Below are 57,671 nucleotides of genomic sequence, written 5' to 3'. Positions count from 1 at the left end.
GCTGACCACGCCGGTGATCGGGCACGCAATCCCCAGTCACATCCACGAAGATCAACGTCTGCCCGTCGCAGGCCACGAGGTCGATCTCCCCGTACCGCGTGCGGTGGTTGCGCGCCACGATCGCGCAGCCCAGGCGCTCCAGGTGCTCGGCGGCCAGGCGCTCGCCGAGGCGGCCGAGGTGCTGACGGGGATCGGTGGACACGCAGGCGACGCTATGAGCGAACGCGTGCCCGGACAGCACGCGCCCGTGACGATCCTGCGCAGCGGCCGTTGCGAGACGGATGAGCCCGCGCCATGATCGCCCGATGCGCATCGGCGACCGGGAGCGGTGGCAGGCCGAGCGGCGCCTCCGGGCGTCGTACCTGCGCGGCGAGCTGAGCGCCGACACCTTCGAGGGCCGCATCGCCGTCGCGCTCGACGCCCAGCACGCCCACGACCTCGCGCCGCTGGCCCGCGACCTGCCGAGCCCGCTCGATCGCCTCCGCCTCGCGCTCGGGCGCCGCGCCCGGCGCGGCGACGGTCCCGCGCTCGTGGCCCCCGCCGCCGACGCGGGCGCCCGCCTGGTCCTCGGCCGTTCGCGCAGCTGCGACGTCCGCTTCGTCGAGTCCACGGTCTCCCGCTGCCACGCCGAGCTGCTGCGCGTCGGCGACGGCTGGCTGCTCGTCGATCGCGCCTCGACCAACGGCACATGGGTCAACGGCGTCCGCGTCACCCGCACCGCGGTCTGCGACGGCGACGAGATCCGCCTGGGCACCGCGCGCGTGGTGCTGCGGACCTGATCGCGCCCCCGGCGCGCGCTCGGCTTTTGGTCCAGAACGCTGTCGGGTCGTGCCCGCGCCGCCGTCCACTGGGGGGTGCGGCGATTCGTCAGCGCGTTCTCCTGCCTGCTCGCGGTCCTGACCGTGCTGCTGGTCCCTGCAGTGGCGCGCGCCCACGACGAGGCGCACGAGGCCGCCGCGGCCGCCGGGGCGCCGCACGCCGATCACGTCGACACGCCCCAGGAGCTCAGCGACGTCAACGTCGCCCAGGAGGTCAACCAGGCGCGGCTGGAGACCGCAGGCGACGCGCCGCTGCAGGCCTCCGCCGCCCTGCCGTCGAGCTGGTGCGGCACCGAGCGCACCACCGACGACACCGTCAACGCCGCCACGACGCCGACGCTCCCGCACTTCAAGGTCCTCTACCTGCACCCGTCGGACCGCCCCGATCGCTTCGCGCAGTGGAAGGACCTGCTGCAGGCCGACGCGTCGCTCATCGGCCAGTTCGTCTCCGGTCAGGCGGAATCCTCGCGCGCCCCGCGCTTCGACCTCGGCACGAGCTGCGGCGCCGGGTACCTCGACATCCAGACCATCCACCTGCCCGGCACGCGCGCGACGTACCTCGACAACCTCGCGGCGATCAGGACCGCCGTGCACAACGCGGTCGGCACGCCCGCCGGCCCGCGCAACTACGTCGTGCTGGCCGACACGCTCAACGGCAGCGCGAGCGGCAGCTACGGCCTCGGCGACTACTACGCGGGGTCGGCGTCGGCCGAGCGCCCTGACGCCGGCAACCCGCACAACAACGGCAACCTCTTCGCGGTGCTCTTCTACCGTGACGTCGCCGCCCCGGCGACGTCGGCCAACGGCTGGTGGCCGACCGGGATGCTGCACGAGATGACCCACACGATGGGCGCCGTGCAGTGGTCGGCGCCGCACACGACGCAGCCGTCCGGCGGCACCAGCGGCGTCTACGGCCACTGCTGGGACGGCCTCGACATCATGTGCTACGCCGACGGCCCGGCGATGGGGCACGCCTACGACACGACGGTCTGCGCCGGCCTGTCGGGGGCGATGAACCAGACCTACGACTGCAACCAGGACGACTACTTCAACCCGAGCCCGGCGGCCGGCAGCTACCTCGCGACGCACTGGGACGTCTACAACAACGTGTTCCTGGCCGACTGCGGAACGCTGCCGTCGGGGAGCTGCCTGACCGGCGCCGCGGCGACCGGCCCGCCGGTCAACACCGTCGCACCCGTCATCGGAGGCGCGACGCGAGGCGGCTCGACGCTGACCGCGGCCGTCGGCACCTGGAGCCCGGCGGGCACGACCTACGCCTTCCAGTGGCAGCGCGACAGCGGCTCGGGCCACGCCGACATCGCCGGCGCGACCGCCTCGACCTACACGCTGGTCACCGCCGACGTCGGCTCCTCGGTGCGCGTCGCGGTGACCGCGACCAACCCCGACGGCAGCACGGTGGCCTACTCGGGCGCCGGCGCGACGGTCACCGCCCCGCCGGTCGTCAGCCCGCCGATCCCCGCGCCGGCGGGCACCCTGATGGACACCAACGTGCTCACGGCCGACCACGGCACGTGGACGCCGTCGACCGCGACGTTCACCTATCAGTGGCTGCGCTGCCCGGCGGGCGCGACGAGCACCGCAACGGGCTGCGTGACGGTCGGCCTCGGGCCGAGCTACGTCCTCACCGGCCCGGACGTCGGCCACGCGATGGGCGTGCGCGTCACCGCCTACTCGGGCATCTCGGCGGCGTCGGCCGTCTCGACCCTGACCGCCGACGTCCAGGGCCGTGCGCTGGTCAACGTCCGGGCGCCGGCGATCTCCGGGAACGTCACGGTCACCGAGACCATCCGGGCAGCACCGGGCCTGTGGAACGTCCCGACGCTCACCGTCCGCTACCAATGGCAGCGCTGCGACGTCGACGGCACCAACTGCGTCGACATCGCGGGCGCCACCGGTGTTTCGTACGCGCTCGTCGCGGCCGATGGCGCGCACGCGGTGGCGGTGCGCGAGGACGTGACGTCGCCGGGCAGCTCCGGGTCGGTCGCCGGCACGCCGATCGCGGTCGCCGACCAGCCGCTGCCGGTCGCCGGGGTCGCCCCGTCGATCATCGGGGTGCCCGCGCGCACCAACAACCTGCAGTCGCGTCCCGGCACGTGGGCCAACAAGCCCACGCGCCTGACCTACGCCTGGCAGCGCTGCGACGCCGGCGGCAGCAACTGCGCGGCGATCCCGCGCGCGACGGCGACGAACCACGTCCTCGGGACCGCGGACGTGGGCCACGCGATCACCGTCGCCGTCAGCGCGCTGAACACGGCGGGGACGACGACGGTCGCCTCCGCGCCGACCGCGGCGGTCGCGCCGATGCTGCCGGAGTTGCGCGTCGCCCCGGCGATCACGGGGACCACGCAGGTGCCGGGCGTCGTGCAGGCCGTGAGGATGGCGTGGAAGGCGACGTCGGACACGCGCTATGCGTTCCGATGGCAGCGATGCAACGGCGCGGGCGTGTCGTGCACCGACGTCCCGGGCGCGACCACGCAGTCCTACAAGCTGAAGACCGCCGACGCCCGGTCGACGCTACGGGTCATCCACACCGCGACCAATGCCGACGGCGCGGTGGCCGCGACCTCGGCGCCGACGGTCGCCATCAAGCCGGCGCTGCCGGGCATCAGCAAGTACCCGCGGTTGAGCGTGAGCGGCCGGCCCGACGTCGGCAAGGTCGCGACGCTGACGCCGGGCGTCTGGTCGGCGGCGACCGAGATCGACACCAAGGACCTGCAGTTCTGGCGCTGCAACCCGCGCTGTGCGGTGATCCCGAGCGGTGGCGCGGCGACGTACACGATCGATCCCCTCGACACGGGCACGATGCTCCGCGGCTCGGAGATCGCCACCGGCCCCGGCGGCTCTCTGACGGTCTGGGCGCCGACGTGGATCGGCCCGGTTCGGGCCGCCACCGGCGGATACCGGACGCTGGCGGCGGGCGCGAGCTCGACGGTGCGGACGGCCGGCGGCGTGGCGCTGGCGCGCGTGGACGTGGGGAAGGTGACGGCGACCGCCGCCGCGCGCGTGGCCGCTGCGAAGCAGCCCGGGTCGCTGCGCATCACGCTGCGACGTGCCGCGTCGGCCCGCGGGAAGCTGCGCGCGTGGGCCTGCGTGTCGCCGCCGAAGGTCGACGACCGGCAGCCGTGCACGAACGCCGTGGCGCTGGGGACGCGCTCGACGCTGAAGCTGAGCGTGGCCCGGGGCCAGCGCGTGCTGGTCATGGTGGTGCGGCGCAGGACGTAGGCGTCGGCCGCGCCGGACCGCCGTCCGGTCGGCCCGTGTGCGCTTTCGTGACGTCGACGCCGCAGGATCGTCACGCCGCGCGTGTGCCGTGTCACGCGGACCCGCTTAGCGTCGCGGTCCATGTTGGCCCACGTCACGACCTTCGCCATCCAGGGCGTCGAGAGCCGCCGCGTCACCGTCGAGGTGGACCTGCGGCCGGGCCTCCCGGCGTTCACGATCGTGGGCCTCGGCGACCTCGCCGTGCGCGAGGCCCGCGAGCGCGTGCGCTCGGCCATCCTCAACTCGGGCTTCCAGTTCCCGGCGCGGCGCATCACGGTCAACCTGGCGCCCGCCGCGCTGCGCAAGGAGGGGCCGGGGTTCGACCTGGCGATCGCCTGCGGCGTGCTGGCGGCGGCCGGCCAGCTGCCGATCGAGCGGCTGGAGCGGGTCGCCGTGTTCGGCGAGCTGGCGCTCGGCGGCGAGCTGCGCCGCTGCCGCGGCGTCCTCGCGGTGGCCGAGGGCACCGTCGCGGCGGGGTTGCGCGGCCTCGTGCTGGCGCGGACGCATGCGGATGAGGCGGCGCTGGTCGAGGATCTCGGCGTTCTCGGTGCGGCGAACCTGGCGGAGGTCGCCGCGATCCTGCGCGGCGAGAGCGACGGCAGCCCGCCGCCGAGCGGCGGCGACGACGGCGGCGGCGGCGCCGAGCCGGTGGCGCGCCGCCCCGACCTCGCCGACGTCCGCGGCCACGGCGGGCCGCTGCGCGCGCTGGCCATCGCCGCCGCGGGTGGCCACAACCTGCTGCTGGCCGGACCGCCAGGCACGGGCAAGACGATGCTCGCCCAGCGCCTGCCGTCGATCCTGCCACCGCTGTCGCGCGCCGAGGCGATCGAGGTCACGCGCATCCAGAGCGTCGCGGGCCTCCGCGTGGACGGCGGCCTCGTGACCCGGCGCCCGTTCCGCGCGCCGCATCACACGATCTCGGCGTCCGGCCTCGTCGGCGGCGGCAGCAACCCGCAGCCCGGCGAGGCGACGCTCGCCCATCACGGCGTCCTGTTCCTGGACGAGCTGGCGGAGTTCGGCCGGTCGGCGCTGGAGGCGCTGCGCCAGCCGCTGGAGGACGGCCGCGTGGCGATCGTGCGCGGCCAGCGCACCGCGGTCTACCCGACGCGGCTCATGTTGGTGGCCTCGACGAACCCGTGCCCGTGCGGGTACGCCGGCACGCCGCGCTGCCGCTGCGGCGAGGGCGACATCGCGCGCTACCGGCGCCGGCTCAGCGGCCCGCTGCTGGACCGTATGGACCTGCTCGTCGACGTCCAGCGGCCGACGCCCGCGGAGTTCGCCGCCGGGCCGGTGTGCCGGTCGGCCGACGAGCGCGAGCGGGTCGTGGCGGCGCGCGAGCGCCAGGCCCGGCGCCTGGAGGGGACCGGCGCAGCCTGCAACGCGCACCTCGACGCGGCGCTCGTGCGCCGCCACGTCGCCCTCGACGCCCATGGCGCCTCGGTCCTGCGCCGCGCGTACGATCGCGGCACGCTCAGCCCCCGTGGCCACGACCGCGTGCTGCGCGTCGCCCGCACCATCGCCGACCTCGACGGCAGCGACGCGGTCGGCTCCGAGCACCTCCTCGAAGCCCTCGGCCTGCGGCAGGACGTCATCGACCAGCCGGCGCAGGATGCCGCATGAGCGTCTCCGACTCGGCGGCCTGTGCCCGATGCCTGCGCCGGGCGGTGCTGCTGGAGCTGCTGGCCGGCCGGATCGACGTCGCGCGCCGGCGGCGCCGGCCGATCCGCGACGTGCTCGCGCTGTCTGACGACGACCTGCTCGCCGCCGTGGGCGGCGACGACGCGCCGGAGCTCCGTCGCCGCATGGAGGAGGCCAGCCTGTTCGACCTGCTCGTGACGGCGGCCGACGGACAGCTGGAGGTCGTCTGCCGCCACGGCAGCGACTACCCGGCGCGCCTGCACGACGATCGCGCGGCGCCCGCCGCGCTCTTCGTCCGCGGCGGTGCGGGGGAGGACGACGGCGGCCGTGCGCGGCTGGCGCGCCTGGTCGGCGACGGGCTGGCGCCGCCGCCGCCGGCGGTCGCGATAGTCGGCACGCGCCGCGGGTCGCCGGAGGGCCTGGAGGTCGCGCGCACGCTGGGTCGCGGCCTGGCCGCCGCGGGCGTGACCGTCGTCAGCGGCATGGCCCTGGGCGTCGACAGCGCGGCGCACACCGGCGCGCTGGAGGTCGGCGGGCCGACCGTCGCGGTGCTCGCGGGCGGCGCCGACGTCCCGTACCCGCGCAGCAAGGCCCGCCTCTACGGCGCGATCATCGCGGCGGGCGGAGCCGTCGTGTCGGAGATGCCGCCCCGGTTCCAGGCGTTCAAGTGGAGCTTCCCGGCGCGCAACCGCATCATCGCCGCGCTCGCCCCGGCGACGATCGTCGTCGAGGCGGCGGAGCGCTCGGGCTCGCTGATCACGGCCGAGCTCGCGCTCGAGCTGGGCCGCGACGTCGCCGCGGTTCCCGGTTCGGTGGTCAGCTGGCGCTCACGCGGGACCAACGCCCTCCTGCGCGACGGAGCGACGCTGATCCGCGACGCGCGCGACGCGCTGGACCTGGTCCTCGGCGTCGAGCACGCCGAGCTGGCGGTGCGCCGCGCCGCGGGGGAGACGGTGCCGCCTCCCGCCGACGCCGCTCCCGAGCTCCTCGCCCTGCTCGCCGCCGTCGAGGACGGTCGCGACACCATCAACATGCTCGCCCCCGACGCCGCCGGCGCCGCGACGGTCCGTGCCGGCCTCATGGAGCTCGAGCTCCTCGGCCTCGTCCGCCGCGCGCCGGGCGGCCGCATCCTGCGCACCACCCGGGCGGTGGCCTCGTGAGCTGCTCACAGCACGTACGGTCGCCGGCGTCCCTGGTACTTGCCGAGGAGGCCGAGCGCTCGGCGCGGGTTGGCCCGGTGGAACCAGCGCGAGTGATCGTCGGTGGAGAACCCCGACCACCAGTCGCGCACCAGGTCCTTCGCGGAGTACGGGGCCATGCCGTTCATCGTGGCTTGCGCCATGGCGGTGATCACCGCCTCTTCGAGCCGCGTCCGCCGGTAGTAGTTGATGGTGCCCTGCTTCCAGCGATGTGACATGTCCACCAACAACGCAGGATCGAACGCCACGCGGTGCCCGTCTTGGAGGATCTGCCAGGAGAACAGGCGGTCCTCGGTGGTCGGGAGGCGCTCGTCGAACGGGTGCGCCCGCCACGCCTCGGCGCGCCAGCACGAGGCGTGGTTCGAGAACCCCCAATCCGGCGCCGTGCCCGCCTCCGCCAGCGTCTGCAGCCACGGCGTGGCGATCGGGCGGCCGTACGGATCCTTCGAGCTGCCGCCGACCGCCCAGACCTCGGGCGCCGCGAAGTTGCGCAGCGCACGGTCAAGCCAGCCGTCGTCGGGCAGCGCGCAGTGTGACGACAGCGCCGCGTGGATCGGCGCCGTGGCGATGGCCGCGCCCGCGTTCAGCGCGCGCCCCGGCGTATACGTGCCCGGCGGGAGCGTGACGACCTGGTCGGCGCGCTCGCGGGCGACGGCGACGGTCTGGTCGGTCGACCCGGAGTCCACGACGACGATCTCGCAGGCGACCGTCTGCCGGCGCAGCTCCTCGATCCTCTCGCGGAGGCCGTCCGCCGAGTTGAACGTCCGCACGATCACGCTCACCGGCGCTGCTGCGGTGTCACCTGGTTGCTGGGGCATTGCTCCGGAATGATGGCGGTCCGGCGGTCGTCACGGCGGACGCGCGCCGCTCAGCGCGGCCGTGAGATGTGCAGCATCACCGTCGCGTCGGCGAAGCCGGCGCCCGGCACGCAGGTCATCGCCGCCGGACGGGACGTGGGGATCCACTGGTGGTGGCCTTTCGGCGCGAGGTAGGACGAAGGGGCCGGTGCCCACCGCGGTCTTCTAGCATCGATGCCTGCATGAGCGCCCCCGGCCGCATCCCCGTCTGCCTCTCGATCGCCGGCTCGGACTCCGGCGGCGGCGCCGGCATCCAGGCCGATCTGAAGGCCTTCGCCCGCTGCGGCGTCCATGGCACCACGGCGGTCACCGCGCTCACCGCCCAGAACACGGTCGCGGTCACGCGCGTGCTGCCGATCGACCCCGACATGGTCGTCGCGCAGATCGAGGCCGTGGCCGGCGACCTCGGCATCGACGCCGTGAAGATCGGCATGGTCGGGGGCGTGCCGGTCATCGAGGCCGTCGCCGCCGCGCTCGACGCGCTGCCCGCCGGCACGCCCGTCGTCCTGGACCCCGTGATGATCGCGGAGTCCGGCGGACGGCTGCTCCAGTCCGAGGCCGAGCAGGCGCTCGTCGCCCTCCTGCTCCCGCGCGCGACGGTCGTCACGCCCAACGTCCCCGAGGCGCGCGTGCTCGCCGGCGACCGCCACTCGGCCCTCGACGGCGCCGACCTCGCCCGCGCCGTCCGCGCGGCCGGCGCGCGCAACGTCGTCGTGACCGGCGGCCACCGGGAGACCGCCACCGACGTCCTGCTCACCGAGGACGGCGCGGTCCTGGAGATCCCCGGCGCCCGCCATCCCGACGGCGCCGCGCACGGCTCCGGCTGCACGCACTCCTCGGCGCTCGCGGCGCACCTCGCGCTCGGCTTCACCCTCCAGGAGTCGGCGCGCGCGGCCCGCGCGATCGCGGCCGACGCCGTCCGCCACGGCCTCCGCGCGCTGGGGGCCGGACCGGGCCCGGTCAACGTGCTCGGCGTGGGCTACGGCGACGTGCACGCGGTCGCCGGCTCGGGTCGCCTCGGCGCGGCGCCCCAGCCCGCCTGAACGCCGCCCCGCATCGCTCCACAACCGGGCGCATGGCCCCGGCAACGCCGGGGCATCCCTTTGCCATAATCATGCCGGTGAGGTTCCTGCGGATGAAGCCCGGTCACGGTGAGGTCCTCTTGGCCGAGGGCGACGTAGAGGTGGCCGCCGACGAGCAGCGGCTCGTCGAGGAGTTCCGCCGCCAGCTCGACGAGGGCATGTGGGCCGCCGTGCCGACCACGGTCGTGGGCGGCCGCCGCGAGGCGCAGATGGTCAAGGCCTTCGAGGACATCCCGCGCGACGCCGATCGCGTCATCTTCTTCCCGCGGGCCGCGGGCGGCTGCTAGCTCCGACGGGACGCCGACGATGATCCTCGCTCTCAGCGCCACCCTCATCGTCATCGTGGCGCTGCTGTGGGAGGTGGCGGCGCCGAGGGTCGTCGAGTCGTTCGAGCGCTACAAGGCCCGCCGCGCCCGCGTCCCGATCGACGTGTTCGACCCGGGCCGCGAGCGCCGCGCCGAGCAGCGCGCCCGCCAGCTGCTGCGCTCGTGCGTCAACGACGAGGAGTGGGAGATGTACCGCGACCTCGGGTTCATCCGCGTGTGGGGCGGCCTGGCCTCAGGCCCCGAGCAGGGCGGCACGCCGGCCACCCGGTCGGGCGCGCCGTACGCCTACATCGTCTACCCGCACCGGCCGATCGTCGCCTACATGCCGCAGACCCGCGAGCTGCTCGCCGAGTACTGCGTGGCCTTCCCCGACGAGACGCGGCCCTACGGCTCGGCGCGCCTGCCCGACTCCGACGACGCGCTGGCCAAGTGGATGGCCTTGACCGGCGACGAGCGCCACCTCGTCGGCCAGGCCAACATGCACCTGCCCGGCCGCCAGATCGACCCCAAGCAGGTCCGGCGCGACCTGTGGCGCCTCACGCAGTGGGAGCAGGCGCGCATGCGCCGCATCGCCCGCGAGCAGCGCACCACGGCCACCTGACCCGGCTGACGGCTCGGTGCGGCGAAGCCGCCCACTATCGTTCGGCGCCAGATGAGCGCCACGACCGACTTCGACGTCAAGCACAAGAGCCGCGCCCTCACGGAAGGGCCCCAGCGCGCCGCGGCGCGCTCCTACCTCAAGGGCATCGGCTACGGGGACGACGACCTCGCCAAGCCGATCATCGGCGTGGCGAACACGTGGATCGAGACGATGCCCTGCAACTTCCATCTGCGCGCGCTCGCCAAGCACATCAAGGACGGCGTCCGCGCCGCCGGCGGCACGCCGATGGAGCTCAACACGGTGGCGATCTCCGACGGCATCACGATGGGCACGTCGGGCATGAAGACGAGCCTCGTCTCCCGCGAGGTCATCGCCGACTCGATCGAGCTCGTCGCGCGCGGCCACCTCTTCGACGGCGTCATCGCCCTGAGCGGCTGCGACAAGACGATCCCCGGCACGGTCATGGCCCTCGCGCGCCTCGACCTCCCGAGCCTGATGCTCTACGGCGGCTCGATCCGCCCGGGCACGTTCGAGGGCCGCGAGGTCACGATCATGGACGTCTTCGAGGCCATCGGCGCGCATTCGGCGGGCAAGATCACCGACGAGCAGCTGCACGCCCTGGAGGGCGAGGCGAGCCCCGGCGCCGGCGCCTGTGGCGGCCAGTTCACCGCCAACACGATGGCCATGGCCTTCGAGGTGCTCGGCATCAGCCCCGCCGGGTCGGCGATGGTGCCGGCCGAGCACAAGGCCAAGCACGAGGTCGCCTTCGAGGCCGGCAAGCTCATGGTCGACCTGCTGCGCCGCGGCGTCACCGCGCGCCAGATCATCACGAAGGACTCGCTGGAGAACGCGATCGCCGCGATCGCCACCAGCGGCGGCTCGACCAACGGCGTGCTGCACCTGCTGGCCGTCGCCAAGGAGGCCGGCGTCGAGCTCTCGATCGACGACTTCGACCGCATCAGCGAGGCCACGCCGCTGCTGTGCGACCTCAAGCCCGGCGGCCGCTACAACGCCGTCGACCTCTACGCCGCCGGCGGCGTGCCGCTGGTCATCCAGCGCCTCAAGGAGATGGGCCGCCTGCACGAGTCGGCGATCACCGTCACGGGCCAGACGATCGGCGAGATCGGCGACACCGCCACCGAGACCGAGGGCCAGGACGTCGTGCGCGCGGTCGACCACGCCATCAAGCCCAACGGCGGCCTGGCGATCCTGCGCGGCAACCTCGCGCCCGAGGGCTGCGTCGTCAAGCTCGCCGGCCACGAGCGCCGCTACCACCAGGGCCCGGCGCGCGTGTTCGACGGCGAGGAGGCGGCGATGGAGGTCGTCCTTGCCGGCGGCATCGAGGAGGGCGACGTCCTGATCATCCGCAACGAGGGCCCCGTGGGCGGCCCCGGCATGCGCGAGATGCTCGCGGTCACCGCCGCGCTCAACGGCGCGGGCATGGGCGAGCACGTCGCGCTGCTCACCGACGGCCGCTTCTCCGGCGCCACGCACGGCTTCATGGGCGGCCACGTCTCGCCCGAGGCGGCGCGCGGCGGCCCCATCGCGGCGGTCGCCGAGGGCGACCTCATCACGATCGACGTCGACCGCAAGCGCATCGACGTCGCGCTCGACGACGACGAGATCGCTCGCCGCGTCGAGGCCTACGACGCGCCCGTCAGCCCCGACGCCACCGGCGTCCTGCGCAAGTACGCGCTGCTGGTCTCCAGCGCCAGCGTCGGCGCGATCACCACCGGCTAGGGGAACACTGGCCCAGAGGGCCAGGTTCCCTTGCGGGTCTTCGCCCAGGGGGCGAAACCCGCGGCGGGTTAGGGACCCACGCTGCTAGTGGGTCGCGCGGCGGGCGTTGCGGCGCTCGCGATCCCGACCCGTACATGAACGCCTCACCTCAGTCCTCGTCCAGGAACTCCCGCACCAGCGCGTTGAACGCGTCGGGGCGCTCGAGCATCGCCACGTGCCCGGTGTCCTCGTACACCACGACCCGCGCATCCGGGATGCGCTCGCCGAACTCCCAGGCGTCGCGCACGGGCACGAGCGGATCGTCCTCGCCCCACACCACCAGCGTCGGCGCCGCGATCGAGCCCAGCCGATCGCGGATCGGGTAGTCGGTCAGCGCGTCCAGCGCGTCGACGAACCCCGGCTTGCCCGATCCCCGCAGCTGCTCGGAGACCAGCGGCCCCGGCAGCCGCTCGGGGTGCGCGGCCACGATGTTGAAGATCGCGCGGCGCGACCGGGGCCGCGAGGCCAGCTCGTCGGACTTCGACGCCAGCCAGCCGGTGCCCATCGCGAGCACGTTGCGCGCCACGCGCAGCCCGCGCAGCACCGTCTCGTTGCGCTGGTGCTCGATCGACAGGCCGGCGGCCGACACCAGCACGAGCCGCTCCACCGACGTGGCGAACCGGATCGCCAGCTCGGCGCCGATGAAGCCGCCCATCGAGTTGCCGGCGACGACCGCGCGCTCGACGCCCAGGATGCCCAGCAGCTCGTCCACCGCGGCGGCGTAGCCCGGGATGGAGATCCTCTCGGCGGGCATCTCCGACGCCCCGAAGCCGGGCAGGTCCATGGCGATGCACCGGTGCGTCCGGGCGAACACCGGCAGCTGCTCCAGCCAGTTCGGCCACGACCCCGACAGGCCGTGGATCCACACGATCGTGCCGGCCGGATCCTCCGGACCCACGTCGATGACGTTCATCGCGCGCCCGCCCACCGTGACCCAGCGCTGGTGCTCGCGCCAGTCGACGTCCATCCACGGACTCCGGCCCACCGGTCCGTATTGGTCAACACGCACGGTGGTCGGGCTGGGCTTCGTGCTGGTCGCCATGGCCCTACGATAGATGCGGGCCCGCGGGAGGGGCCGCATCAGCCATGCGCATCGCCATCGACATCGATTCAACGCTCCACCATTACTGGGACGTCCTGTCGGACTCCGCCCAGCGCCGCTTCGGCATCGAGCTGCCCTACGAGGAGCAGTTCGACTGGGGGATCACGCGCCTGCGTCCCGAGCAGCTGAAGTGCTGCATCGACGAGACGCACTGCGACGCGACGATCCTGGCCGGCCGCCCGTACGCCGGCGCCGTCGAGACCGTCAACGCCTGGGCCGCCGCCGGCCACTTCATCCACGTCACCAGCCACCGCGACGGCCGCGCCCACGCCGCGACCGAGCAGTGGCTGCGCAAGATCGACCTCCGTTTCGACGAGCTGTACTGCTCCTACGACAAGATCGCGCGCTGTCGCGAGCTCGAGATCGACCTGCTGATCGACGACAGCCCGGTCAACCTCCAGGCCGCGCTGGAGCACGGCATCGCCGGCGCCACGATCCTGCATCCGTGGAACGAGGAGGTCTGCGAGACCGAGGACGTCGTCTGCGGCACCGACTGGGCCGAGCTCGCCCGCAAGCTCGCGCCGCTGCTGTCCGGCGAGCGGCACCGCGCGGCTTAACACACGCACGGAGCCGCCGCGCGTACTACCGTTGGGCTGTGGAGCCGGAACCTGCCACACCGACCACGCCCGGGCCGCTGTGCTCGCTGCCGATCGTCGGCGAGACGACGGTGGAGGACGTGATGTTCTACGCCGCCGTCGGGGCCGTCGCGATGTTCGGCTGGGTGCCGGCGCCGACCGCCGGCCTCATCGGCTCGGTGCACGCGCTGCACCAGCGCGCCCGCAACGTGACCCGCACCGGGGCCTTCGGGGAAGCGCGCCAGGGCCTCATCGAAGCGGTCGACGACGTGCTCTGAGGCGCCGCGCCTGGGACAATGCGGTTCGATGGCCGACGAGACACGGAGCACGCTGCGCCAGGCCGGTCGTGAGGCTGCGCGCATCGACGACGACGACCGGCTCTCGCTGGGCGACGAGTCGCCCGGCGGCGAGGTCGCGCACCGCGCGCCCGGCCTGCGCGAGTACCTCGCGCCGATCGAGACCGAGCGCCAGGTCACCGACTGGGGGCGCTCGGAGCGCGTCGAGGGCTTCTTCGACCGGACGCTCGTCGACTTCTACTACAACCTGTGGTTCCGCTGCGAGGTCGAAGGCATCGAGCACGTGCCGTCGGAGGGCGGCGCGCTGCTGGTCTCCAACCACGCGGGCGCGCTGCCGCCCGACGCGCCGATGATCGCCAAGGCGATCAAGGAGGAGCACCCGCACCCGCGCCCGGTGCATCTCACGATGGAGCACTTCTTCAAGGGCTATCCCGGCCTGAGCATGCTCCTGCCCAAGATCGGCGGCGTGCCGGCCCATCCGGCCAACGTCCATCGCCTGCTCTACGACGAGCAGCAGCTCGTGCTCGTCTTCCCCGAGGGCCGCAAGGGCTCCGAGAAGCTCTACAAGGAGCGCTACCGGCTGCGGCGCTTCGGGCGCGGCGGCTTCGTCGAGGCCGCGATGCGCGCGGGCGCGCCGATCGTGCCCGTCGCGGTCGTCGGCGCCGAGGAGGCGATGCCGATCTTCGCCCACGTCACCGCGCTGCAGAAGCTCACGGGCCTCATCTACTTCCCGATCACGCCGACCTTCCCGCAGCTCGGCCTGCTCGGCGCGCTGGGCTTCCTGCCCGCGAAGTTCAAGATCCGCTTCCTGCCGCCGGTCCCGACCCACGACCTGGGGGAGGAGGCGCCGTGGGACGACCAGGCGCTCGTGCAGACGATCGCCCACGACATCCGCGCGTCGATCCAGGACGAGCTGATCGACATGGTCGGCAAGCGGCGCTCGGTGTGGTTCGGATGATCTCCAAGCGGATCCTCATCACGGGCCTGTCGACCTACTGGGGCGGCCGGCTGGCGCAGGCCCTGGAGCAGGACCCCGAGATCGAGACGATCATCGGGATCGACCGCACGCCGCCGAAGCTGGCGCTGGACCGCACGGAGTTCGTGCAGGTCTCCGACGCGCACTCGCTGATCCGCCGCATCGTCGACGCGGCCGAGATCGACACGATCGTCGACACGCGCCTCGTGGTCGACTCGATCGTCACGACGCGCGCCCGCGCCCACGAGAACAACGTCATCGGCACCATGAACGTCCTGGCGGCCGCCGGCGCGCTCGTCGGCCACGGCTCGCCGGTCCGCAAGCTGATCTTCAAGTCCAGCGCCCGCTACTACGGCGCCGAGCAGGACGACCCGGCGTTCTTCACCGAGGACATGCGCCGCCCGCACCCGCCGCGCACCGCGATCGAGCGCGACATCTGCGAGGCCGAGGCGAGCGTCCGCGACTTCCGCCACAAGAACCCCGGGACGTCGGTCTGCGTCCTGCGCTTCGCCAACGCGCTGGGTCCGGACCTGCGCACCTCGTGGCAGTCCTACCTCGGGATGCACGTCGTGCCGGCGATCCTCGGCTTCGACCCGCGCGTGCAGTTCATCCACGAGGACGACATGGCCAACTGCCTCGAGCACGCGGTCCGCTACGACCTCGACGGCGTCTTCAACTGCGCGGCCGACGGCGTCCTCGCGCTGTCGGAGGTCGTCGACCTGCTCGGCAAGACGCTGGCGCCGGTCCTGCCGCCGTGGGGGACGGGCCTGGCCGCCGCCGCGCTGCGCCGCGCGGGCGCTGCGATCTCCGACGAGCTGCTGCCCCAGCTGCGCTTCGGCCGGGCGCTCGACAACCGGCGCTTCAAGGCCACGGGCTTTCGCTACCAGCACACGACCCGCGAGACCGTCCTGCGCCTGCGCGAGCAGCAGAAGCTCGAGCCGATCCTGCGCGGCGCGGCCGGTGGCAGCTACCGCTACGAGTCGGCCGTCGAGGAGTTCCTGCGCTTCAGCCCGAGCGTGCGCCACGCCAACCTGCGACCGCAGCTCGGGCCGACCAACAGCGCCCCGGGCTCCCGCCCGGTCCCGGGCTCCCGCACGGCGGTGGCGCAGACGACCGGCGACGGCAGCGAGCCCGTCGCCGCGCCAACCCTGCCGCGCCGCCCGGCCGAGACCGCCTACGGCTCCCTGACCGCCCGCGAGATCCTCGCGCTGCTGCCCTCGCTGGGCCCGGCCGACCTGCAGGCGCTGCGCGATCACGAGGCGCTGCACGGGCAGCAGCGGACCAGCGTGCTGCGCGCCATCGACCGGCTGCTTTCCGGTCACGAGACGTCCGCGCGCTGACATCGTCCGAGCGTCACCGCGCCCGTTCGGGGCGGCAGCGCGCCTTGCAAGGGTTCTGCGACGTTGGAGGAGCGACTACGCTGGCGACGCCACCGCCTCCTCCTGCTCCCCTTGCGCTCCAGACCGTTCATCGCTGTCGCCGCCCTCGTGGCGGCGCTCCTCGTCCTCGGTGCGGCCACCGTCATCTACGACCGCGGCCGTCAGGACACGATCGCCGAAGGCGTGACGGTGGGCGGGGTGGACGTCGGCGGGCTCAAGCACGACGCGGCGGCGGCCAAGCTGCGGCGGGCGATCCTCGAGCCGCTGCGGCAGACGATCGTCGTCGACCACGGCAACCAGCGCTGGCGGCTGACCGCCCGCGAGGCGCGCGTGACCACGAACCTCGACGCGACCGTCGACGAGGCGCTGGCCCGCAGCCGCAAGGGCAACGTCCTGCAGCGCAGCTATCGCGGCTTGACCGGCGGGAAGGTCGACGCGCGCCTGCAGCCCGAGGTGACGTTCTCCGACGCCGCGGTCATCCGCCTGCTGGACCGCGTGCGCCGCTCGGTCAACCGCCCGGCGATGAACGCGACGATCAAGTTCGCGGTCTCGGGTCCGCAGACGACGCCGAGCCACGAGGGCCTGGCGGTCGACGCGACGCAGCTGCATCGCAAGGTCAACGCCGCGCTGGTCTCGCCGACGGCGCAGCGCCGCATGAGCGCCGCGACGCATCACGTCAAGCCGAAGGTCAGCGACGGCGACCTCGAGAAGCAGTACGACACGGCGCTGATCGTCAACCGCGAGGCCTTCAAGCTCACGGTCTACAAGCGCCTCAAGCCGGTCAAGAGCTACTCGGTGGCGATCGGCACGGTCGGCCGCGACACACCGGCGGGCCTCTACAAGATCCAGAACAAGGCGGTCGATCCCGCCTGGACCAAGCCGAACTCCGACTGGGTCCCCAAGGACCAGCGCGGCGACGTCGTACCGGGCGGCGATCCCGCGAACCCGCTCAAGGCCCGCTGGCTGGGGATCTTCGACGGCGCCGGCATCCACGGCATCGACCCGAGCGAGTACGGCTCGATCGGCCACGCCGCGTCGCACGGCTGCGTGCGGATGCGCATCCCGGACGTCGAGGACCTGTATCCCCGCGTGCCGGTCGGCGCTCCCATCTTCATTGCCTAGCGAGAACTCCGCCTAGGGCCACGGGCGCGCCTGCTGCGCCTCCTCGTCGACCTCGCTGCCCGGGCCGCTCGCGCGGATCTCCTCCACCTCGACCTCGTCCCAGCCGTCGGCCAGGAGGGAGGCATGGTGGTCGGAGTGGCGAATCACCAGCGTGCCGATGAAGATCCCGCGAGTCTGCTTGCGCATCACCGCGTACCACAGCGTCGTGGCGTCGCCCGTGCCCTGGATCCGATGCCACGGGCGCGGCGGGAGGTCGTCGTTGGCCGCCGTCGTGACGCCGGCCTCCACGAGCTGCCGAGCGGTCGCGACCTGACCTGATTGCGTGTCGATGAAGAAGATCCCCACAGCCGCCGAGGATAGAGCGCCCGACCGGGAGGTCCCGGAGCTGAGCGCTGCCGAGGCGCCGACATCGCCGGCGGTGGACCCGGACCCGCTCAGCGGTGCCGAGGCGCCGACATCGCCGGCGGTGGACCCGGACCCGCTCAGCGGTGCCGAGGCGCCGACATCGCCGGCGGTGGACCCGGACCCGCTCAGCGGTGCCTGGCGCGATGCGCTGCGCCTCTTCGACGGCGACCTCGCCCGCCGTGGCGCCGCCGCGCGCACGCGCCGCGCATACGGCTTCGACTGCGCGCAGTTCGCCCTGTGGTGCACCGCGCAGCAGCTCGATCCGGTCGACGTCACCACGCGCATCCTGCGCCGCTACGCCGCCGCGCTGGGCGAGCGCGACGTCGTCGCCGCGACCGTCGGCCGCAAGCTCGCCGCGCTGCGCGCGCTGTACCGCACGCTGCGCGAGCACGGCCAGATGCCGGCCAACCCGGCCGACCTCGTTCCGGCGCCCAAGAAGCCGTCCAACCTGCCGCGCGTGCTGAAGGCCGACGAGGTCGCCGAGCTGCTGGACCGCATCCCGACGACCACGCCGCTGGACGTCCGCGACCGCGCGCTCTTCGAGCTGGCCTACGCCTGCGGCCTGCGGGCCGAGGAGCTCGTCAACCTCGACCACCTCTCGGTCGACTTCGACGCCGAGGAGGTCCGCGTCGAGGGCAAGGGCGGCAAGACGCGCATCGTCCCCGTCGGCGAGGCGGCCGCGCGCGCCCTCGCGGGCTACGTGGAGCGCGCCCGTCCCGCGCTGCAGACCGACCGCGCCGAGCCCGCGCTGTTCCTGTCGAAGTCCGGCCGCCGACTGTCGACGTCCGACGTCCGCCGCCGCCTGAAGGTCTGGGCGCGGCGCGCAGCATTGCAGGGCGGTGCGCATCCCCACGCGCTGCGGCACTCCTTCGCGACCCACCTCCTCGACGGCGGAGCCGACCTGCGCACGATCCAGGAGCTGCTGGGCCACAGCTCCATCTCGACGACACAGATCTACACTCGGGTAGAGTCCGCGAGGCTCAAGTCGGCGTATGCCCGTGCGCATCCGCGGGCTTGAGGGCGGGGAATCAGGGATGGAGACCAACGTCAAGGCCATTGAGCTGCGAGACCTGTGGCGCCGGTACAAGGCCACGGGCGACACGCACGCACGGGAGCGACTCGTCGTCGCGTACTCGCCGCTGGTCAAGTACGTCGCGGGCCGCATGGCGTCCGGGCTCCCGGCCCACGTCGAAGAAGCCGACCTCATCTCCTACGGGCTCGTCGGGCTCATCTCGGCGATCGAGCGCTTCGACCTCGAGCGCGAGATCAAGTTCGAGACCTACGCGATCACGCGTATCAAGGGGGCGATCATCGACGAGCTGCGGTCCCTCGACTGGGTGCCGCGCTCCGTGCGCGCCAAGGCCCGCGAGATCGAGAAGGCCAACACCAAGCTCGAGCACCAGCTGCAGCGCGCCCCGACCGACGAGGAGATGTCCAAGGAGCTGGGCGTCGAGGTCGACGGCTTCCACGAGTCGCTGCTCCAGATCTCCAACTCGACGGTCGCCGCGCTCGACGAGCTGTGGACCGTCGGCGACTCCTCCGGCGACGCCGTCTCGCTGCTGGACACCCTGACCGACGAGAACGCGCCCGATCCGGCCGCGGTCATGGACCAGACGGACCTGAAGGACCGGGTGGCCGACGCGATCGCGCGCCTGCCCGAGCGCGAGAAGCTCGTCGTGGCGCTGTACTACTACGAGAACCTGACGCTGCGCGAGATCGGCGAGGTCCTCGGCGTCACCGAGTCGCGCATCTCGCAGCTGCACACGAAGGCCGTCCTGCGCCTTCGCTCGCGGCTCATCGAGCAGGAGTAGCCCCGGCCCCTGAGCGTCGAGGGACGACTGAACCGCGACTATCGCGGTTCAGTCGTCCCTCGATGTCCCGGCTCGGCCTTGGCGCTTGCGAGCTTGTGCCGTTCGGCGCTAGGGTCGCGCTCATTCCGAACATCAGGCCGTGATCGCCTGAAGTGAGGGCGGGAGCGGTCCCGAGGAAAGGAGCCTGGGCATGCACAAGGCTGCGGACCGCATCCGCAATGTGGCCCTCGTCGGCCACCGCGGCAGTGGAAAGACCTCGCTGTTCGAGGCATTGCTCTTCCAGGCGCAGGCCACGTCTCGTCTGGGCAGCGTCGCGGACGGCACCTCGCTGTCGGACTCCGAGCCCGACGAGCAGGCGCGGTCGATGTCGATCAGCGCCGCGCTGAACTCGTTCGAGTGGCAGGACCGGCGGATCAACCTGCTCGACACGCCCGGCGACCCGAGCTTCGTGGCGGACGCGCTGGGAGCGCTGCGCGTCTGCGAGTCGGCGGTGTTCGTGGTCAACGCCGTCATGGCCGTCGAGCTCTCGACGGTGCGGCTGTGGGAGCGCGCCACCGAGCTCGACCTCGCCCGGATGGTCTTCGTCAACATGCTCGACCGCGAGCGCGCGGACTTCTTCCGCACGCTCGAATCGCTCAAGGCCGCCTTCGGGCCGCACGTCGTGGCGGTCGAGATCCCGATCGGCGCCGAGCACGAGGTGCGCGGCGTGGTCGACCTGGTCGACATGAAGGCCTACGAGTACGACGGCTCGTCGCCGCCCACGCGCGACAACTGCCGCGAGATCCCGATCCCCGACGACCTGCTCGCGCAGGCCGAGGAGTACCGGGAGAAGCTGATGGACGAGGTCGCCGAGGTCAGCGACACGCTGATGGAGCGCTACCTCGAGGGCGACCCCATCTCCCACGAGGAGATCGTCGCCGCGCTCAAGGACGGCACCAACCACGGCGGGATCTTCCCCGTCGTCTGCGGCGTCGCGACGCGCAACCTCGGCACCAACCGGCTGCTCGACGCGGTCGTCGACGACCTGCCGTCGCCGGTCAAGCACGGGACCATGGACGTCAGCGACCACGTGGCGCTGGAGCCCGTCGAGGACAAGGAGCTGTTCGCCTACGTCTTCAAGACGCGCGCCGACCCGTTCGCCGGGCGCATCAACCTGTTTCGCGTCTACCAGGGCGTCCTGGGCCACGACAGCCATGTGTTCAACACGCGCTCGCACGCCAAGGAGCGCATCGGCCAGCTGCTGCGCTTCAGCGGCAAGGACACCGAGCCGGCCGACGAGTTCGGGCCCGGCGACATCGGCGCCGTGGCCAAGTTGAAGGAGACGCGCGCCGGCGACTGGCTCGCGTCGCGCGACGAGCCGATCGCCATGCCGGCGATCAAGCTCCCGGCGCCGGTGATGGCGTTCGCGATCGAGCCCAAGGCCAAGGGCGACGAGGAGAAGGTGTTCACCGCGCTGCGCCGGCTCCAGGAGGAGGACCCGACGATCGACCTGCACCGCGACCGGCAGACCGGTGAGCAGATCGTCGCGGGGCTGTCGCAGATGCACGTCGAGGTGATCGTCGACCGCTTGAAGTCGCGCTTCGGCGCGGAGGTCGCGCTCAAGCCGCCGCGCGTGCCCTACCAGGAGTCGATCCGCAGGCCGGCCAAGGCCCACGGGCGCCACAAGAAGCAGACCGGCGGACGCGGCCAGTTCGGCGACTGCCACATCTCGATCGAGCCGCTGGACATCGATCCCGCCCACCCCGGATTCGAGTTCGTCGATGCGATCAAGGGCGGCGTGATCCCGCAGGGGTTCATCCCGGCGGTGCAGAAGGGCGTCGTCGACGCGATGGCCCACGGGCCGGTGGCCGGGTTCCCGCTGAAGGGCGTGCGCGTGACGGTCTTCGACGGCTCCTACCACTCGGTCGACTCGTCCGAGCAGGCGTTCAAGACCGCCGGCTCGATCGCCATGAAGCAGGCGATGGCCGACGCGGGGGCGGTGCTGCTCGAGCCGATCATGCTGGTGACGCTCACGGTGCCCGAGGAGTCGGTGGGCGACGTGATCGGCGACCTGAACGCGCGGCGCGGCCGGCCACAGGGGATGGAGCCGGTGAATGCGTCCCACCCACCCACCACCGAGGTCAAGGCCGAGGTCCCGATGGCCGAGATGCTCACCTACGCGCCTGACCTGCGGTCGCTGACCGGCGGCCAGGGCGACTACACGATGGAGTTCGTCCGCTACGAGGAGGTGCCGGCGCACCTGGCCCAGAAGGTGGTCGACGCGGCGGCCCGCGACGAGGAGGCGGTACGCGCCTGAGGTGGCGTGATCTTCCGTGCAACGGCGAGGGTCGCAGCGGATCGCCCCGTCAGCAGGGTGTCCGTTGCTACCCTCGGCTGCGCCCTTGACTCGCAAGTCCATCACCACGAACCCCGCCGTCGTGACCTGCGACGTGTGCGGCCGCACGCTGCTGCGCGGCGAGAACGCCGACGTCTTCCTCTCCGGCGGATCGCGCCGCAACGTGTGCGACCTCTGCACCGGCCGCGCCGTGCACGAGGGCTGGATCCGCGAGGGGCTCGACGACGTCGTCGCCCGCAGCCGGGATGGCCGCAAGAGCCGGCGGGGCGGGTCGCTGCTGTCGCGCCTGCGCGCGCGCCGCCCGGAGCCCGGCTACGAGGCCGCGGAGCCGCGGCAGCCGGCGTTCCCGGCCGAGCCCGTCGAGCCGCTGTACGACGAGTACGACGGGGTCGAGCCCGACGGGGACGAGCGCCCGCTCGCTCCGCCGCCCGAGCGCGCCGACCGCTACGAGCGCGACTACGAGCCCGTCGCCGTGGCCGCCGAGCCGGCGCCCGACCACACGCTGTACGAGTCGCGCTCGGTGCGCGGCGTGCCCACCAACGCCGAGCTGAAGGTCGCTCGGGCGATGGAGCTCTTCAACCAGTCCCAGCAGGTGCGGACGGTCGCCGGCGTGGCGCGCTCGCTGGGCGCGCCGATCGTCAGCGCGCGCCCGTCGCGCACCGAGGGCAGCGTCGTGACCATCGTCGTCGCGTGGGAGCTGTCGTGGTACCGCTTCGAGGTGGACCTCGGCAACGAGGCGGCCGGCGTGCGCGTCGCCGCGCAGGGCTCGGAGCTCTCCGAGCTGGAGACCATCGACCAGACCGCCAACGCGGCCGCCGACGACCACGGCCGTCTGCATCCCGCCGCGTCACTGGCCTAGAGCCCGCCGCCGCCGATGACCTCCCGCCGGGACAGACCATGATCTACTGCGTCGTCCCAGAGGAGCTCGCCCCCGAGCTGTATGACCGGATGGCGGCGTACTACGCCGACGACCCGGGTGTCGAGGTCATCATCGACCGCCGCAAGTCCGAGCGCCGTGAGGCCGGGACCGAGGACGGCGAGCACCGTCGCGAGATTCGTGACCGGCGCCGCGCCCGCGTGCCGGGCGAGTTCCCGCAGCTCGACCCTGAGTGACGCGCCGGTGAAGGTCACCGTCCACGTCGACGGTGGGGCGCGGGGCAACCCGGGTCCGGCGGCGGCGGCCGCGGTCGTGCGCGACGCCGCGTCGGGCGCCGTGCTGGACGAGGCGACCGAGCTCCTGGGCGAGACCACCAACAACGTGGCGGAGTACCGCGCGCTGCTGCTGGGGTTGGCGCGCGCCGCCGAGGTCGGCGCCGACGAGGTCGAGGTGATCAACGACTCGGAGCTGATCGCGCGCCAGGTCAACGGCGAGTACAAGGTCAAGCACGAGGCGATGAAGGCGCTGCACGCGGCGGCGCTCCAGGCCTTGGCCGGGTTTCGCGCGTGGTCGCTGCGCAGCGTGCCCAGGGCGCAGAACGCCGGCGCCGACGCGCTGGTCAACCAGGCGCTGGACGCGGCGTAAGGGCGCGGGAGTTCCGGCGTTCACGCTCTGTGTTCAAGAATCGCCGCACCCGCAAGCATGGCCTGCCGGCCGAGGCGACCGTCCTGTCCATCGACGACAAGTCCGGGCGCTCGGCCGACACCATGCGCACGTTCGATCATCACCTCGAGGTCCGTCCCGAGGGGCGCCAGCCCTTCCACGCGACGGTCCGCCAGGCGTTCGGCATCATGGGGCTGCGTCCGGCCGAGTACGACGTCCTGCGCGTCAAGTACGACCCGGAGTCCCAGAACGTGGTCTTCGACTTCGACGGCGATCATCGCTACGACGTCGAGGCGAGCCAGGCCCGCACGCTGGAGATGCGCCGCCAGACGGCCGAGATGCTGAAGGCCCGCGCGGCGGCGGGCGGTCCGACGGTCAAGGGGCAGGTACCGGACGCCGGCTGAGGACGGTGGTCTGGCGCCCGACCCCGGGCCGGGGAAGTCCAAGGACGAGGAGTACGCTCCGCGGGTCCGAGCACACCCCAGCGACCGGGTCGCGGGCAGGCTCAGAGCGGTCGGACCGCGGCGCGTTCCAGCGACCCCTCCAAGGAGGAGCTCATGTCAGCTCCAAGGATCCTCGTGCTTCTCGGCGTCTCGATGCTCTCCCTCGCCGCGCCGGCGGGCGCGGCGCAGGTCGAGAAGATCGCCGGCGGCCTCGACAACCCGCGGCACCTCGCGTTCGGTGGCAGGGACCTGTACGTCGCCGAAGCAGGTCGCGGCGGGGACGGTCCGTGCTTCGCGGGTCCGGAGGGGGGTGACGTCTGCGTCGGCGCCACGGGCGCCGTGACCGTCATCGACAGGGACGGAGGCCAGCGCCGGCTGGTCGACGGCCTTGCGTCGTTGGCCGACAAGGGCACGGGCGCGAGCGCGATCGGCCCGCACGGAATCGACGTCAGGCGCGTCGATGACGTCTTCGTGACCAACGGCGGCCCGACCGAGGCCAACCGCGACGAGCTGGCCAAGCAGAACTCCGTGGCCGACCTGTTCGGCCGCGTCCTGCGCATCGGGTCCGACGGCGACATCCGGCGCCTGGTCGACGTCTGGGGCTTCGAGCGCGACAACAACCCCGACGCGAAGCCGGCCAATCCGGCGATCGACAGCAACGCCGTCGACGTCCTCGCCCGGCACGGCCGGTTCATCGTCGCCGACGCGGGCGGCAACAGCCTGCTGAAGGCGGGCAGGGACGGCCGCATCGAGGTGCTGAGCATCTTCGGCAACCGCAACGTCAAGGATCCGTTCGGATCAGGCGAGATCCCGATGCAGGCCGTGCCGACCGGCGTCGTCAAGGGCCCGGACGGCGACTACTTCATGAGCCAGCTGACCGGCTTCCCGTTCCCGGTCGGAGGCGCGAACGTCTACCGCGTGGACCGCCACAGCGGCGAGGCGCAGGTCTTCGCCAGCGGGTTCACGAACATCATGGATCTGGCGTTCGACGACCACGGCACGCTGTGGGTCCTCGAGATCGACCACGACAGCCTGCTCACGCCGATCGGTCCCAGCAGCGACGGCGCGATCTTCTCCGTCGACGAGAACGGCGACAAGACGCAGCTGGACCTGCCGAAGGGGACGTTGACCAACCCGGGCGGCATCACGGTCGGCGAGGACGGCGCGCTGTACGTCACCAACAAGGCGACGGCGGCGGGCGACGGGGAGGTGCTGCGGATCGACCCCGAGCAGTAGGAGCAAGGCATGTACTTCCGGCAGCTGCTCAACGACACGTCGGCATGCGCGTCCTACCTCCCCGAGGAGTCGGGGGTGGACTTCGACCACCACCCGCTGGCCGACGGAGAGGTCGTCCACCTGGGCAACTACCTCCACGCCCACGGCGAGCACACGATCGACGCCATGGCACGGATGTTGTACCGGTCGCTGACCGAGCGGCTGCTGGCGCTTCCCGATCACCTGCTGCTCTACCCGGGTCACTAGGTCGACACGGGGCCGTGACCGCCGCGCAGCAGTTCGTCGAAGCTCCCGAACGATGCGCATGACTGCCCAACGCCGCCGTCCGCGTGGTGACCCGGATTGCGATCGCACGTCGGATCGGTTTATGGTGCGACCGCCGCGGTGGTCCGGCGGTCTCATGTCGCCCGAGCTGTCGACGGGCTGAAGCACAAAGGGGAGAAGGTTGCACAGCTTGCGGAAGCGCTGGCCGTACGTCGGCGCGCTCATGGTGGTCGTCCTCGCGGTCCTGGCGGGTGGCGCCCTCGCAGTCGCGAGCCTGGGTCCGGACGACCCGACCTACGTTCCGGGCACGCCGTTTCCGAAGCTCGACGAGGCCCAGGAGCAGCAGCTCCTGGAGCGCGACAAGGAGTTCGTCGCCGGCCGCACCGCGGGCGACGACCCCCTCGACGTCGCCCACGCGGGTCAGCTGCGCTCCAAGGCGGCCAAGGCGGCCAAGAACCTCGCCAAGAGCCCGCCGTCGCCGACCGCCCCGTCGACCTTCACCGGCGGCTGGTCGTCGGTCGGCCAGCGGCCGATCGGCGAGATCACCCGCTCGTCGTTCGACCTGGTGTCCATGAACGGGCGCATCGGCGCGCTCGCGATCCGCCCGAGCACCGGTCAGATCATCCTGGGCGGCGCCCAGGGCGGCATCTGGACCTACGACGCCGCCTCCGGCCAGTGGACGCCGCGCACCGACGACCAGCAGACGCAGGCCATCGGCTCGCTCGCCGTCGCGCCGACCGACGACAAGGTCGTCTACGCTGGCACCGGCGAGGGCGCGCTGTCGGGCGACAGCTACTTCGGCGACGGCGTCCTGAAGTCGACCGACGGCGGCCAGACCTGGTCGCCGGTCTCGGGCGACACGTTCCAGGGCGTCTCGATCCCGCGCGTCGTCGTCGACCCCACGAACGCCGACCACCTCTACGCGGCGACCATCCGCGGCCGCGGCGGCGCGCATCGCACGAGCCCCACGGTGCACTCCCGCTTCGGCATCTGGGAGTCCAAGGACGGCGGCGCGACCTGGAGCCTGATCCGCGAGGCCGACGAGGCGCACGGCGCCGCGGACATCGAGATCGATCCCCAGAACGCCAAGGTCGTCTACGCGTCCTTCTTGAGCGACGCGATCTACAAGAGCACCGACGGCGGCGCCACGTGGAGCAAGATCGACAACTTCGGCCTGACCGGCGCGTCCTTCACCGACACGCGCTTCTCGCTGTCGATCTCGCACCCGGACGCGGGCGGCGACGGCGTGCTCTACACCGGCTTCGACTACACCGACGCCGGCGGCGAGCACCAGCCCTCGCGGGTCTGGAAGTCGACGGACGGCGGCGCGAGTTGGACGGAGCTGCCCGACGGCGGCGACGGCCCGCAGGGCGAGGCCGACGCGGTCGGCGACTACTGCGGGGAGCAGTGCACGTACGACAACGTCATCGAGGCCGACCCGCGCAACCCCGACGTGGTCTTCGCCGGCGGCATGTTTGGCTACGACCTCAGCCCGCAGTCGGGCGGCATCTTCCGCTCCGACGACGGCGGGCAGACCTGGAAGAACCTGGGCTGGGACCAGCATCCGGACTTCCACGCCCTGACCTTCGACGCGAGCAAGCCCGGCCACGTGGTCGTCGGCTCCGACGGCGGCGTCTGGCAGAGCGACACGCTCGGCGGCCGCCCGGCACGCGCGAATCCGCTGGACGACAACGACTGGGAGTCGCTCAACGACGGCGGCCTGACGCTCGGCCAGTACTCGAGCATCGCCACGAACCCCACGATGCAGGCGCGCCTCTGGGGCGGCACGCAGGACAACGGCACGCAGCGCCGCGCCTCCGAGACGAACGACACCTGGTACGACATGACGAGCGGCGACGGCGGCCAGGTCCTCGTCGACCCGACCGACTACCACTTCGTCTACGGCACGTACTTCGGGATCTCGCCGTACCGGATCACCGACGGCGGCGGCTCGTTCTTCACCAACCAGGGCATCGCGCAGGGGATCGACCTCACCGACCGCTCGGAGTTCTACGCGCCGTGGGTGATGAACAAGCTCAACCCGAGCCAGCTGTTCTACGGCACGCAGCGCGTCTACCGCACCAACAACGCCAAGGCCCCGGCGGCCGGCGACGTCCGCTGGACGCCGATCTCCGGCGACCTGACGACGGGCTGCGCCGGCACGGCGCCCAACGGCGCGCGCGCATGCGTCGTGTCGGCGATCGGCGTGGGCGGCGGCGACGCCGTCTGGGCCGGCACGCTCGACGGCCTCGTGCACGTCAGCCCCGACGCCCAGGTCAGCGCAACACCGGCCTGGACGCGCGTCGACAGCAAGGGCAAGGTCCTGCCGAACCGCCCGGTCGCGAGCATCGCCGTCGATCGCAGCAACTACCGCGTCGCGTACCTCGGCTACAACGGCTTCGACGCCGCCACGCCGAAGACGCCCGGCCACGTCTTCAAGACGACGGACGGCGGCAGGAGCTGGCTCAACATCACCGGCAACCTGCCCGACACGCCGGTCAACTCGGTCGTGCTCGACCCGTCCTACGACAGCACGCTCTACGCGGCGACCGACGTCGGCACGTTCGTGACCTACGACGGCGGCGCCCACTGGGGCCCGCTCGGGACCGGCCTGCCCCGCATCGGCGTGTGGCAGATCGACCTCGACCCCGTGCACCGCGTCATGGCGGCGGGCACGCACGGGCGCGGCGCCTACCGGCTCACCGACACGACGAAGGCCCCCTCGCTCGTCCTGACGAAGTCGGCGGCCGACGTGCCCGTCGGGCCCGGGAGCGACCTGAAGTACACGATCACGCTGCGCAACATCGGCAACGCCGACGCCACGGGCGTGACGATCACCGACCCGGTGCCGGCCGGCACGGCGTTCGCGTCGGCCGACAGCGGCGGCAGCGTCTCGTCCGGCGCGGTGCGGTGGACCGGGCTGACGGTCGCCGCCGGTGCCAGCACGAAGGTCAGCTTCACGGTGAAGATCGCGCCGTCGGTGTCGGCCAAGGCCAAGTCGATCGTCAACGACGGCTACGAGGCCACCTCGGCCGAGGGCCCGTCAGCGACCGGCTCGCCGGTCATCACGCCCATCGCGGCCGCCAACGCGGTCGCGCTGAGCCCCGCCACGCAGACCAACGGCGCGCGCGGCGGCCAGACCGTCGACTACCCGGTGACGCTCACCAACAAGGGGTACGAGACCGACAGCTACACGGTCGCGGTGTCCGGGACGTTCACCGGCGAGGTGCGCGACGCGGCCTGCGCGGCCCCGCAGACGACGACGCCCAGCGTCGGCCCCGGCGAGTCGACGAAGGTCTGCGTGAGGATCACCGTGCCCGCAGGCGCCGCCAACGAGCAGACAGACGCCTCGACGGTGAAGGCGACGTCGGTCGGCAACCCGTCGGTCAGCGGCACGGCGACGGTCAAGACCATCGCCGTCGCCGTCGACACGCTGCTGGTGGACGGGGACACGAACGTCCCGGTCGACTCGCAGCCGTACTACAAGGACGCGTTGACGGGCGCGGGCGCCACGTTCAGCACCTGGGACCTCGGCAAGGACGCCGATCTGCCGCTGACCTACCTCAAGGCCTTCAAGAACGTCGTGTGGTTCACCGGCAACACCTACCCGGGTCCGCTGCTGCCCTACGAGAGCAGGCTGAAGTCCTTCCTCGACGGGGGCGGACGCCTCCTGATGTCCGGGCAGGACGTCCTCGACCAGGCGGCCGGGACGACGCCGTTCGTGCACGACTACCTCCACGTCGCCTGGGATGGCAGCGAAGCCCAGAACGACAAGGGCACCGACACCGTGACCGGCGTCACCGGGACGCTCACCGACGGGGTCGGCGCCGTGACGCTGAACCACGAGGTGCTCCAGGCCGAATACGAGGACCAGATCACGCCGACGGCCGGCGCGAGCGGGATCTTCACCGACGAGACGGGGGAGACCGACGCGCTGTCCTTCGCGGGGCCCTACAAGGTCGTGTTCCTCGCGTTCCCGCTGGAGTCCTACGGCAGCGCGCCGCAGAAGTCCGACCTGATGAAGCGGGTGCTGGGCTTCTTCGGGCCTTAGGGGAACACTGGCCCAGAGGGCCAGGTTCCCTTGCGGGTCTTCGCCCAGGGGGCGAAACCCGCGGCGGGTCAGGGACCCGGGCTCCTAGGAGGACCGCGGGCGGCCAGCTACCGCCGTCCGAACGAACAGCTCGCCGGGGCGGCCGTGGGCCTCAACCTGTGAGTGGTCATGCACGGACGACACCGCCTCGTCGTCGTCGTGGCGGCCGGTCTCGCGGGCGCGTTCGGCGCCGGAACGCTCCTTGGGAGCACGGCCGGCCACCGCGGCTACGAGACCTCGACCCCCCAGAAGCCGCAGGCGCGCGAGCGCCCGGTGTCGCAGCGGGCTCGCCCCGCCGCTCCCGCGACGCGCTCGCCCGTGGACCCTTCGCGGCCTGCTCGGTCCGGCGGGCCCGCACCGTCCCGACGGACCGCTCGGCATCAACGGACGCACCGGCGTGCCTGCCCGCCTGCCGACCGTCGTGGTCCGGCGGCCGTGCTCGGCCCTGACGGCCCGCTCGGCCCCGATGGCCCGCTGGGCCCCAACGGGCCGCTCGGCCCCAACGGCCCGCTCGGCCGCGGCGGCGGCTGATCCGTTGCGTGGCGGCCGGCGTGCGCGGGGAGCGACGCTGCAGCGGCCGTGGCACTCGGGCCACGCAGGGCGAGGCAAGCCGCCGGCGGGGCACCGCCGGCGGCCTGCCTACGCCGCTACTGGATCGGTGCCAGCGAGGCCGTGTGCAGCCCGAGGGGGCCGGACGTGTTCATGGTGAGCTGGTACGGCAGCCCGAAAACGGCCGCTCCGGCGTTCAGGCCGCCGATGGCCGCGTCAGCCCCGGCGTTCCAGCCGCCGATCGCCGCGTCGGCGCCAGCCTGGTAGGCCCCGCTGATCGCGGGCGGAATGAACGGCGAAGCCACCGACGGCGGGGCCATGGTCGGGACGGTCGACGCGCCGGCGAGGCTGACGGGCCCGACGGTCGCGATGATCGCCACGGCGGCGCCGATGCCGGCAACACGCTTGCCAATGGACATCATGTGTACATCTCCTTCGAGGGGATTGCTGTCGGGGTGAGGGTGCTCGCCCCCAAGCCATGGCAGGACCGGTCTATAGGACGGTCTTGACTGGCGCGGGAGACGCGCCGGCGCGCCGATCAGTCCGCGTGGGAGCGCTCGGCGGCCTGGATGGCGGTCTCGATGGCCGTCGCGACCCGGGCGGGGCCGGGGCTGTTGCCGAGGACGATCGTGTAGTGGTTGGTGCCGGGGACGTGCTCGACGTCGAGGTGCGGGTGGCCGGCCGCGAACTCGTCCAGATACTCGCGCGGGATCACGGGGCAGTCGTCGTCGAGCGGGCCGCGGGGTGCGCGGAGCAGGCGGGTCGGGGTCCGGACTCGGGTGATGGCCTTGCTGGTGACGCCGTCGAACAGGAGATCGAAGCTGTCGGCCATCACGGCCTCGTCGCGGACGACGCAGCACGCGGCCCGTCCGTCATGGGCCATGTCGTAGCGCGCGTAGGCGTCGACGTCGTCGTCCCACGCGTCCTTGAAGGCCGGGTGTGCGCGCCAGTCCGCGAGGTAGTCGTCGGCCGACGCGCACGGGGTCTCCGTGCGTCCGGGCGTCAGGTCGGCGTCCTCGGGCTCCGCGTCGGACTCGTGGACCGGCGCGGGGCACGGCAGCCCGCCGTCGAGCAGCACGAGCCCGGCGGCGCGCTCCGGCTGCTCGGCCGACAGTCGCGCCACCAGATGCGCACCCATCGAGTGGCCCACGAGGACGGCCCGTTGCACACCGACGTGGTCGAGCACCGCGGTCAAGTCGTCCATGTGGGTCGCGAGTCCGTAGGGACCGGGAAGGGTCGCGCTGCGCCCGCGCCCGCGCAGGTCGGGGGCGACGAGGCACGCACCGGGGCGGGCGGCGAGCTGCCGCGCCACCGTCCGCCATGTCATGTGCGAGGCGGTGACGCCGTGGACCGCGAGCACCACGGCCTCGGAGTCGTCCGGCGCGCGCCCAGCGCACGCGACGTTCAGCGCACCGCCGGCAACCGCCACCTCGAAGTGCCTGCCGAAGGGATCGCTCCCGGTCTGATCCGCCGGGCGCGCCTGCGCGGCGTGGTCGATCGTCATCCGCACCATGCTGGACTCCTGTTGTGGGGCCGATGTCGACGCAGAGCGTGGAGGGAGAGCGCCACCGTGGGAGCTGGCCCTCGTGTCAGCGTCGGCCGGGCGGGCGAACGGCGGCGGCCGCCGGTGATGCCCGATGTCCTTGGGTCAGGTCCGGCGAGACCACCGGTCAGCTCACGTGGCGCGCCGCCGGGGCGAGCATCTGCGGAGCATCGGCGGGGTGCGCTGCCAACAGCGCCCGGGTTCGAATGAGTCCAGCGGTAGCTCCGGCCGCCGGCAGAGAAAGGTTCAAAGTCAGTGACTCTTCGCAAGCTTGTGGGTGTCGTGCCGGTCATCGCCGCACTGGCGCTCGCCGCCCCCGTGGCGAGCGCGGGCGCCCAGACCGCGGCTGGGCCCGGCTCGATCCCGTGCTACCCGTACCCGGCGTTCTGCGGTCCCGACGGACAGCCGTGGTTCCCGCTGTCGTCCCGGCTCGGGCTCACACCCCTCACCGGGCTCGCACCCCTCGTCGCGCCCGGCCTCCACTTCGGCCCGGGGCCCGTTCAGCTTCCGTAGCGTGCGGAGGGGAGGGCCCTCGTCGTCCCCGGCGGGCGCTGCGGCTGAAGGGGGCGAGGCGCTGAGCGCGGTCTTCGGCCGGCAGCGCCTCGCCGCTAGACCCACAATCGGCGGCGCGGCTGCATAGGTTCCAGCCCATGCGCCTGCGACACGCATCCGTGGCCTTCTGCGCCGCCCTCCTGCTCACCGCACGGCCCGCGCTCGCCGGCAAGTCCGGCACGTGGACGAAGCTCGGCCAGAGCAACCTGGACAACATCGACGAGGCCGCGCTCGCCCGCACGGCGAACGGCACGCTGCTCTGGCGCGTCGGCGCCCCGGGCTCGGTCACGCTCGACCAGGGCAAGGCAGACCACATCGTCGGCCTGGCCGCCGACGCCGAGGGCCGTCTGTGGGTGTTCTGGATCCTGCGGGGCTCGAGCCCGACGGTGTTCGCGCGGCGCTCCAACGAGGCCGCGACGGCGTCCGGCCCGACGGTCGCCGCGAAGGCGCCGCCCGGTCAGCAGTCGGGCTTCAAGATCAGCGGCAACGCCCAGAGCTCCACGCTCGACCTCGTCGGCCTGTTCGGCGACACGAGCTCCCAGGCGCAGTGGCACACGCAGGTGCTGCCCGGGCTCGCGATCAAGCCGTTACCGTCGACGCTCAAGAGCAGCAAGTCGACGAAGGTGAGCTTTACCGTCAGCGACCCGGATCCGGCGAAGGGCGCGACGGTCCACGGGGCCGGCAAGTCGGCCACCACCGACGCCAAGGGCCACGCCTCGATCACGCTCGGCCCGACCTCGAAGTCGTCGATCGCCGTCACCCTGACGAAGGCTCACTACACCGAAGGCGCGACCCGCGTGCGCGTCAAGCACGCGGGAAGCTGAAACGGTCGAGCACGGGAGGTTGCCGGGGCGACTCGCAGGACCGCTCGCTGCTTGCCACGCCGCAGCGGCGACCGGCCGCTACGGCCAGACGCAACAGGTCCTGGGGACAGGTCAACGAGGCGGCTACGGCTCCACACTTCAGGCGCTGTTCAACCTGCGCTGAGCGCCACACCGGCGCTGCGCCAACCGACCGCGGGCGATCCCTGACCGGCCGTCCCGGGCAAAGAAGGAGACAGTCGATGAGGTTGAGTCTGAAGCGCCTTGCCCCGGTGACGGCGGTGACCGCGGCCGCCGCGGCCTGCGCTCTCATCCCTGCGGCGAGCGCGAGCGCCGCGCCCGCCGCGTTCGCCGTTCCGAGCCTCCCGGCTCTCCCGGCGCTGCCGTTGTCGGGCGCCGGCCTTGGGTCGCTTCCGGCCTTCGCGTTCCCGGCCACCGGCTTCGCCGGGGTTCCGCTGACGTTCCAGGGCCCGCAGGTCGCCATCGGACCGACCGTCATCGGATCCGTCTTCAACGGCGGGACTTCAGTCGTGGTGTCCAACGACCCCCCGGTCGCCAGCGGCAACGTCATCGGCTCGCCGTAAGCGGCCACGGAGAGATGTGATGAGCACTCGAAAGCTTGCGGCAATCGCGGCCGCCCTCGCCCCGCTCGCCCTCGTGGCGCCGGTGGCAAGCGCGGCCGCGGCCACGACCTCGCCCGCCTCCGCATCCGTGCCGACGGCGGCTCCCGTCTTCACCTTCATCCCGCCGAAGGTGGGACCACTGCAGGTCATCATCGGGGCCACGTTCATCGGTGGGAAGCAGATCAGCCAGGGCGTCAACGTATCCACCCCTGGAACCTCGCTCCCGCCCATCATCTGGTCGCCCCCCTCGCCCTGATCGCGGACGAGCCTTCGCGATCGGTCGGCCTTTGGCCGAGGTGCGCGACGTCGACGTCGCCATCCTCGACCTCGGCCTGCAGCGACCCCACCGAGATCGGGCGGGCGCCTCAACCCCGGCGCCCGCCCGAGATGGTGGCCACGGGCGGTAGCCATTGCCAGCACGGTGCTTGCGATTCGGCCAGGAAGCAACGAAAGCCCCGCGTGCGGGGCTTTCGGGTGAAGCGGCCCAGGAGACTCGAGCTCTCGACCTTCTGCATGGCAACGCCTATAACAACTCTAGAATTGTGTAAACGTTCAGTGGGTCGGCTGGCCGTCGCTGGGCGTCAGGGGAGCAACGGGACGGGGTCGCCGCGGCTGTGGGCGCTGAAGGCGTCGACGAGGTAGTCGTGCAGGGGGCGCCGTTGGAGGCGGCAGGTGGTGTGCACGGACAGCAGCCGTTCGATGCGCTGCTCGCCGTCGGCCGACTGGGTGCCGAGGCTGAGCTTGCGGTAGATGACGGCGCCCTGGAGCGCGCGTTCGGCGTGGTTGTTGGTCGGCTGCACGCCCTTGTGGTCGGCGAAGGTCCACAGCGCCGGCCAGACCTTCAGCAGGTTGCGCGCGATCCCGCGCGTGTACTTGTAGCGCGGGGCCTTGCCTGAGTAGGTGCGCAGGATCGGCTTGAGCTCACGACGCAGCGCACGGATCGCGAGCCGCAGGTCGCGGCGGTCGCCGGTGTGCTGGAAGATCTCCCAGGCCCAGAACAGCTGCTCGCAGATCCGCAGGCCGTGCTCGCCGAATGCCTTCTCGGCGGCCAGGCCTTCGGCGTGGGCTTTGAAGTCGCGGCGCAGGTGCGCCCAGCAGACCTGGCGTCGAGCGACGGGCAGATGCGCATAGGCCCACCAGCGATCTGACGTCACGATCGCGCTGGTGTCGCCCAGCAGATCCTTGGCGTGGTCTTCGTGGCGGCCGGCACGGACGCGTAGCACGGCGTGACGGTCGGTAAACGCCCCCCACAACGCACGCCGCTGCCCCGCAGTGCGCCAGCCGGTCTCGTCGATGTTCAGCGCCTTGGCGGCCCGGACGCGGTCGAGCAGATCGGCGTCGGGCTGCTGGAGCGCGTCGGCGACCCGCGCCAGGATCGCGTCGACCGTGCCACTGGAGATTCGCGCGCCGAACAGCTGCTCGCAGCACTCCACGACATCGCGGCGCGAGACGCGGTTGCGCACCGACAGCACCGCCACCGCCGCGTGAAACCGCGGCCCGAACGCGCTGGCAGCGATCTCGCCCGGCAGCTGCGCACGCCGGCGCTCACCGCAGCCGGGGCAGCGCACGCGCGGGCACTGATGCTCGGTCACCGTGACCGCCAACCGCGGCAGCTCCTCGACCTGATGGCGCACCGCCTCGCCCACGGCGACCAGGTCGCCGGCCTCAAAGACGTGGCCACAGCCACACTCCACCGGCCAATGCACCACGACGTCATCGACCGCCGCCGTCGGCAGCAACTCGCGGCCCGCGCCGTCGTGACCATCCTGGGCGCCCCGCTTACGTCCCGACGGATCCTTGCCACGCCTGGGCGGCGTACTCGGCGAATCGGCGCTGGGCGGCTGCGACGAGTTGCGCGACGACCGCTTGACCTGGCGCTCGAGCTGCGCGATCCGCTCATCTTGCCGCGCGACCCTCGCCGTCAGCGCCTGGACCTGAGCCTCAAGCCGCTCGTTCTGCGCCGACAACGCCAACAACACCTCAACGACGGCATCACGGCCCTGCTCATAGATCGCCTCGGCCTCGACCCGCTCCACACGATCAGATTCGACGGGCCGACGTTATGTCCCCCCGACCGACTGAACGCCTACAGAATTGTGCATTTTGCAGGTAGTTCTGAAGTTGTAGGTGAAGCTCGATCGAGCCTGCTGAGGTTGCGTGGAGATCTGGTTCGAGACACGATGTAGGGGTGTTGAACCCCCTCGTCGACTAAGCACCATGAGCTATCTCGATCCAGTTCGCCCTCCTGCTATCAGCGGCCACGTTCGTCGCGTCGAGCGAAAGCGACGCGTCGTCTGGTACGCGAAGTACCGCGCGCCTGACCCGACCGCGCCCGGCGGCGTGCGCCAGGTCAACAAGCTCCTCGGGGCCGAATGGCCCGAGGGCGGCCCACCTCCTCCCGGCTACTTCGATCGTCGTACCGCGCAGGCCGCGCTGGAGGCGATCCTCACCGACGCGCGTCGTGGGCACATGGAGGTCGTGCGCACCGGCGTCTCGTTCGAGCAGCTCTCTCAGGAGTGGCTGGCGTGGGGCGAGCACGAGCGCGGCTGGAGGCCCTCGACGTTGGGCGACCGCCGTTCGTGTGTTCGCTTGCACCTGCTCCCGGCGTTCGGACGTCTGCGCGTCGAGCAGGTCACTACCGCGCGCATCGAGCGCTGGAAGTCCGAGTACCTGGTCCGGACCGGCAAGCGCCGGCAGGCAGCCACGTTGGTGGCGTTGATCCACTCCATGTACGAGCGGGCGCGGGTGCTCTACGGCATCCAGCGCAACCCCGCGGCCGACGTGTCGCGGATCCGCCTGAGCTACGACGCCGCATCGTTCGACTTCTATTCGCCCGAGGAGGTCTGGGCGCTGGTGCGGGCCGCGGGCGACGAGCAGGACGCAGCCATCTTCCTGACGGCGGGCTTCGCCGGCCCGCGCCGGGGCGAGATCTGCGCACTGCGCTGGCGCGACATCGACTTCGAGAAGCGCGCCATCCGGGTCGAGACGAGCGTCGTCGCCGGCCACGTCGGGACGACCAAGGGCGGGCGGGGGAGGGCGGTGCCGATGGTGCGCGAGGTCGCCGAGGTCCTCGCGCGCCTCGGCCAGCGCGGCTACCTGCTCGATCGCGACGATCCGGTGTTCCCCGGCGACGGCGGCTGGCTCGACGGCTCCGCGCTACGCCGGAGGTTCGTGCTTGCGTGCAACAAGGCGGAGCTCCGCGTGCTCCGCTTCCACGATCTGCGCCACACGCTCGGCTCCAACGCGATTAACCGCGCGAGCCTGGTGCAGGTCCAGGCCTGGATGGGCCACGCGGACTCACGGACCACCATGAGGTACTTGCATCACAAGAGCCTCGATGCCGAGGCCGACCTCCTGGCAGGGGCGTTCGAGGTCAACAGCCCGAGCGAGGTCGAGCAGTTGTTGCTGAACGTCGAAGAGAACGAGGAGGACTGATCGGGGCGGCCTGCCGGTCGCCTACGTCACGGCGGTCCAGCCGGCCGCGGTTCATGCGATTCGCGCCGGCTCGATCGACGTCGGTCGGACACTGTCGAGCAAGTCAGGGGAGGGGGTTGTGGCTCTGCCACGACTGAGTAGCCATGAGCAGCATGCGGAAGTACGAGAAGCCCGTCGACCAGCTCGAGCTCACGCCGCGGGTTGACTTCAGCCGAGAGACGCTGCTGAAGCCGGCCGAGGCGGCCCGGTTGCTCGCTGTCCGGCCGTCGTGGACCTACGACGCGGTTCGCAACGGCCGGCTCCCGGCGATCCGGGTGGGCCGGCACCTGCGCTTCACTCGGGCACAGCTTGAGGAGTGGGTGGCCGATCATGGAGTCGGCGGACGCAGTGGGTGATCAACGCCAGAGGCGCTGGCAACAACATGTGTGGTCGTGTCTCGACGGTCATACCGACCGGTGGCATCTATTGTTGCGAGGTCGCGCGCGTTAGCTGGTCCTGTCGTCCTGACCGTGGTCTCCATACCAATCCACGGGTTGACGTGGTCGAGGGGGTCCGCCATCTATCGTGGGCAGCATCATCAAAAGGAGCCGCATGAACAACAACAACGCCCCTGTCGTGCCCGTTTGGACGCTGTGCACCTCCGAAGCCAACACCCTCTTTCCAGCGGTTGCTGACGGCGGCGCCCTCACGCCCGAACGCTTGGCCGAGCTTCGCAATGCGCTCGCCACGTTCTCATCGGCGCCGCTGGTGACCCTGGAAGCCCACCCGTTGGCTAAGAAGCGCCACCGCTCAGCGGGCCTACCGCTCGACGCTGTGAGCCCGCTCGCGCAGGAACTCTCCCGTCTGGTCGCAGCGAATGCAATGAGCGTGCCGGCCGTAGCGCAGGTCGCGGAGTCGAGCGAAGTGCTCTACCGGATGGTCGTTCCCGCCAAGGTTGCCGCGCAAGTCGGCAAGGGCCTCGTAAAGCCGATGGCGTCCAAGGCCGTCGCGAACGGCATCTACGACAACTTGGTCGACGCTGCGACCAACGTGACGGTTGCCAAAGCGACGCTGGTTCCCGTCGAGCGGGCGGCGGCGGGCGCCGCCACCACTGGTGCAGCCGGAACGGCTGTGGGGACCGTCGCTGCAGGCGGTGCGATTACCGTCGCTGCGCCCCTAATTCTGCTGGCGGTCGCTGTTGGTGCGAGCGCCTATGCCGATAACCAGCGTCAGAAGGCCATCGAGCACATCACTGAGCTCCTAGAACAGCTCCAGGACGACAAACTGGAGCACGAGCGCAACGAACTCGACGGCTGCCGCGACGCGATCGACAAAGCCACCGGACTTCTACTGGACCGCGGAAAAGTTGGCGCGTCCCTCGGGTTGGACTCAGCTGTCCACGCCATCAGCACTGCGATGCAGAACGCGGACCGCCGCGTGAAGAAATGGGAGGCTGCGCTGGAGCCTATTGTCGACAACCGCGTCGAGGTCTCCGAATTGGAGGTCGATTTTCCCGGCGTTTGTGAGGACGGTGGGAAGTTCCGTACCCACCTCGAACTGGCGACTCTCGCGATCTCGCTCAAGCGCCGGGTGGTCGTCTTGCAGGGCGTGGAGGCCGGCCAGAGTGACCCGGACCACCCGTTCGAGAACTTCGTTCGCAGCCTCAAAGACGACCAGCAACGAATCCACGAGTTGGAAGCACGCATTGACAACGTTCTTCTACGCCTGTCGGCTCTGGAGGTGCGGTCCCCTAAACGGCTGATCGACAAGGTCATGACCCGAAAGCAGGTAGACAGCCTGCTTGAGACCTCGTATCGCCTCAGGGCCCTCGGAGCGGGAGTTGGCGCCGCTGGGCCGAACCCCGAGGTCGTCATCGAGATCGAGAAGCACAGCGACGGAACCCTCCTGGTGCTTCCCGCCCGCGCGTCCTGACCACCCCGCCCAAACACGGGTCAGGCAGGGACAACGCCTTCTCGACGGTGGCCAGCTATTGGAGCCACTGAGTCGGGCTGGGTTTGGCGGAGGCTCGATTTCAGGCTCGTGTCCTGGACACCTCAGAAGCGGAGTTTTATCCGATGCCAATCGTGTTTCACATCGCAGCCGACTATGGCTCCACGGATCAGCTTCGGCGGACCACTCGCCTTGTCCCGCGTGTCGGGACAGCGCCGGCGAGGACCCGTCCGGGCGATCTCGCGGTTCTCTACTGCACAACCGATCAGAAGTGGATGGCCATCGGCCGCTTCGTTCATGAGGCGGTCCGCAGTGAGCGCGACAACAAGTGGTGGAGCTACATTCAACTGTTCCCTGTCCGCCACCCGTTGACCTATGACAACGCTCGACGCCGGCCGGCACTGAAGGACTGGAAGAAGCTCTCACAGATGGCGGGCCGGCTCGCGGCGATCACGCCACCCGACGCGGCCGCTCACCTCCTGAGAGAGGTCACAAGGCGCGACCCGCAAGCTCGGACACGCCTAACCGCGTGGAGAAGTCCACTCGCCCGGCTGCCCCGCGTTGACGACCGCGACCTGCATGACGCTTGGTTCGAGCCAAGTCCGCCACCGATGCGGCTCCCTGACGAGCACGAACGGTTTCTCGCTGACGAGATCTCCGAGACGCTCGTGCGCCGGCGCAAGGCCCGCCCGCGGATCGAAAGCGACGGCTTGACGATCGGGACGGGCGCCACGGTACACCTGATGACTCGCGAGGGCGCATCGCGATTCCCCGACGTCGTGCTCGTTGATCGAACGCGCTCGCTGACGTTGCTCCTTATCGAGGTCAAGCTCCACGCACGCCTTGGCGATTTGCGAGGCCTCCGCGATGTCGTTGACCAAGTGCTCGAGTACAAGCAGCTGCTGCGCGAGCGGGACCGAGACTGGAAGGTCCGCCCGGTGATCGTCGCGGAGCGAGTAAGCGAGAACGTCGTCGACCGTGCCACCGAGATGGGCGTAGAGGTTTGGCGGTTCGACCGGTCAACGCGACGTTTCAAGGCTTTGGCCGGAAGCTACGGCTAGTCGTCGACGGGCGTATCCGTGTGATGCAGCCCGCACTTCCGAGTAGTCCGTCGGGTGCGTCGTCGGGCGAGCAGCTGTAGAGGTCAACGGTGCCAGGTGCTGAGACAGCTTCGCTTCCTCATCCCAGGAGCGGCGACGCGGGCGGTGGGTCGCTCGTCCTAGTCATACATCTCGTCACGCCGCGGACGGTCCGATCACACCACGATGCGGTACCGGAAGTCCTCTAGAGGGCAGACTCGATGGACGAACATCCTCACGGTTCGAGTCCGCTGTCGTAATCCATCGTGGGCGCTCCCACAGGGTGGTCCGGCGACAATTCGTCTCCGTGGATGAGCTGAGCGGCCGCTCGCGTCCAACGGTCGCGCTCCCCGATGGCTGAGGGGCGAGCCCCGAGGGCCTCGCAAACGTGCTCGGCGGGCGACGCAAGCTGAGCGCGTAGCTCGTCGCCGTCGATCCGGGCAAGCTGATCGACTGCCACGCCTTCCATGGCCTCGTTCACCTCGCGTCCCGAGCGTCGCTGTCGTTCGAGGGCTTGCTCCTGATCGCTCATGAGGCTGTCGAGCTCAGACCGTCGGCCTCGTTGCCAGAACCGAAGCTGTTCGCGCTCGCGTGCGAGTCGATCGATCCGCTCGCGGGCGTCGCGGGTTGCTCGATCATCCGCGGCGATGCTGTTGGCCATGGACTTTCGTCGGCTCGTCGCGAGCGAGCGCCGCAGATCGTCGAGCATCCGGCGATCGTCCTCGAGTCCGGGCAGCGCTCGCTCGACGGAGCCGGGGGAGACGAGGTACGGCGCGAGTGTCGAGCCGCGGTTGAGCCCGTCGGTGGCCAGCGATGCCGGCGATTCGTTCTCGGTCGAGCCCGAGCTCAGCGGCGCGGGCGCGCCATTCGTCGCGCATGCGGCCGACAGGCACGTTGTAGTCCTTGGCCCGTCGAGTCTGCAGCGTGGCGATCTGCGCCGCGTGGGCGGACCGCCCGCCGCGTTCACGCATGCCCGCCAGGATCTCCGTACGTCGCCGCGAGAAGTGGCGACGGATCGGCTCATCGATTCCCTTGAGCTCGGCGATGCCTTTGTCGACGGGCGACCACTCGACGCCGAGGCGCTCGGTGAGCTGATGACGGAGGGAGGCTTGGTAGAGGTAGCTCGCGGTCTTGGCGTGGGCGTAGAGCGCGCGTCCGTCGAGAGTCGTCGTCCGTCCGTCGGCGGTCGTGGCGTTGGCGACCACGGCGTGGGTGTGCAGTTGCGGGTCGCCGGCGCGCGAGCTGCGGTGACGGAATGTCGCGATGGTGAGCCCATCGCCCCTGAGCAGATGGACGCCGTTGCGGCCGCGGCGGGTCCAGCATGCCTCTCGCTCCAGGTAGCCCAGGGCGTCGCGGACGGCAGCGTCGTGAGCAGCGCTCGCGAGCCCGGCAGTCTCTTCGTCGGCTACGCCATAGAGGATTGAGACCGACTTCGGCGCCGAGAAGGTCAGGTCGTAGGCGAGGACCGACTTGTTGGTGTTGCCAGCGGTTGCGTCGAGTACGTGCAGAAACGCGTCGTCCTCGACGCGGCCCGCGAGCCCGCGGGTCGCGGCGCCGCGGCCGATCCATATGCCCGGCGCCTCGCCGCTGGCGGTGTAGTAGTCCTCTTGGCCGCTGGCCACCGCGTCCAGGTAGTAGCTGGGATCACCGTCGCCACCGCCGATCTTGCCGATGGAGAGCACCATCTCCTATGTCGACGGGGTGGCTGATCACCCCTCGGGGCATTTTCGAGATGCAAGGGTGTGCCGGTCCTGGCGGTCTGCGAAAAGGCGACTCACCTGGTCGCAGTGACAGATTGAGGGGGCAGCCCGGTCGCTTATCGTAGAGGGACATGCGCGCGCTCCGTGGCGGACCGAGAGTCATGGGGAGCTGACGGAGCTGATGGCTAGGATCGGGTTGAGCGAGTCGCTGCTGCGGCCAGCGGAACGGCATGCTGCTCTCAGCGCGAACAACCTAGATCTTGACGGAGGGCCTGCCACACGAGTCCCGTGTCGACTCCATTGCGTCAGGTTGCCGCGGCCGCCTGTTCCGTTACGTCGTGGAGGAGCAGGGCAGCGCGTTGCTCCTCGGTGAGGAGTTCGACATGCGAGCCTTGCGGGGTCTTGGTGACCTGCAGGACCTGCTCGATACGTTCCGCGATCGCGGGGACGTGGCTGATCATGGCGATCAGGCGGCCGGCGTCGGCGCGGCGTTCGAGCTCGTCCAGCGCTTGGTCGAGGGCGTCAGGGTCGAGGCTGCCAAAGCCTTCGTCGAGGAACAAGGCCTGCAGGCGGCCGCCGCTGCGCCCGGCTAGCTCGACTAGGCCGAGCGCGAGCGCGAGGCTTGCGAGGAACGTCTCCCCACCAGAGAGTGTGTCGGGCGTTCGGGCGGATCCGGTCAGGCGGTCGACGATCTTGAAGTCCTCGGTGAACCCATACTGGCCGGCAGTGACCTGCCCGAAGATGCCGCTGGCCAGGGCGAGCAGCGCCTGCTGGCGCCGGGCGACGACGTAGCCGGTGAACTTGCCGTCACCCAGCTGGAACGCTAGCTCGCGCAGACCAGCACGCAAGCTCTCCGCCTGAGCAAGAAGCACGTCGAGCTCGGCGACCGGTTCGAGCTGGGCGGCCGCCGTCTGCTGCTCAGTGGTGGCGGCTTTGAGCTCAGCAAGCAGCTCGATCACCGCTGTGTGTAGCTCGGCGGATGTCTTGAACCCGGCATTCGTGACGAGCTCAATCCCTTCTTGCTGCGTGGCCTCGGCGGCCGCGCGCGCGCGACTTGCGATGACCTGCAACGCGTCCAGCGTCTCTCCTGCTCCAGCGACGATTTGCTCGGCAGTGCTGATCAGTGCTGCGATGGAGGCGAGTGCCCCTGGTAGGGCGGCCAGCGGTCGCTTCCGATGCCGATCGGCTTCGGCGGCGAGCGCGCGCAATGCGTTCCGCTCGTTCACGGCGGGGCCATCGACCTCGGACTGAATGCGCTGCTTGGCGTCGTACTGTTCCTGGCGGCAGGTGCTGGCGAGGGAGGCCGTGCTCGCGGCATGCTGCTCGCGTTGCTCGGCCTCCTCCAGTGCCGTGGCCAGGCGTGCGTCACACGCGTCGAGTAAATCTGGCCCCGCGGTCGGAGAAACCTCAGCCCAGTCGGGCAGCAGTTGTAGGCGTTTGCGCTCGTGCTGCTCCCGTCGCTCGAAGTCTCCGGCTGCATCCTCTAGCTCCTGCTGCCGGCGGCTGAGATCGGCCTCCGATGTGCTCGCTCTTACGGCGGCCGCTTGATGCTCGCCAGTGGTTGCGGCGCGGGCGTTCCTGGCTGCTTGAAGAAGTTCGTCCGCCTGCGCAGCGTGCGCGCTGATCAACGCGCGAGTCGCTTCGTCGGCAACAACGGTCGCAACCTCGAGCCCGGCGGCTAGCGACGTGCTGGCAAAGCTCGTCCAGGCGGCGGACGCCCGTTCGTGTACATCTGTCGCCGATCTGATCTGGTCGATCGCGCTGGTCACCGCGGCCCTTGCCCGGGTGAAGTCACCGAATGCGGCACGCTCGATCTCATGGGCGTCGGTCATCGCCGCAGTCAGTGTGGCAACGTCTGCTGAGAGTTCCGGTGCGATGAACGTGGAGGGAAGGGTTTGCGCACAGATCGGACAGCTCTGTCCAGGCTTGCAACCGTGCGCGGCGTGAGCGGCCGCTTCTTCGAGCTTCGCCGCGTCCAGGGCGGTCTGCGCGTGGTCCAACGCAGCCTTTGCGGTTCGCTGGGTGGCCTTGGTGGCGGTCTCGTGTTGTTGTGCCTCTCCGTGTCCGGTCTGGCGGACCTGCAGTTCGTGTTCGGCTGCTGCAAGCTGATCGCGGGCACTAGCGATCGCCTCGATTGTCGCGACTGCCTCACTGGCGGCATGGCGCGCGTCCTGGGCGGCGATCTCGGCCGCTCGCTCGCCTTCTGTCTGTTCCTGCAGAGTGCGCTCGAATCGTGCCGCATGAGCACGCACGGTCTCAAGTTGCTGTTGGTCCTCGGCAACCTGGGCGCGCCGTTGCTCCAGCGCGTCGCGGTCCCTGGTGATCGTTCGCAGCGCACTACTCGTGGCCTCAAGCGTGCCGCGCATCTTGGTGATGGCCACCACGGAGCGGTGCTGCTCGGTAGCGCTTCGAACGGAGGCGGCGGCAGCGGCTGCGTCGCGCTCGGCGGCGTCCGCCGCAACTGTCGCCTCACTATGGGCGCGGCCGAGATCGGCCTCGAGCTGTTCCAGGTCACGAAGCCGCCCTAGCAGGCCGGCGTCGGTCAGCTCTGCGACGCGGCTGGCAGACTCCTTGGCGTTCTTCTCCTCGTCGCGGCGGTCGCGGACCTCTCCAACCAGCGCTTGCACGCGATTCTCCAGCTTTACGAGCTCGTCGGAGCGTGGCGTGAGCGTTGCGATCTTGGTCTGGGCCAGGTCGTGGGCGGCACGCGGGTCCGTAAGGAACTTGCCCCGGGCCCGAAGGATTTCCTCGACACGGGCGTTCAGGACGTCGCCCAGCCTCTGGGCGCGCTCGCGCGTGTCATCGAGTGCTTCGAGACCGAGGATCGCCTTGAGGATGCGCACCCGCTCTGCGGCGGTCGACTTCAGAAGTTGGTCGAAACGGCCCTGCGGCAGCAGGACGCACGACTTGAAGCCCTCATAGTCGAGCCCGATCAGTTTGCCGATCCGGGCGCGGACCTCGCCTGACCCGTCGATCTTCGGTTGTGTGAGGTCGCTCAGGCAGAGCAGCTCCTGGCTTGCCGGCGGGTAGTTCTTGCTGGGATGCGGTGCGCTGCGCGTGATCTGCCAGTGCTGATCGTCCGCTTCGAAGGTCAGAGAGACCGTCATGCGCAGGGCGCCGTCGGCGATGAGGGCCGAGTTGCGCTTCTCCCACGTAGCGTTGCCATACAGCGCGTACGTGATGGCCTCGAGCAGGCTGCTCTTTCCCGAGCCAGTCGCGCCAACGATCGCCAATAGGTTCAGGTCGGTGAAGTCGACGCTTGTTTCGGTCCGGTAGGTCCGCAGGCCAGCCATCTTCAACACGAGGGGTCTCACGCGGGAACCTGAGCACTGGGAGGGTCTGGCAGCTCGGCGTGGAGCAGGTCCCGAAGTCCGTCGATTGGCGGATCTTCGTCCGATTCGCGTTCATCACTAATCGTGGAGAACAAGGACTCCACGAGCTCGGCCGGCGTGTTGGGGTCGCGCGTGGAGTGCTCCTGCAGATAGGCGGTGAGGAGCTGGTCGTAGGTCGGTTCGGGTTTGTCGGGGTCCAGGACGTCGGGGTCGAGGACCTGCAGGCGGCGGCTCGCGACGTCCTCGACTACCTCCACGAGGGTGGCGTCGGGCAGCACGCCGACCACCATGTCGGCGAGGTCGGGGATCGGGTCGTCGGTTCGGACGATCACGCGCACGAGCGCGCGGCCGACGCCGGGGGCTGCGGCGATGATCTCCTCGATGGTCCCATGCAGAAGCCGCAACGGACGGGTGGAGGTCAGGGGCAGGCGGGTGATCTCAGCCGGGCGGCCCGGCTGGGCGACCACCACGATCGATGACTTGTCCTGGCCGGCTTCCCCAAAGTCCAACTGCATCGGGGAACCCACGTAGCAGGCCGGCTTGCCCGGCAACTGCTGCGGCTTATGGATGTGGCCAAGGGCGCTGTAGGAGACCGCCGGCAGGCTGCCGGCCTCGGCTGCATAGGACTCGGAAACGTGAAGTGGGCGCTCGGTCCCCGACAAGTGCGCGCCGCTCACGTGCAGGTGTGCCGCGTAGAGCAGTACATCGCGGGCAGGGTCGTAGCCGTCTTCAAGACCCTTGTGCAGCAGCCGGTTCATCACCTGCATTTGCTCTGCGTACTTGCCCATGAATCGGCGCGGATCGTCGAACCAGTCGACCTGCCGGTTAGCGTGGACGAAAGGCATCGGTGCCAGCCGGAGCCGTTGGCTGGCGTCGCGGGAGTGGAAATCGAGGATTCCGCCGTGGTCAGGATGCTTGGCGCGCGCCACGAGCCGCACTGTGGACTCCTCACCCAACAGGAGCGAGAAGACTTCAAGCAGTGAGGGCGAGTCGTGGTTGCCGGCCAGTACAACGGTCGGCGCGATCTCCCCGAGATCACGAAGGGTCGACAGCGCGAGGCGCATGTCGGCGGTGGCCGGACGGAAACTGTCAAAGACATCGCCCGAGTGGATGATTAGGTCGGGCTCGGCGTTGAGCGCTTGGGCGACGATTTCCTGAAGCACCGCGCGGTGGTCCTGCTCGCGAGAGATCCGTGCGAGCGACTTGCCCACGTGCCAGTCGGACGTGTGGAAGACGACGGCCATCAGAGCGCTCCGAAAGCGGCCACACCCTGCGCCTCTTCAGCATCGGTCATGGCCGCATCGCCAGTGTTCGTTGCGTACGGCGGGAAGGGGAAGCGCAACGGCACCGGGACAGGGATGCGCGGCTGGGAGCAGACCATCGTCCCGGGCAAGAAGCGGGTAGCGCGCTCACGCAGCTCGGGCGTCAGGAACTTGTACTCGGATGCCTCCGTGGCATCGAGGCGCCCGCAGATCTTGAGGGCGGGCTGGCGGACGACGGGCTCGGCGACCCGGCCAGCGGCCTGCTGGCAACCAATCAGGAGCACGCCAAGCGACCGGCCGCGCTCGGCGATGTCGACGAACAATTCGCGCAACGGCCCGTGGCCTTCGCGGGGCGCGTACTTGTTGAGCTCGTCGAGCATTACGTATCGCAACGGTTCGCGACCGGTGGCCTGCTTTTCGTCGAAGACACGGGAGACCAATGCCCCGACGACGAACCGCTGCCCGGCCTCGTGTAGGCCGTGGATGTCAACGACCGTGACCGCCTTGTTCGTCTCGACCGACTGGACGCCCATGCGGATTAGGTGGCCGAGTCGAGGGGCGAGCGCCATGATGCGTCGCAGAAACGCAAGCACCGTGCCCTGTTGGGTGTTCCCGGTCCAGTTGTACGGACCGTCCGGGTCGAGGCGAACATCAAGCACATCGAGCAGGTCATAGAAGTCGCGCACTACCTGGCCCGCGCCGGCGGGCTTCGCGGGTGGGCGACCCGCGACGATCCGCTCGAATGTGCGGGAGGTCGAGTGCGGCTCGTCGCAGATCACCACAGCACCGGACTCGTTGTCGAGGGGATAGGCGTGGCGGGCGAGCTCGGCACGCACGACTTGCTCGACAAAGCCAACCTGAGTGCCGCGGTCATCAGACTCGGTCAGGCAGAACCGCAGAAGCCCTTCGCGGATGAACCGCTCGGGCGTCCAGCCGTAGACAGTTGCGTCCGGGCGCGACTGAGCGCTTGAGACCAACTGCTCGCCCTGCTCGCCGCCAGGCTGGGGCGGCGCGAAGAAGTCAACGGATCCAAACGGCTGGGGGTCGGACACGTCGAGCGCCGCCCACTGTGCCCGGCGCTCGTCATTGAGGTTCTTGTGCGCGCGATCGAGATGCATGAGGTCTTCGCCCTTGACGTTGAAGACGAGCGCGCGGGTCTGCGTGGCGGCCGGCCCCAGCAGCGCACGGCCCTGCGGGGTCTCTAGGATCATGTAGAGCAGGAACAGCGCATAGCTGGTCTTCGCAGCGACGCCGCTGATGCCGCTGATCGAGACGTGGCCGCCCTGCACACCATTCATGAAACTGAAGTCGCCGTAGATCGGCTGTTGCCCTTGGTCAAAACCGATCGCCAGCCGGCCGCCGTCCATCTGGTCCAGGAACAGCGCCGCCTCGCGGTCGGATCCCCGCGCCTGGGCCACGCTCGCGCCAGGGTTCGGCGCCACCCATAGCTCCGGGTCCGTGCGCAAGACGCTGACTTCCACGCAGCGGCTGGTCTGGCCCGGCATTGTCCGGGTCAACGCGATGTGCCTCGTATCCGACGGCAGCTCCGCGCCCTCGATGACTCCGGTTTGCTCAGTGACAATCCCGTAGTGAGCTACCTCTACGCCTGACGGCAACATCTGGCGACTGACCACCAGCTCGTCCAGCTGGACTGTCGCGGTGTCATCGAGTACTACGGAGAAGCGGCGCGTGTTGACATCGGCGGCGCCATCAATCGCGCCGATCTGGTCGGTCGGCGTGTGGGTCATTTCGGTCATTCCGGGAACTCGGCTCCTTCCGGGATCATCGGAGGCAGCGACGGGCGCGTGCCCATGGTCAGCATGTCGGGCTCGACGATCGCCTCAACGCGGTAAGGCTCCTTCTGGCCGGAGTCGTCCAAGTCAAAGTGGACCGTCACCCAGCCAGTGGCGCGGTTGATCGAAAAGATCTCGCACAACGCGCCCGCGGGGATCTCGCGTGGCTGCCCGTCCCCGTGCTGGTCTCGGTGGGGGCCTTGGGCAAATCCCATCGCTGGCTCGCAGGTCCGGACGTAGTCGCCCGGCTTCATGCCACGGCCTGTTCGTCGTAGAGTTCCACGGCGATGCGAGCTGCCCGGCTCGCCAAGCGCGCGTTTCCCAGGCGACGGCGCAGTTGTCTTTCCAGAGCGCCGACCGGCTGGAGGTTCTGAGGCGCGCGCGGGTCACGGTGTGGAATCCCGGCGTACCGGGGCAGCACGCGCGTGACCGCGTCGACCGTGGCACGCGCGGCCTCGAGGCCTGCGGACTGCGGCAGTTCTAGGCGGACGATGCCGTGCCATGGGCCTGATCGCGGTCCTGGCACCGCGACGCGGACGTAGCAGGAGTAGCGGTCGGTGCCGAGGACGAACAACGGCGTTCGCTCACCGCAGACGAGCGTGGCAACTAAACGGTGCTGACCCGGAGGCAACAGTGGCCGGTAGTGGGACTTGACCAGGCCGACGACAGGTAGGTCGCGCGAGCGGACGAAGCTCAGCGGACCATCCACGATGGCTAGCCAGCCGTCCGCCGCGAGCGCTTCGGCGAGAAGGCCCTCCGCCATCCGCATTCGTGTCTGGAGCTCTTGCAGCGGCGCGTCTGGCTCGGTTGAGGCGATCGCCACTGCCTCCCACCGATACCCGTCCACGGCAGGCAACGTCACCGGTATCCCGCCGCCAAAGATCACGAGTCGCCCGGTCTCAAGCGGCCCGTATGTCGGGACGCTGCCCACCTCGCACAACACCGCTCCACACGCGTAGGCGCCGACCGTCCCCCGCAACAGTCCGCCGTCATCACCCTCGCGGTACAGCAGCCCCTCTCCACGCCGCACACCGTCCACGAACGCCACCGGGCGCGGCTCGCCGGGCACCGGCGCGATTCGCAGCCCGTCCGCCTGTTCCGCCAGCACAGCCGCGCCATCGGGTTGATCGTCATCGATTAGATACGGCGAGCCGTAGCTCGCAGCCCAGTCTTCGAAGAACAGTTGGGTCATGACGCAACCAAGTACAGTCTCAGCGCGCTCGGACGTGTCGGTGGCCGACGCTAGGTCGGGACACTGACGAACTGCTCGCAGGCTTCGGGATAGCTCAAAGTGAGTACGACGCCGAAGCTCGGACGGTCGGTCTCGCCACCGTTGAGCAGTCCCGTGCAACTCGCGCCGTCGAATCCTCGATCGACGAGGGCCCTCAGCGTCGGCGCATAGCGTTGGGCGTCGTCACGCGGCAAGTATCCGACGCGACCGACTTCTGCAATGACGGCGACCGCCTGCGGGTCGTACGGTTTGTCGGGCTCGGGAACCAGGGCGACCGGAAAGGAGGGGCGTCCTTCGACGCCCGGGACGCACCTGTCCCGCAGTCGGGTCAACTCGCGCTGACAATACGATTCGCCGACGACGCGAATGAAGTTCTCTTCTGGGAGCGGCGCGAAGCGGCCGCGAGGCAGGCGCGCATGAGCGGGCGAGCGATTGAAAAGCCCCATCGTTGCGCGACCGTATCGGACCGCGGGGTAATGTGCTGCCGGTCAGGTCGACTCTCAATCCTTGAGGCCCGTCGGCGATGGCCAGCAAGGAGGCTGCACATGAGCGAAGACAAGCCCTTTTGGACCCCGTATGAGCTACAGCGCGATGGCGTTGGCCTTGAGGCTGCCATCCAGCCAGCTGTCAACCTCGCGCTCGCTCACAATGACGTGCCGCTCGTGCGGTCAGTACGGGTGACGAACGCGTCGACGATGCCGCTGGAGGACGTGACGCTTCGGCTCACGCTCGACGGGCGCGGCGCCTCGCTGGCTCCCGAATGGACGGCGAAACTGGCCGAGCCCATCCCGCCTGGCGAGCATCGACTGTGGGACGCGCTCGAGGCCTTCGCCCCCTCCTACGAGCATCTCGCAAACCTCGACGAAAGTCACCGCGCGACTGCGGGCGTGACGGTCACGCATGCGTGGGGCCCGGACGTCGCGCTGAGCGCGCCCGTGCAGGTGCTCGCGCACAACGAGTGGTTCAGCGCGCCCCTGTTCTATGAGTCGCTCGCCGCGTTCGTCCAGCCCAACACCCGAGCCGTGGCGACCATCCTCGATGCCGCTGCTGAGCTGCTGCGCGTCCACACCGGCGACGCGAGCATGGGCGGCTATCAGCAGGGTCCCGAGCGCGCGTCGAAGATCGCCGCGGCGGTATACGAGGCCCTGCGCTCGCAGGGCATCCGCTACGTCGATCCGCCGGCCTCCTTCGAGGACAGCGGCCAGAAGGTGCGCACGACGGGACAGGTGCTTGATCAGCGCTTGGGAACATGCGTCGATCTCGCGGTTGCCTACGCCGCCTGCCTGGAGCAGGCCGGACTGCACCCGCTCCTGTGGCTCATCGACGGGCACGCGCTCGCGGGCTACCTGCGCGAGAGCGGCACGCTCGGGCAGACAGTGATCACCGAGCCGAACACGATGGTGAACCTCGTCGAGTCGGGGCGGGCGGTACCGGTCGAGGCCGCGTATTACGAGACCGGGGACCAGGGGACGTTCGCGGCAGCCGTAGCCACCGGCCATCGGCGACTTCGCGACCCCGAGACGTTGCTCGGGATCCTCGACGTGCACACAGCCCATCGCGCTGGCACCCGGCCGCTGCCGAGCAACGACATCACGACGGCCTCGGAGGCAACCAATGCACCGCGGGCGCCCGGCAACGCGGCGGCGTCAGTCCTCGACCTCCCATCCGAGCTCCTCGCGCGCCCGGAGGAGGAGGACGTCCTGCTCAACGTCGCCGACGACGCTCCTGCGCGCGTACGTCAATGGAAGCGCGCGCTGCTGGATCTCAGCACGCGCAACCGCCTGCTGAACCTAAAGGCTTCAGCCGAGGTGCTCGACCTGCACGTGCCTACCGGCACGCTCGCCCTGCTGGACGACATCGTCCACGACGGCAAGCCGATCAAGCTCGTCCCCCAAGATGAGCTGAGCGACCTGCAGCGGCTCCAGGGCGCGCGTCGCGCACAGGATCTTGATGCCGATCTGGTTCGCAAGTTCCTGGTCGACGACCACGCGGTCTTCGCCGGGGTCGGTGCGCAGGGCTATGTGACCCGGATGCGCAAGCTGCAGCGCACCGCCCGGACGATGCTCGAGGAGACGGGCAACGCGAACCTCTACCTCACGGTCGGGGCGCTGGTCCATCGCACCCCGACCGGGAAGGAGGCACGCGCGCCCCTCTTCCTGCTGCCGGTCAAGATCGAGGGTGGGACGGGACGCAGCGCGTTCCAGATCCGCGTCGACACGACCAGCGTGGCCTCCCCCAACCACTGCCTCGTCGAGTGGTTGCGCATCAAGCACAACGTGCAGATCGAGGCGCTTGAGACGCCCAGGCTCGACCGCAGCGGCATCGACATCGTGGCCGCGCTGCCGGCGATCCGCGACGCGCTGGTCACCCATCGCCTTGATGTGCGGATCGACGAGGTCGCTTCGGTCGGAATCTGCCAGTTCAGCACGTTCGGGATGTGGCGTGACCTCGAGCGGTCCTGGGACGTCCTTTCTCAAAGCCCGGTTGTGGAGCATCTCGCGCTCCGTCCTGGCGAGTCGTTCCTCGATCCGGCGGCGCCCGGGGAGGATCAGGCGCTCGAGGCCCTGCATATCGATGAGGCCGAGATGCCGCTGCCGATCCCCGCCGACGGCTCACAGCTGCGCGCCGTCGCGCTGGGCGCCGCGGGCCGCTCGTTTGTGCTGGAGGGGCCGCCCGGCACCGGCAAGTCACAGACGATCACCAACCTCGTCGCGCACGCGCTGGCCAACGGGCGCACGGTGCTCTTCGTTGCCGAGAAGCAGGCGGCGCTTGACGTCGTCAAACGGCGCCTAACGGACGTCGGGCTCTCGGACTTCACGCTGGATCTGCATGGCCGGAGCCAACGGCCCGCGGAGATCCGCGCACAGCTCAAGCGCGCCGTCGACAACATCGCCGTCTACGACCGCCGCGGCTGGGAGGCCATTTGCGCGACGCTGCGCGCCCGGCACGCGCCGTTGGAGGAGTACCCGGACCGCATCCACGGGCCCAACGCCATCGGTGTCACGTTGTGGGGGGCAGCTGAGAACCTCGAGCAGTACGGCGAGGGCCCCGTGGCACCCATTCCGGCGATATATGTGGCCCGGCAGGACACCGATGAGGGGCCTATCAAGGACGCCGTGCGCAACTTTGCCCGTGCCGCCCGGACTGTCGGCCTGCGCCCGCGACATCCCTGGGCGGTGGTCGGCGCGCTGGCCGAAGACCTTGACCCCGCCGCGTTGGCCGAGGCGGCGTCTGCGCTCGAGGCGGCGATGCACGCGGCACGGGGGCACCGCGCCGCGTGGAACGTTCTGGAGGGGCTCGGCGCCGCCTCGGATCTCGACGCGCTGTTGCCCCACCTCGACGACCGTGCCGCCGCCCCGGTGCCCGACGCCCCACGGCTCGCGCAGCTGCGCTCGGCCTCCTGGATCGCTGCCCGCGATCAGCTCGTCGAGGAGGTCGGCGGCTTCGCCGGGCAGCACCACGCCGCCTTGTCGACGTTCGCCCGCTCGTTCCTCGAGCACGGCGAGACCGCGGCGCTAGCCGCCGCGGCAGAAGCGGCCAAGCGGGGTCTGTTCGGCAAGCGCAAACGGAGCGAGGAGTTCGAGCAAACTGTCCGGCCGTTGCTCGCCGACGGGACCAGCGTCCAGCCCGTGGAAGTCCCTGGGCTGCTCATCGGCATCGAGGCCGCACGTAGCCACGCGTCGCAGCTCGTCGCCCAGCAGGCGGACCTTCTCGGCGACGCGGCGCAGCGATCATGGACCCCTCTGCGGCCAGACGCCGGGCCCGGGCTCACCGACGTGCTCGAGCGCCTCGAGCGCACCGAAGCATTCGAGCGCCGTCACGGAGCGTTGTGGCTGCTGCTGGAGGGCAGCGGGCCGCTTGCTCCCGACGCCGCCGCGGGGCTGCGCGACGTAGCTGCCGCGTGGCAGCACTGGCAGGCGCTGCTCGGCTGCAGCGCGCCGGAGATTGAGCGCTGGACCGGCGAGCGCCACTGGACCGCCGCTTGGAGCGAGGACTCCGAGATCTGGACCCGCGAGATCGCCGACTCCGCCGACGCGCCCGCCCGCCGGTGGTCGCGCATGGTAGAGCTGCTCGATCCGCTGGCGGCGGCCGGCCTCGACGAGTTTCGCGACGCCCTGCTCTCCGCTCGTCTCGACGCCGCCGAGGCGGAGGTTGCCTACCTGCGCGGGGTGGCGGTTGCGTCGCTGCGCGAGCGGCGCGCGGCGTCCGGGCTGCAGGGCTTCGACGCCGCGCTGCGCGACGGTGAGATCGCCGACTTCGCCAACGCGGCCGAGGCGGCCCGATCCGAGCAGAAGGTGGCGCTGCCCGCCGAGCTCCTAGAACGCCGGGCCTACCGAGGCGACCGACTCACGGGCAAGGTGGGCGAGCTGCGGCGGCGCCTGGACGCTAAGCGCGGCGGCCTCACCTTTCGGCAACTGATCGAGCGTTATGGCGAGGAGATCCTGCAGGCCACACCGTGCTTCTTCGTTAGCCCGGCGTCCCTCGCCCAGTATGTGCCTCCGGGGTCGGTGACCTTCGACCTGGTGGTGTTCGACGAGGCATCCCAGGTCACGGTCGCCCAAGCTGTCGGCGCGCTGGGTCGCGGCCGGTCGGCAATCATCGTGGGCGACTCCCAGCAGATGCCGCCGACGTCGGTTGGCAAGGTGAAGGCCATGGACGGCGGCGGCGCTGGCGATGACGATGACGAGCCGGAGGTCCTCGAGGACCTGGAGAGCATCCTCACCGAGTGCGTCGAGTCGGGCCTGCCACGGGTGTGGCTCTCCTGGCACTACCGCAGCCAGGACGAGACGCTGATCGCGTTCTCCAACGCCTACTACTACGAGGGCCGGCTGGCCAGCCTCCCGTCGCCCGGCGGCGATCCGCAGGCCGGCGTCGAGCTACGCCGAGTTCAGGGACACTTCAACCGCGAGGACAGCAAGCACGAGTTCCGCACCAACCGCGTGGAGGCTGAGGCGATCGTCGCCGAGATCCGCCGTAGTCTCGCCGACCCGCATCGCGCCGAGCAGTCGGTCGGCGTCGTGACGTTCAACGCGCAGCAGCGCGACCTCGTGCTCAACCTGCTCGAGGAGTGTGGCGATCCGCTGGTCGCCCGGCAGCTGCGCGAGGACGCTCGCGAAGGCATCTTCGTCAAGAACCTCGAGAACGTCCAAGGCGATGAACGCGACATCATCCTGTTCTCCGTGGCGTTCTCCAAGCGGCCCGATGGCGGTCCGCTGCCCATGAACTTCGGGCCGCTGGGAACGTCTGGCGGCGAGAAGCGCCTGAACGTCGCGATCACCCGAGCGCGCCGCAAGGTCATCCTGTTCGCGTCGTTCGACCCGAGCGACATCGACCTCACCCGCACGAGCTCGAAGGGCATCGCGCATCTGCGCTCGTACCTCGAGCTCGCAGCCAACGGGCCGGAGGGTCTGGCGGCGACGACGGCTCGCACCGTCGTCGGGACCGACCACGTGCGCGAGGCGATTGCCACGGCTTTGCGAGCGCGCGGGTACGAGGTCGCGTCGGACTACGGCCTCTCCGGCTTCTCACTCGACCTAGTCGTCCGCGAGCGCACCGCAGAGCGATGGCAGGTCGCGATCGTCCTGGATGGCCCACGGTGGGCCGAACGACCGACCGTGGCCGACCGCGATCTCACGCCCCTTCTCCTGCAGCGCATGATGCGGTGGGGCGCCTCCCTGCGCGTGTGGCTCCCAGAGTGGCTCGACGACCAGGAGGCGGTGCTACGCCGGGTCGACCAAGCGATCGCCCAAGCCCGGGAGGAAGAGGAGTGCGAGCACGCGCGCCGCGAGGCGCAGGTCGTCGAGCAGCAGAGAGCTATCGAGGCCGCCGCGGCCGACGACGGAGGCGAGGACCCCGAGGACGAAGCGGACGCCGAGCTCGTTGAGAGCGGCGAGGACGCGGTCGAGTTGGAGACCTTCACCTACGCCCCGGAGCCTTCGATGACCGCCACGCCCGAGACGCCGCAGGTCCTCGTGGCGTCCCAGGCGATGGTCGAGCCCTCCGCGGCGCCCACTGATCGCGCGCCATACGCCGAGGTCGAGCCGACGCAACTGGGAACGCGCGAGGACCTCGGTCGCACGAGCTCGCCCGATGTCCGGCGGATCATCGCCGACGCCGTTCGCGAGACCGTCGATGCCGAAGGACCGATCGCGACGGCGCGGCTCGCCCGCAGCATCGGGCGCCGCTTCGGCTTCGACCGCGTCGCTGCCGCCCGGCAGCGCTTCATCCTTGAGGCGCTACCCACCGAACGGGTTCGCAGCTCAGAACTCGGCGAATTCGCGTGGCCGGCAGACCTCGACCCGGACGCCTGGCGTGGCTACCGGACGACGCCTGAGGAGATCGATCGACCCCTTTCGGACCTCGCCCCCGAGGAGATCATCAACGCTATGGCTGACGTTTCCGCGCACGGCCAGGTCACCAACGAGGAGGAGCTCTTCCGCGCGACGCTCGCCCTATTCGGGCAACGTCGGCTGACAGGGCAGACGACCGCTCGTCTCCAGTCATGTCTCGCTGTGGCCCAGGACGCTTCGCGGCTGGTTCGCGGCGACGACGGCTGGAGAGCTGGTGCTTGACTCCACCGCAGAAGAGAAAGCATCACACGCGATCTGCAGGCAGAGAGGGGAGACAGCTTGTCGCGTGCCCTGAAACGGGGCGATCGGGTGGCTCGCGGCCGGATCAAGCGCTCCAGGCCGCTCCTCAGCCGGCCGATAGGGGAACCATGACGGATGCTCGGCTATTCGACCTCAACATCGAAGAGGTGCTGGATCATTGGGAGATCGAGCACGCCATTCGGGAGATTATATCGAACGCTCTAGACGAGCAGTTGCTGACGGGGACGGGCGACGTCGAGATCCTTGAGCATGGTGGCGTGTGGCACGTTCGTGACTTTGGGCGTGGCTTGGCCATCGAGCACTTCACGCTGAATGAGAACGCGGAGAAGGTCGCTGGCCCGCCAGGCGTCATCGGGAAGTTCGGCGTCGGTCTCAAGGACGCACTCGCCACCTTCCACCGACGCGGCGTTTCCGTGATGATCCGCTCGCAACACGGCGTGTATCAGCTTCGTGAAGCGCACAAACACAACTTCGACCGGATCACGACACTCCATGTCGAGCACCGCGACGGTGATCCGCTTATGCAAGGCAGCACGTTTGAGTTGGCAGGCGTAAGCGCTGCACATGTCGAAGCGGCAAAGTCATTGTTCTTGCGCTTTAACGGTGATGAAACGCTAGAGACGACGACATACGGCGATGTACTTGCGCGCCGAGGCGGAGTCGCCCGCGTGTACATCAGCGGCGTTCTCGCGAGTGAGGAGCCGAACTTCCTGTTCTCCTACAACATCACGAGCCTCACGCCGGCGATGAAAAAGAGACTCAATCGTGAGCGTCTCAATGTCGGCCGAACGACATATGCCGAACGCGTCAAATCAATTTTAAGATCGGCTCAATCGGAAGTCGTTTGCGACGCCCTAGCGGAACAAGTGTCGGCGAGGGCAACGGGAACGCAATGCGACGAGATGCAGTGGATCGAGATTTCCCAGCGTGCATTGAATCTCCTGCACGAGCGACGCGACGTTGCGTACATCACGGAAGAGGAACTCGAGTACCACGCTGATCTCGTGGACCATATGCGGCAAGATGGACTCGATGTCATGGTCGTGACGACGGCCCAGAAGGCGAGACTCGACGATCAGATCGACAACGGAGACACGGACCTCCGGACGCTCGAGGGATACGTCCATCAGTACAACGACACGTTCAACTACGACTTTGTCGACTTGACCGAACTGTCTCCAGCGGAGCGTGATGTTTTCTCGCGGACCGCCGAACTGCTTGACCTCATCGGCCTAAACCTCGGGGGCGTCCCGCCCATCCGCATCTCCGAGACCATCCGCGTGAACTTGGATGGGACCCTTGGCGTCTGGGATCCGGAACTCGGCGAGATCGTGATCAAGCGGAGCCAGCTTGGGTCACTGCGCGGCTACGCGGGCACGCTGCTACATGAGGTGGCGCATGCGGACACTGGGGCGGTTGACGTCTCACGCCTCTTCGAGTCGGTTCTCACCGGCTATCTCGGAATGGCCGCGGCCCGCGCGATTGATACGCGGACGGAGTCCCGCTTGCGAGACAATCACGCGACGGCCCTTCCAGGTGTTGGCTCGACGACCGAGCGAGCAGCGCGACTGGTTGCCGACCGGAGCCAATCCGAGGGCGTGACCGCAGCACGCGAACAAGTAGACGTTGAAGCACCGACCCAGCCTGAAGCGCAGATTTTCAGCTGCCCCCACTGTCGCCAGCGCAATCGAGTGCCCGCCACTGCCCTGACGGTAAGGTGCGGCAGTTGCGGTGAGACGTTCGTCCCGACGAGGCAAGAATGAAGCAGGCGCGAGGTCGGGCAACCGTGACTTCTGGCCCAACGAATGGTCCCCTCACGTTGCACGGACTGGCGAGTCGGCGTCAGATGCGAGTCGGCCCCCCTGAAGCGAAGCACTGGCGCACGGTGATCGGCGGCGGCCGCTTTCGCGTGCACGCAAAGATGGCATGAGCCGGGCGGCGGTCCCGGCGTAGGGGGGACCTCCTCAGCTCAAGCGCGCATGATGCGCGCAGGTAGTTAACCGTGGAGCTTGAGGAGGCCCCGTAATGGCAATCGTAATGGGACTCGATCAGCAT

47 protein-coding genes and 1 pseudogene are annotated in these 57,671 nt (G+C 70.4%); 33 read left to right on the top strand and 15 right to left on the bottom strand.

Annotated elements, in window-relative coordinates; genetic code table 11:
• Window positions 1–91: 91 nt before the first annotated feature.
• A pseudogene (locus VK501_RS28835) lies at window positions 92–313 on the bottom strand (hypothetical protein); the annotation flags it as partial.
• Here VK501_RS28835 and VK501_RS24755 point away from each other — a divergent pair.
• From VK501_RS24755 to dprA, 4 genes are all read left to right on the top strand, one after another.
• The gene (locus VK501_RS24755) at window positions 306–779 is read left to right on the top strand and encodes a DUF1707 and FHA domain-containing protein (RefSeq protein WP_324342295.1); all 474 of its coding nucleotides are present in this window, start codon (window positions 306–308) and stop codon (window positions 777–779) included. The pseudogene VK501_RS28835 and the gene VK501_RS24755 overlap by 8 nt on opposite strands.
• A 75-nt stretch (window positions 780–854) precedes the next feature.
• Window positions 855–4,061, top strand: coding sequence for a hypothetical protein (locus VK501_RS24750; RefSeq protein ID WP_324342293.1), 3,207 nt, complete (start codon window positions 855–857; stop codon window positions 4,059–4,061).
• Window positions 4,062–4,181: 120 nt separating this feature from the next.
• Window positions 4,182–5,720, top strand: a complete 1,539-nt coding sequence (locus VK501_RS24745; protein ID WP_324342291.1) for a YifB family Mg chelatase-like AAA ATPase — start codon at window positions 4,182–4,184, stop codon at window positions 5,718–5,720.
• Window positions 5,717–6,898: a DNA-processing protein DprA gene (dprA, locus tag VK501_RS24740; protein WP_324342289.1), complete on the top strand. Its 1,182-nt coding sequence runs from the start codon at window positions 5,717–5,719 to the stop codon at window positions 6,896–6,898. The genes VK501_RS24745 and dprA overlap by 4 nt, the downstream gene beginning before the upstream one ends.
• Window positions 6,899–6,903: 5 nt before the next feature.
• Here the strand turns inward: dprA and VK501_RS24735 are convergent, their stop codons facing one another.
• Complete coding sequence (locus VK501_RS24735) at window positions 6,904–7,755, bottom strand: glycosyltransferase family 2 protein (RefSeq protein ID WP_324342287.1); 852 nt, start codon at window positions 7,753–7,755, stop codon at window positions 6,904–6,906.
• A 221-nt stretch (window positions 7,756–7,976) separates the two neighbouring features.
• Here VK501_RS24735 and thiD point away from each other — a divergent pair, with 221 nt between their 5' ends.
• The 4 genes from thiD (at window position 7,977) to ilvD (ending at window position 11,543) form a co-directional block, all read left to right on the top strand.
• Window positions 7,977–8,837, top strand: coding sequence for a bifunctional hydroxymethylpyrimidine kinase/phosphomethylpyrimidine kinase (gene thiD, locus VK501_RS24730; protein ID WP_324342285.1), 861 nt, complete (start codon window positions 7,977–7,979; stop codon window positions 8,835–8,837).
• Between the two features lie 92 nt (window positions 8,838–8,929).
• Window positions 8,930–9,163: a hypothetical protein gene (locus VK501_RS24725; RefSeq protein ID WP_324342283.1), complete on the top strand. Its 234-nt coding sequence runs from the start codon at window positions 8,930–8,932 to the stop codon at window positions 9,161–9,163.
• 19 nt (window positions 9,164–9,182) lie between these two features.
• Window positions 9,183–9,803 (top strand): hypothetical protein, encoded by a 621-nt coding sequence (locus tag VK501_RS24720; RefSeq protein ID WP_324342281.1) that lies wholly within the window; start codon window positions 9,183–9,185, stop codon window positions 9,801–9,803.
• 51 nt (window positions 9,804–9,854) lie between these two features.
• The gene (gene ilvD / locus VK501_RS24715) at window positions 9,855–11,543 is read left to right on the top strand and encodes a dihydroxy-acid dehydratase (protein WP_324342279.1); all 1,689 of its coding nucleotides are present in this window, start codon (window positions 9,855–9,857) and stop codon (window positions 11,541–11,543) included.
• Between the two features lie 148 nt (window positions 11,544–11,691).
• On the opposite strand, the gene VK501_RS24710 is transcribed toward ilvD, so the two are convergent.
• Complete coding sequence (locus VK501_RS24710; RefSeq protein ID WP_324342277.1) at window positions 11,692–12,624, bottom strand: alpha/beta hydrolase; 933 nt, start codon at window positions 12,622–12,624, stop codon at window positions 11,692–11,694.
• A 44-nt stretch (window positions 12,625–12,668) separates the two neighbouring features.
• Between VK501_RS24710 and VK501_RS24705 the strand changes: the two genes are divergently transcribed.
• The 5 genes from VK501_RS24705 (at window position 12,669) to VK501_RS24685 (ending at window position 17,032) form a co-directional block, all read left to right on the top strand.
• Complete coding sequence (locus tag VK501_RS24705; RefSeq protein ID WP_324342276.1) at window positions 12,669–13,241, top strand: hypothetical protein; 573 nt, start codon at window positions 12,669–12,671, stop codon at window positions 13,239–13,241.
• 38 nt (window positions 13,242–13,279) lie between these two features.
• Window positions 13,280–13,537, top strand: a complete 258-nt coding sequence (locus VK501_RS24700) for a hypothetical protein (protein ID WP_324342274.1) — start codon at window positions 13,280–13,282, stop codon at window positions 13,535–13,537.
• A 28-nt stretch (window positions 13,538–13,565) separates the two neighbouring features.
• A complete protein-coding gene (locus VK501_RS24695) occupies window positions 13,566–14,513 on the top strand; it encodes a lysophospholipid acyltransferase family protein (RefSeq protein WP_324342272.1) in 948 nt (315 codons plus the stop codon).
• Window positions 14,510–15,871 (top strand): NAD-dependent epimerase/dehydratase family protein, encoded by a 1,362-nt coding sequence (locus VK501_RS24690; protein WP_324342270.1) that lies wholly within the window; start codon window positions 14,510–14,512, stop codon window positions 15,869–15,871. Before VK501_RS24695 ends, VK501_RS24690 begins: the two co-directional genes overlap by 4 nt.
• A gap of 111 nt (window positions 15,872–15,982) precedes the next feature.
• On the top strand, window positions 15,983–17,032 hold the full coding sequence (locus VK501_RS24685) for a L,D-transpeptidase/peptidoglycan binding protein (RefSeq protein WP_324342268.1): 1,050 nt from the start codon (window positions 15,983–15,985) through the stop codon (window positions 17,030–17,032).
• Window positions 17,033–17,044: 12 nt separating this feature from the next.
• On the opposite strand, the gene VK501_RS24680 is transcribed toward VK501_RS24685, so the two are convergent.
• Entirely contained in the window at window positions 17,045–17,377 is a 333-nt protein-coding gene (locus VK501_RS24680; RefSeq protein WP_324342266.1) for a hypothetical protein, read from the bottom strand.
• Here VK501_RS24680 and VK501_RS24675 point away from each other — a divergent pair.
• The 10 genes from VK501_RS24675 (at window position 17,361) to VK501_RS24630 (ending at window position 29,117) form a co-directional block, all read left to right on the top strand.
• Window positions 17,361–18,455 carry a tyrosine recombinase XerC gene (locus VK501_RS24675; protein WP_324342264.1) on the top strand — a complete coding sequence of 365 codons (1,095 nt, stop codon included), beginning with the start codon at window positions 17,361–17,363 and terminating at the stop codon, window positions 18,453–18,455. The two genes, VK501_RS24680 and VK501_RS24675, sit on opposite strands and share 17 nt — an antisense overlap.
• Before the next feature lie 16 nt (window positions 18,456–18,471).
• A complete protein-coding gene (whiG, locus tag VK501_RS24670; RefSeq protein ID WP_324342262.1) occupies window positions 18,472–19,248 on the top strand; it encodes an RNA polymerase sigma factor WhiG in 777 nt (258 codons plus the stop codon).
• Window positions 19,249–19,438: 190 nt separating this feature from the next.
• Entirely contained in the window at window positions 19,439–21,544 is a 2,106-nt protein-coding gene (fusA, locus tag VK501_RS24665) for an elongation factor G (protein WP_324342260.1), read from the top strand.
• An 85-nt stretch (window positions 21,545–21,629) separates the two neighbouring features.
• Window positions 21,630–22,442, top strand: a complete 813-nt coding sequence (locus VK501_RS24660; RefSeq protein WP_324342258.1) for a hypothetical protein — start codon at window positions 21,630–21,632, stop codon at window positions 22,440–22,442.
• Window positions 22,443–22,480: 38 nt separating this feature from the next.
• The gene (locus tag VK501_RS24655) at window positions 22,481–22,696 is read left to right on the top strand and encodes a hypothetical protein (RefSeq protein WP_324342256.1); all 216 of its coding nucleotides are present in this window, start codon (window positions 22,481–22,483) and stop codon (window positions 22,694–22,696) included.
• 7 nt (window positions 22,697–22,703) lie between these two features.
• Entirely contained in the window at window positions 22,704–23,105 is a 402-nt protein-coding gene (locus tag VK501_RS24650) for a reverse transcriptase-like protein (protein ID WP_324342254.1), read from the top strand.
• Window positions 23,106–23,134: 29 nt separating this feature from the next.
• On the top strand, window positions 23,135–23,527 hold the full coding sequence (locus tag VK501_RS24645; protein ID WP_324342252.1) for a hypothetical protein: 393 nt from the start codon (window positions 23,135–23,137) through the stop codon (window positions 23,525–23,527).
• A gap of 153 nt (window positions 23,528–23,680) precedes the next feature.
• The gene (locus tag VK501_RS24640; protein ID WP_324342251.1) at window positions 23,681–24,802 is read left to right on the top strand and encodes a ScyD/ScyE family protein; all 1,122 of its coding nucleotides are present in this window, start codon (window positions 23,681–23,683) and stop codon (window positions 24,800–24,802) included.
• A 9-nt stretch (window positions 24,803–24,811) separates the two neighbouring features.
• Window positions 24,812–25,048 (top strand): hypothetical protein, encoded by a 237-nt coding sequence (locus VK501_RS24635; protein ID WP_324342250.1) that lies wholly within the window; start codon window positions 24,812–24,814, stop codon window positions 25,046–25,048.
• 208 nt (window positions 25,049–25,256) lie between these two features.
• Complete coding sequence (locus VK501_RS24630) at window positions 25,257–29,117, top strand: hypothetical protein (RefSeq protein WP_324342249.1); 3,861 nt, start codon at window positions 25,257–25,259, stop codon at window positions 29,115–29,117.
• 686 nt (window positions 29,118–29,803) lie between these two features.
• Here VK501_RS24630 and VK501_RS24625 read toward each other — a convergent pair.
• Entirely contained in the window at window positions 29,804–30,127 is a 324-nt protein-coding gene (locus tag VK501_RS24625) for a hypothetical protein (RefSeq protein WP_324342246.1), read from the bottom strand.
• A gap of 116 nt (window positions 30,128–30,243) precedes the next feature.
• On the bottom strand, window positions 30,244–31,209 hold the full coding sequence (locus VK501_RS24620; protein ID WP_324342244.1) for an alpha/beta hydrolase: 966 nt from the start codon (window positions 31,207–31,209) through the stop codon (window positions 30,244–30,246).
• Window positions 31,210–31,503: 294 nt separating this feature from the next.
• Here VK501_RS24620 and VK501_RS24615 point away from each other — a divergent pair, with 294 nt between their 5' ends.
• From VK501_RS24615 to VK501_RS24600, 4 genes are all read left to right on the top strand, one after another.
• The gene (locus tag VK501_RS24615; protein ID WP_324342242.1) at window positions 31,504–31,761 is read left to right on the top strand and encodes a hypothetical protein; all 258 of its coding nucleotides are present in this window, start codon (window positions 31,504–31,506) and stop codon (window positions 31,759–31,761) included.
• A gap of 137 nt (window positions 31,762–31,898) precedes the next feature.
• Window positions 31,899–32,624, top strand: a complete 726-nt coding sequence (locus VK501_RS24610) for a hypothetical protein (protein ID WP_324342240.1) — start codon at window positions 31,899–31,901, stop codon at window positions 32,622–32,624.
• A 239-nt stretch (window positions 32,625–32,863) separates the two neighbouring features.
• Window positions 32,864–33,205 carry a hypothetical protein gene (locus VK501_RS24605; protein WP_324342238.1) on the top strand — a complete coding sequence of 114 codons (342 nt, stop codon included), beginning with the start codon at window positions 32,864–32,866 and terminating at the stop codon, window positions 33,203–33,205.
• 19 nt (window positions 33,206–33,224) lie between these two features.
• Window positions 33,225–33,500, top strand: coding sequence for a hypothetical protein (locus VK501_RS24600; protein WP_324342237.1), 276 nt, complete (start codon window positions 33,225–33,227; stop codon window positions 33,498–33,500).
• Window positions 33,501–33,825: 325 nt separating this feature from the next.
• On the opposite strand, the gene tnpC is transcribed toward VK501_RS24600, so the two are convergent.
• Window positions 33,826–35,280 carry an IS66 family transposase gene (tnpC, locus tag VK501_RS24595; RefSeq protein ID WP_324342235.1) on the bottom strand — a complete coding sequence of 485 codons (1,455 nt, stop codon included), beginning with the start codon at window positions 35,278–35,280 and terminating at the stop codon, window positions 33,826–33,828.
• A 181-nt stretch (window positions 35,281–35,461) separates the two neighbouring features.
• Between tnpC and VK501_RS24590 the strand changes: the two genes are divergently transcribed.
• The 4 genes from VK501_RS24590 (at window position 35,462) to VK501_RS24575 (ending at window position 39,669) form a co-directional block, all read left to right on the top strand.
• The gene (locus VK501_RS24590; RefSeq protein ID WP_324342233.1) at window positions 35,462–36,679 is read left to right on the top strand and encodes a tyrosine-type recombinase/integrase; all 1,218 of its coding nucleotides are present in this window, start codon (window positions 35,462–35,464) and stop codon (window positions 36,677–36,679) included.
• A 143-nt stretch (window positions 36,680–36,822) separates the two neighbouring features.
• Window positions 36,823–37,074: a helix-turn-helix domain-containing protein gene (locus VK501_RS24585; protein WP_324342231.1), complete on the top strand. Its 252-nt coding sequence runs from the start codon at window positions 36,823–36,825 to the stop codon at window positions 37,072–37,074.
• A 196-nt stretch (window positions 37,075–37,270) separates the two neighbouring features.
• Entirely contained in the window at window positions 37,271–38,590 is a 1,320-nt protein-coding gene (locus VK501_RS24580; protein ID WP_324342229.1) for a hypothetical protein, read from the top strand.
• 293 nt (window positions 38,591–38,883) lie between these two features.
• A complete protein-coding gene (locus VK501_RS24575) occupies window positions 38,884–39,669 on the top strand; it encodes a hypothetical protein (RefSeq protein WP_324342228.1) in 786 nt (261 codons plus the stop codon).
• A gap of 253 nt (window positions 39,670–39,922) precedes the next feature.
• Here VK501_RS24575 and VK501_RS24570 read toward each other — a convergent pair whose 3' ends face one another.
• From VK501_RS24570 to VK501_RS29000, 8 genes are all read right to left on the bottom strand, one after another.
• On the bottom strand, window positions 39,923–40,396 hold the full coding sequence (locus tag VK501_RS24570; protein ID WP_324342226.1) for a hypothetical protein: 474 nt from the start codon (window positions 40,394–40,396) through the stop codon (window positions 39,923–39,925).
• Entirely contained in the window at window positions 40,323–41,372 is a 1,050-nt protein-coding gene (gene mobF, locus VK501_RS24565; RefSeq protein ID WP_324342224.1) for a MobF family relaxase, read from the bottom strand. Before mobF ends, VK501_RS24570 begins: the two co-directional genes overlap by 74 nt.
• Window positions 41,373–41,692: 320 nt before the next feature.
• On the bottom strand, window positions 41,693–44,680 hold the full coding sequence (locus tag VK501_RS24560) for an SMC family ATPase (RefSeq protein ID WP_324342223.1): 2,988 nt from the start codon (window positions 44,678–44,680) through the stop codon (window positions 41,693–41,695).
• 17 nt (window positions 44,681–44,697) lie between these two features.
• Window positions 44,698–45,963, bottom strand: a complete 1,266-nt coding sequence (locus tag VK501_RS24555) for an exonuclease SbcCD subunit D (protein WP_324342221.1) — start codon at window positions 45,961–45,963, stop codon at window positions 44,698–44,700.
• Window positions 45,963–47,738 carry an ATP-binding protein gene (locus tag VK501_RS24550; protein WP_324342219.1) on the bottom strand — a complete coding sequence of 592 codons (1,776 nt, stop codon included), beginning with the start codon at window positions 47,736–47,738 and terminating at the stop codon, window positions 45,963–45,965. The genes VK501_RS24555 and VK501_RS24550 overlap by 1 nt, the downstream gene beginning before the upstream one ends.
• A complete protein-coding gene (locus tag VK501_RS24545) occupies window positions 47,735–48,028 on the bottom strand; it encodes a hypothetical protein (RefSeq protein WP_324342217.1) in 294 nt (97 codons plus the stop codon). Before VK501_RS24545 ends, VK501_RS24550 begins: the two co-directional genes overlap by 4 nt.
• Window positions 48,025–48,966 (bottom strand): hypothetical protein, encoded by a 942-nt coding sequence (locus tag VK501_RS24540; RefSeq protein WP_324342215.1) that lies wholly within the window; start codon window positions 48,964–48,966, stop codon window positions 48,025–48,027. The genes VK501_RS24545 and VK501_RS24540 overlap by 4 nt, the downstream gene beginning before the upstream one ends.
• 50 nt (window positions 48,967–49,016) lie before the next feature.
• Window positions 49,017–49,451: an HIRAN domain-containing protein gene (locus tag VK501_RS29000; protein WP_414641203.1), complete on the bottom strand. Its 435-nt coding sequence runs from the start codon at window positions 49,449–49,451 to the stop codon at window positions 49,017–49,019.
• Here VK501_RS29000 and VK501_RS24535 point away from each other — a divergent pair.
• Both VK501_RS24535 and VK501_RS24530 read left to right on the top strand, forming a co-directional pair.
• Window positions 49,422–55,577 carry a DUF4011 domain-containing protein gene (locus VK501_RS24535; RefSeq protein WP_414641202.1) on the top strand — a complete coding sequence of 2,052 codons (6,156 nt, stop codon included), beginning with the start codon at window positions 49,422–49,424 and terminating at the stop codon, window positions 55,575–55,577. The genes VK501_RS29000 and VK501_RS24535 overlap by 30 nt on opposite strands.
• A gap of 146 nt (window positions 55,578–55,723) precedes the next feature.
• A complete protein-coding gene (locus VK501_RS24530; RefSeq protein WP_324342211.1) occupies window positions 55,724–57,379 on the top strand; it encodes a hypothetical protein in 1,656 nt (551 codons plus the stop codon).
• Window positions 57,380–57,671: the final 292 nt, after the last annotated feature.

Origin of the sequence: Baekduia sp. (assembly GCF_035318805.1) — a bacterium.
Taxonomy (GTDB): domain Bacteria; phylum Actinomycetota; class Thermoleophilia; order Solirubrobacterales; family Solirubrobacteraceae; genus Baekduia.
This window is presented reverse-complemented; position numbering and strand designations above follow the sequence as displayed.

What these genes read in the sequence shown, in the direction of transcription:
- VK501_RS24695 (WP_324342272.1), top strand. Translation starts at nt 13,566, where the DNA reads ATGGCCGACGAGACACGGAGCACGCTGCGCCAGGCCGGTCGTGAGGCT.
- VK501_RS24570 (WP_324342226.1), bottom strand. Translation starts at nt 40,396, where the DNA reads ATGCTCGACGATCTGCGGCGCTCGCTCGCGACGAGCCGACGAAAGTCC.
- VK501_RS24585 (WP_324342231.1), top strand. Translation starts at nt 36,823, where the DNA reads ATGAGCAGCATGCGGAAGTACGAGAAGCCCGTCGACCAGCTCGAGCTC.
- VK501_RS24555 (WP_324342221.1), bottom strand. Translation starts at nt 45,963, where the DNA reads ATGGCCGTCGTCTTCCACACGTCCGACTGGCACGTGGGCAAGTCGCTC.
- mobF (WP_324342224.1), bottom strand. Translation starts at nt 41,372, where the DNA reads ATGGTGCTCTCCATCGGCAAGATCGGCGGTGGCGACGGTGATCCCAGC.
- fusA (WP_324342260.1), top strand. Translation starts at nt 19,439, where the DNA reads ATGCACAAGGCTGCGGACCGCATCCGCAATGTGGCCCTCGTCGGCCAC.
- VK501_RS24725 (WP_324342283.1), top strand. Translation starts at nt 8,930, where the DNA reads ATGAAGCCCGGTCACGGTGAGGTCCTCTTGGCCGAGGGCGACGTAGAG.
- VK501_RS24535 (WP_414641202.1), top strand. Translation starts at nt 49,422, where the DNA reads ATGAGCGGGCGAGCGATTGAAAAGCCCCATCGTTGCGCGACCGTATCG.
- VK501_RS24600 (WP_324342237.1), top strand. Translation starts at nt 33,225, where the DNA reads ATGAGCACTCGAAAGCTTGCGGCAATCGCGGCCGCCCTCGCCCCGCTC.
- VK501_RS24655 (WP_324342256.1), top strand. Translation starts at nt 22,481, where the DNA reads ATGATCTACTGCGTCGTCCCAGAGGAGCTCGCCCCCGAGCTGTATGAC.
- VK501_RS24710 (WP_324342277.1), bottom strand. Translation starts at nt 12,624, where the DNA reads ATGGCGACCAGCACGAAGCCCAGCCCGACCACCGTGCGTGTTGACCAA.
- VK501_RS24705 (WP_324342276.1), top strand. Translation starts at nt 12,669, where the DNA reads ATGCGCATCGCCATCGACATCGATTCAACGCTCCACCATTACTGGGAC.
- VK501_RS24550 (WP_324342219.1), bottom strand. Translation starts at nt 47,738, where the DNA reads ATGACCGAAATGACCCACACGCCGACCGACCAGATCGGCGCGATTGAT.
- thiD (WP_324342285.1), top strand. Translation starts at nt 7,977, where the DNA reads ATGAGCGCCCCCGGCCGCATCCCCGTCTGCCTCTCGATCGCCGGCTCG.
- VK501_RS24605 (WP_324342238.1), top strand. Translation starts at nt 32,864, where the DNA reads ATGAGGTTGAGTCTGAAGCGCCTTGCCCCGGTGACGGCGGTGACCGCG.
- VK501_RS24575 (WP_324342228.1), top strand. Translation starts at nt 38,884, where the DNA reads ATGGCCATCGGCCGCTTCGTTCATGAGGCGGTCCGCAGTGAGCGCGAC.
- VK501_RS24560 (WP_324342223.1), bottom strand. Translation starts at nt 44,680, where the DNA reads ATGGCTGGCCTGCGGACCTACCGGACCGAAACAAGCGTCGACTTCACC.
- VK501_RS24635 (WP_324342250.1), top strand. Translation starts at nt 24,812, where the DNA reads ATGTACTTCCGGCAGCTGCTCAACGACACGTCGGCATGCGCGTCCTAC.
- VK501_RS24590 (WP_324342233.1), top strand. Translation starts at nt 35,462, where the DNA reads ATGAGCTATCTCGATCCAGTTCGCCCTCCTGCTATCAGCGGCCACGTT.
- VK501_RS24625 (WP_324342246.1), bottom strand. Translation starts at nt 30,127, where the DNA reads ATGATGTCCATTGGCAAGCGTGTTGCCGGCATCGGCGCCGCCGTGGCG.
- VK501_RS24720 (WP_324342281.1), top strand. Translation starts at nt 9,183, where the DNA reads ATGATCCTCGCTCTCAGCGCCACCCTCATCGTCATCGTGGCGCTGCTG.
- VK501_RS24530 (WP_324342211.1), top strand. Translation starts at nt 55,724, where the DNA reads ATGACGGATGCTCGGCTATTCGACCTCAACATCGAAGAGGTGCTGGAT.
- VK501_RS24580 (WP_324342229.1), top strand. Translation starts at nt 37,271, where the DNA reads ATGAACAACAACAACGCCCCTGTCGTGCCCGTTTGGACGCTGTGCACC.
- VK501_RS24675 (WP_324342264.1), top strand. Translation starts at nt 17,361, where the DNA reads ATGAAGAAGATCCCCACAGCCGCCGAGGATAGAGCGCCCGACCGGGAG.
- whiG (WP_324342262.1), top strand. Translation starts at nt 18,472, where the DNA reads ATGGAGACCAACGTCAAGGCCATTGAGCTGCGAGACCTGTGGCGCCGG.
- VK501_RS24745 (WP_324342291.1), top strand. Translation starts at nt 4,182, where the DNA reads ATGTTGGCCCACGTCACGACCTTCGCCATCCAGGGCGTCGAGAGCCGC.
- VK501_RS24640 (WP_324342251.1), top strand. Translation starts at nt 23,681, where the DNA reads ATGTCAGCTCCAAGGATCCTCGTGCTTCTCGGCGTCTCGATGCTCTCC.
- ilvD (WP_324342279.1), top strand. Translation starts at nt 9,855, where the DNA reads ATGAGCGCCACGACCGACTTCGACGTCAAGCACAAGAGCCGCGCCCTC.
- VK501_RS24735 (WP_324342287.1), bottom strand. Translation starts at nt 7,755, where the DNA reads ATGCCCCAGCAACCAGGTGACACCGCAGCAGCGCCGGTGAGCGTGATC.
- VK501_RS24755 (WP_324342295.1), top strand. Translation starts at nt 306, where the DNA reads ATGCGCATCGGCGACCGGGAGCGGTGGCAGGCCGAGCGGCGCCTCCGG.
- VK501_RS24620 (WP_324342244.1), bottom strand. Translation starts at nt 31,209, where the DNA reads ATGACGATCGACCACGCCGCGCAGGCGCGCCCGGCGGATCAGACCGGG.
- VK501_RS24540 (WP_324342215.1), bottom strand. Translation starts at nt 48,966, where the DNA reads ATGACCCAACTGTTCTTCGAAGACTGGGCTGCGAGCTACGGCTCGCCG.
- VK501_RS24545 (WP_324342217.1), bottom strand. Translation starts at nt 48,028, where the DNA reads ATGAAGCCGGGCGACTACGTCCGGACCTGCGAGCCAGCGATGGGATTT.
- dprA (WP_324342289.1), top strand. Translation starts at nt 5,717, where the DNA reads ATGAGCGTCTCCGACTCGGCGGCCTGTGCCCGATGCCTGCGCCGGGCG.
- VK501_RS24610 (WP_324342240.1), top strand. Translation starts at nt 31,899, where the DNA reads ATGCGCCTGCGACACGCATCCGTGGCCTTCTGCGCCGCCCTCCTGCTC.
- VK501_RS24690 (WP_324342270.1), top strand. Translation starts at nt 14,510, where the DNA reads ATGATCTCCAAGCGGATCCTCATCACGGGCCTGTCGACCTACTGGGGC.
- VK501_RS29000 (WP_414641203.1), bottom strand. Translation starts at nt 49,451, where the DNA reads ATGGGGCTTTTCAATCGCTCGCCCGCTCATGCGCGCCTGCCTCGCGGC.